This window comes from Cesiribacter andamanensis AMV16 (assembly GCF_000348925.1).
Taxonomy (GTDB): Bacteria; Bacteroidota; Bacteroidia; order Cytophagales; family Cyclobacteriaceae; genus Cesiribacter; species Cesiribacter andamanensis.
On sequence record NZ_AODQ01000010.1, the window covers coordinates 1 to 57671 of the forward strand.

The window sequence follows — 57671 nt, forward strand, 5'->3', positions numbered from 1 at the left end:
AATGGAGGAAAATCCTTTGCCTGGATGTCCTAATGATATTTCAATCCTACCATAGTGCGATTAAAGGCTGGCCAAGAACCCCGACCTGGGCGCCGCCATCAACATTTCAATCCTACCATAGTGCGATTAAAGGTCCGTGGTTTTTGGCCAGGTAAGCACCTCGCTATGCTATTTCAATCCTACCATAGTGCGATTAAAGGCCGTGGCCTTGAGGTTAAAAATAGGCCTAAACTGATCTTAAATCAAGGCTAATGTATCAGAAAGGCTAGGTGCTGATCGTCGAAGGGCAGTAATAGGATTTGCCCTGGAGTGTGACGACCTGCTCCGCTACCTGTAAACAAGGTTTTCAGCAGTTTTATAGGGACAGCAAAGCCAGGAGGTTACGACATGGGAGTACGTCGACGACTACAGAAAGGTATCGGTGCTGCCTCGCTCGGCACCCAACACTTCCTTTTCAAGCCATTTCTCATCCCGGCTGGCAAACACAATCAGGCTGTCGTTGTCCTGCATGAGTTTGTGGGCTTCTGCCTTGAACTGCTTGAGCTGCATGGGGGTGAGCTCTCCTTCCAATACGGAGTTCTGGATCCAATGCAGATAGCGCCGGCACAATTTAAGCATTTTACCGGTGCGTTTCTGGTCCACATCATATACCACGATTACGTACATGGGCTACCACCAGGCTTTGAAGGGTTCATAAGGCTGTATCTCCAGCAAATGCTTACTTAGTTTATAACACTCCAACCGCACCAGGTGCTTGTAGCTGACAGAGCGACCCAGGCTTCGGTGCTTGATGGTTTGCTGCAGACGCTCTTCCCAAGCCTGAATGAAAGTTTTTCGGCCACCCTCCTTCAGCCGGATACCGTTCAGCTTCCGGTCGAAATCGGAAGCAGAGAGCTGACGCTTGTTCAGTAAACTGAAAATGGTGCGGTCTACCAGCAGGGGTTTGAAGATCTCGGCCAGGTCGAGGGCCAGGCTGAAACGCCGCTCACCCGGCTCGTGCAGAAAGCTAATGGTCGGGCTTAGCTGAGTGTGGTAAAGCTGGTCGAGACAAAGGGTATAACATAGCATGTTTCCGAAGCTGACAAGGGCATTTACCTCGTTGTGGGGTGGCTGCTTGCTGCGGCGTTCCAGCTTCAGTTCGTCTTGCTGCAAGATATCGTCAAAGGCTGCGTAATAGCATTGACGAATATTTCCTTCCAACCCCATTAGGGTGGGCACATCGGCCGCACCGGAAAGCTCCATCATGTGCCGCTCAATGGCGGCAATGCATGCGTCGAGCTGACGGCCGCGCCCCTGATAATAGCGAAGGTTTTTAAGCATGTTGAAGCCCGCTCCCTCTACTACCTTACAGGCTAGCGCCATGCGTTTTTTGGGTTTGCTGTAATGCAGAGCCTGGGCTACCTGCAGCCGACCGGCCTGCAGGTACTCCCTGGGGCAAAAGCTGCCGGTGTAATGCTCATAATAGTCGAAGAAATGCACGCTGATGCCTTCCTTCCCCAGGAAATTGAACAGGGTACTGTTGGCATCCAGACTTCCAAAGCAATAAAGCTCTGCTACGTTCTCGACCGGCAGAAATCTGGCTGATCCCTCTTGTCCCTGCTGGTCGACGGGTGTAAATTTTAGGGTATTGTCTTGGCGGCTCAGACGACCGGAGTTGAAGAGGTAATAGGTCTTTTTCATTCGCTCCAGCAAAAATCGTAGTAACTGCATCCCTTACAGATGCGTTTTTGCACCCGCTCCGGCGGCTGGGGCAGGGTTATAAGTGTATCTATCTCCTGCAGCAGCAGTTGTAACCGGGCTCTATCATCCGCTTCCAATGTAATGGTCTCCGTACGTCGAAGGGCCGGGTACTCCAGCAGGCCGGTGGCGCCCGCTATACCTGCCTGCTCCAGCAGCCAGAGGTAATACTTAACCTGCCAACGATGGGCTTCTTCGGCCTTGTTGCTGCGCTTGATTTCGTGCACCACTTTATTTTTAGCATCGTAGTAATCGATCTTGGCAGGCCCCAGCTGCAGCTCTTCGTAGCGCTGCGCTCGCTGGGGGTAGCTGTTTTCGTGTACGAACTTACCATCGGCAACCACCTCCGAGGTATGCTCCATGCGGATGCCGTGTGCATGGAGCCACACCTTTCTGTCGCACAGAAAATGATAATTCAGAAGGGTGGGAGTAATTTCAGGCAAAAGCTTATTTTTTGCTCAATTGATTCTCATAATTGAAACTAGCGAGGGTTTCAACAATAAATAGTTCCGCCTGATATAACGCATCTGGCATACCCTTTTCTGTCACAAACCCTTCTGCAGCAGGAGATACAAATAAATTAACATCTTGAATAGCGTTATTTAAGCTTGGTAATGCCTTGCCAGCTTCTATCTCATCTAACTTTGCCTGTATTGCATAGGTGATGGTATTGGCATTTTGGCCAATGGCCAAGGCAAGGGTTTCCATTGGGCTATAGGTACGCGCCTGATTGCTGGTGATACGCCAGTTTACCAAAGCATATGCCAGGGCAGATATCAATTCTTTCCTTCTCTCTGCCGGGCATATCAGGCATTTTCCAAATACATTAGCCGATTCTACCCAACCATTGCTACGCAATTTTTCTATGGTTTCCGGAGATAATTCCGGTTCATACCCATCCAGCGATACACTGAAAAGCGTGCGCATGTCTATAGCTATGTCCTGTACGAATAAACCTGAAGCCCGAGTATTGTTTGGGATCCATTTACGGCGAAGGCTTCTGTCAGAACCTTCTAATAGTTCTTCTACCTGGGCTTCGGGAATTGCATTACCTTTTGCATCACGAACAATCACATTGTGAATGCCAGGCCGTTCGCTTCGGTCGAAGGTTATGTTTTCTTTTTCTATTCCCCCCAAGAGAGGATGCAGTAAACGCATGGCAGAAATGGAAAGCGGACTTCTGCGCTTGATGGTTCTTTTTTTACCACCGCTTTCCGCCCGCATCCAGCCACCAAAAAGCTGATCAGCATAAGTAGGATCACATTCTGTATATGCTTCTCCTTCTCCTAATTGATTTTTTGCATTTAAGTCGAAGAAGAAAGTAACTGGGGCTGGCTGCTCATTTAATCGATCGGTTAGGGTGGTGAGCATTGAGCGCTTCACCTGTTGGCCACTGGAATAGGGTACTTGCTTGTTGAAAATAGGGTCGTAGTATCTTTTTTGGCCATCTTCTACACAAAATACAGTATGATCGGCATGCTTCAGGGTTCTGATATAAAGGTATGGATTCATAGTATGATAAATTTTTGGGTTAGGCTAGGTTTTGGTTTTTCTGAAGGGCATGCTCAAACTTGAGGAGAGCAATAAGGTACTTCACCCGATCTTCAGGCAGCCGTGTTAATTGCTCTACAATTCTGCGAAGGGCCTGGGGTTGGGGAAAGTCTTCTGCAATGGCAGCTAGAGCAATAATGAACAGTTCTGGCTTAGCTGAGGATATAATCTTTTCCACCTCATTAGATCGCTTGGTACTAATCCCCTTGTCCTTACTCATTTCGTACTCGGTAAGGTGCTGCACGAGCAATTTCGCTTCCTCATGCAATTCTTTGTTGTTCAGCATGGCTAATATCCAGGTTTTAAATACTTTGATTTGAACTTCTTGTAGATGGTGGTCTTCTTCGCTTTTGGGTTTTCTGATGGTCTGCTTCTCAAATAGAGCGCGGAAATCCGCAGGTTCCAGAGCTCGCAAACCTATCGCCCCAAACTGACAGGCTTTATGAAAGGAAAAATGGCCTCCGTACATGCTTTCGATGAGCGGGGCATTATTTAAATAGTCGTTTTTGCCAAAATTTCCTGGTAAAGGGTAAGCGCCTTTTTGACCTCTGCGAGATGAAGGGATACAAAGCCTATTGTGGTATTCATCTGGCTAAAGGCATAGACATAGGCTGATACTGCTTCGCCTTTGAATAAGCGAGACAATGCGAACAATACTTTTGGCCAGTGTGAGGTAATTACCTGATTCATCCCCTCATCAAAAGCTTTTTGTTCCAGCCGCCAGTTGCTTACTTGAATTGACTTTGCACCAAACCGATGCACCAACCACTGACCATTCCAGGCCTCCACCTGATTGCCTTTTAGGTTTGGATAGGATTTGTTGTTGAGGTAATTGTTCCTGTAATACTGCCAGCCATCAAACAATTCTAGTAAGAGCTCAGCCTCATTTATTAAAAGACATAAGCCACCTGAAACCCTTATACCAAAACCATTCCCAATCCAGCTGGCATAAATGAGATCTTCCTCTGACTGCAGACTTAGATTAGTAACCTGGCCTGATGTTGTTGCATACTCCTTCTCTTCTGCTGCCGGGTAGCCTATGGCAAAGCTACCATCTGGCTCTACGGCCAAAATCTTTTCCTGAAGTTTTAACAGTTGCTGAATTCTGGCCTCCCCTGTTTTAGGAAATGGATTTACAAGCGGTGAGTTAATTACCCATTGCAGATATTTATCGTGATTGTAAAAGAGAGGATGAAATACCTCACTAAAGAATGTCTTTGCGCTATGCGTTGTCCCTTGCCTTTGATTAAAGGCCTGAAGGAACGTTTGTCCTATTACTGATGCGTACATAGTTAAAAGAACTGTTGCTCAGGATTAAATTTTTGTTTCTCCTTCTTCGGAACCAGCAATCCCAGATCGCTTGAATAGATTTCGTTGGAGACAATAAAAGGCTTTGAGCCCAGTTTACTCTGACCTATAATTAAATGGGCAATGCTTCTATAGCGAACCGGGATTTCAAATTGCATGCGATCAAAGAAATTAAGCCGCTCATATTCTTCCTGATCTTCGGCTGTAATGCACAGAGCCGAATCAATTTCTAAGGCCTCAAGAAGTACTGATTTGCTCTTATGCCGAAGTTTAGCAAACTGCCAGCGGCCATCGGCGTAAATCTCCTGATCCTGTATGGAGTATTCTTCGTCCAGCTTTTGATACACTTCATCCAACATTTGGCGAACACTATTTTCCTGCAACACTGCTCCATCTGGAAGTGCTTCAAAGCTTCTTTTCACAATATCTGGTTCGTAAGGCCTGGTGGTTGCCCTTGCTTCCAAGATGTAGACAGGCTTTGATAGTCCAATTGTCTCTTTTGTTCGCTTTCTGTTCACCCTGCCAAACCGCTGTAATAAGGCATCTAGTGGGGCCGCTTCTGTAAAAAGCACATCAAAGCTGATATCCAGGCTTACTTCAACCACCTGGGTTGCTATTACCATACAAGGCCCCTCTTGAGCATTCCATGCAGTCAATAGATTTTCTCGCTCAGCACGCTCACCTCGCTTAAAACGGCTATGCAACAGCATTACTTTTTCATACCCACTGTGCTTCTTAGCGTACTTATAACACTGCTGAGCAGCCGCTACGGTATTGGCTACTACCAATATTTTTTCCTGTTTTTGACTATGGGCTTTTAACAGCTGCAGAGCTTTTTTCAAACCCACCAGTTTAAAAACATCGTGGCGATTGAAAGCCTGAAGTTCCTCCTGCTTTAGTGAAACAGTATACACTCGGTCCTGGCCAAGAATTTCTATCAATCTGTTTCTAAGCACTGTAGGCATGGTGGCCGTGCCGATATGCAGGCGGCAGTTTAATGCATCCAGTACTTCCACCAGTTTCAACACTATGCTCTGACTTACTTTAGAGTAGGTATGAATTTCATCCAGTATTATATCACATCCCTCCAAGTCCAGTGCTAAAGCTTCATATCCTCTTAGGCCAAACACAAGTCCGGCCAATTGGTGTGGGGTTAAGACTTTTACACTGGCACCAAATAATCCCTGCAAAGCAGTTTCCTGTTTTATATTCTTTTTCCCCACCAGCTTCATGTGTGAAGTGGCATGCTGAAGCCGGATAGATATATCGGGATTTCCTGGCCGTAAACTATCCTCAAAACGCTGATGCATAGCATTTATGGAAGCCTGAAACGGGAGTGTGTAAAACATTCTCCCCTGGCAGCGCCTCACTAAATAATCTGTTTTACCAGCACCCGTTGGTGCCTCTACCAAGGTGTGAGGCTTATTACTTTCAGATGGGTAAAGCGATAAAGGATATAATTCATTTTGCCTGGAATGATAAAAGGAAAGATCAGGTACTTGGAAAAGATTTTGTAAATAATGGCCAGTATCTTTTGCCAGTGCAGAGGCAAAGTAATCTCCACCCATCAACACCCCTTTCCATTCCGACGGACCCGCATCAAGGTCCTCACAATATTGAATAATCTCCTGCAGCAATAATGCAGCATCTTCTTTGGCAATCGGCTTACAGGCATAACCGAACGCTTGCAGAAAGTCAATCCCCTTTTGCTGCCAATTGTCCCAATCCTTTAGGTACACTTCCAGCAAATCCTCCCGAGCCCAATCGTTATCCAGGTCCAACAAACCTTTTTGGCCTGCATCTTCATAAATAGATTTATGATGGCTCACTACCATTTCAATAAGCGCAGGATGACTTTCCTTCTCGAAAGCATGGAGAAAGAACAATGAGCCTATTTCGTGCCTGTAGGGACATTCATTGGCTTCTCTTCGTCGCCCTTGCAATTGTGCCTGAAAGTAGGGATGGCATTTCCCAAGATCATGCAATACCGCTCCTGCCCGAGCTAGCGAAAGATCCATGCCCCTGTATTGAGCAAACTGCTCTACTGCTTCCAATACATACTGCAGATGTAGGTGCAATGGAAGGTTTTCCGGATCTCCTTTGGCCAAAATTTCGGGATAAAGTACCATCAGAAGCTTAGTACATTAGGAATCTTCGTGATATGCATTTTGCCATACATAGGTTTTCCGTCGGCAAAGCGATTATATCCAACTAGAAAAGCGCCCTCACCCTGCTGAAATAATAATTCGATGCCTGGAAATTGATCTCCATCAGAATTGAATATTTCTTCTTCTACTTCATTAGGCTCACCATCGGGAAACATCAGGTCTTCGTTGCGGGCCAAACAAATATGCTGTTCCGCAGCTCGGGCTGCATCTTCGGCACTTGCAAAGGCCAAGTACAATTCAGGATATAAGAGCACACCCCTTGTTAAAATAGACCTTGGCCGCTCGGCGCTGGCATTGCTTCCTCTTCCCTTTTTATTCCATCCTCTTGTTTGCGTTTGCTCCTGCTGCTCAACTACGCCCGAATAAATAAGGCGATGCCTCACAATCTTTTGTGGTAAATCATAATCTAGTTGAAGCAGTTCTGGGAAAAGCTTTTTTTCCATGCCTATTACCATTGATGGCGTAAGAAATTGCTGGCTAAAGGTTTTCTCATCCCGCACCGCCGTCCAAGGCTTTATGAATGCGAAATGTCCTTTGAATTTGAGTATATATAGGTTCATAAATTTTAGATTTTCTCCACCCACCCAAACCCCATACTTCCCTTCTCCCCAACCCCCGCTGCATACAAGAGTCGGTGTATCTCTATCGGAGCTTGTAACTTAAAATCAAATAAATAGCCGCGCACCTTTGTCTCCTGATCGGTGAGGGCTTTGATGGTGACCATCTTTGATTTTGGCTCTGGAGTAAGTAAGCGGAATTGTAACGCTTTCTCCTCCCACCCTTCTATAGCTCCGCCAGCTCCTACTAACTCCTTGGACGATTGATATCCCACCCATTTATTTACCAAGTTGCTTAATAAGGCATCGGCATACTGAGGATGAGAGGGGTGCAGGTATTGAGCATACCGCCTGCCTTCTTCAAAGCGGCTGATGACAATAGGCGAAAGGGCACTGTAGTGCATGCATTCCTGAAAGTGGGGTTCCGAAAGAGTTGCTACTTTTGCCACTTCCATATCGACCTGACTGATGCGGTTTCCCAGGCCCAGGTGCTGATGGATGAATACCCCTTTAATAAAAGCTTCGGCAGCTTGCTCAGCCATAAAACCTACCTGCAGTTGGATTTCCTCACCCAAAAGTTCAAATACACCCTGGTCTTTATGAATCCTGTAGGGTTGCAACATGAGCGGAGAGAAACAGAAAAGCTTAAATTTTTTACTTCCTGCTCCATACCCTTTCTGATGTAGAAAATCAGCATAAGCAGCATCGGCAGCAGCCATGCGCTTATAGACCCAGGAGGAGAGCTCGTATTGATAGTTAAGTGGAAGGAACCGGCGATTGCCCTTTATCACCAGGGTAAACTGAAAGCGCATGCAGAATATCAATAATGGTAGCCCAATCAATATAAGAATAACCCTAACAAAATTCATTATAGCAATTCATAAAACTTCTCCTAAAATATGCTCTACTTCAATCCCCCCATTTACTCCCTGACATTCAATCGAATAGATGTCACAAACCGACTATAATTGAGTCTTTATCCTGTAGCACAGTACATTTTTTTAAATCAAGCTGAATACAATCGCAAAGGAGCTACTGCCCTATGTTCAAAACAGAGGAAAAATATCATTACAATTCTTGATTCGCGAATTGAGAATTATTTAGATATCTTTACTGATAAACCAGCATACTTTATGAAAAAGCATAGTGGCATGCGCCCTCATGATATAGCCGTCCTACTTAAAATAGCCAGCAAGGGGAAAGAGCCCTGGTTCATGAAAGACCTGGCCTATGAACTTGAAATAAGTGCCAGTGAAATAAGTGAAAGCATTAATCGCTCCATGATTGCCGGCTTAATAAGCAGTGACAAGAGAACACTACGAAAATTGTCCCTCCTGGACTTTTTAAAGTCGGGGCTGCGATTCGTATATCCCCAACAACCCGGCTCTATGGTTAGAGGCATTGGAACAGCTCATTCTGCCCCTCCCCTGAATTCTGAAATCGTTAGTGCCGAACAGTATGTCTGGCCCTATGGAAAAGGGAATGTCAGAGGCCAGGCCATTAAGCCCCTCCATCCAAATACTCCGGAAGCCTGTCTGAAAGACAAAAAATACTATGAGTTAATGGCCTTGACTGATGCTCTCAGAATAGGAAAAGTAAGAGAGCAAACTATTGCCTTTGACATGATTAAGGAACGAATTGAACATACCTAAAAACCAGCCGGTTAACAGAAATACCATAGAGAGAGTCGCATCAGCTTTGGGAGAGCTAATGATGACATGATCTAAGTGGGGGGTGCTGTAATTAGCTTGTATATTACTGATGAAGGGGCGAAACAATCAAGGCCAACTACAGACCTTGGTTTATCCGTACAGATAAGTACTTATTCACACATAAATCAGGCTTGGGAGAAATTAGCATCCAGGGGGAATATATCCGGCACCAATTTAAAGGCCTGAACTATGCAGGCCTCTAAATTGAAAATTTGTGCTCATATAACCTCAGCTAAGAGGCTGGAGAATTTAGTGGCATTTTTCTCTTCTACCCGCTGAACAATTTTATCAAGCTCAAAAGTAGAAACACGCTGAAATTTTCCAAGTCCCCCTTCCAGCAGACCATCCAGCTCCATATTTGAAGCGGTGGTTCCTTTATAAGAGTCCGCGATCAGATAGAATACATGCTCAGAGCTGAGCTGATTCCGTTCTCCAAAGGATTTCAGGCGCTCAACAACCGACTCGTATTCGGCCAATTTCTTTTGCAGCACATCGATGCGCTCATTGTTCAGATCAATAGACGATGAGGCAATGATCGCCCCGTTTACTCCAATATTATCCAAATGATAATCGAAATACAGAGTAGGTAGCGCCTGCTTTTGCAAGGTATAGTTAACGTCTACCTTGTCCTCCAGTGGCTTGTATAGTTTGTCAGCTATGCGTCTGACAAACTCACTTTCCTGTACCTCATTCTTTTTAGGCACCTGGGCATCGATAATTTTTACAAAATACTTCCCAAAAGACTTTTGGTCAAATTCCCTGTCTATAAGCTCCGGCACTGAGAACTGTAGAATGCCGGTATTATAAGCGTGCAGCTGTTTAGCAAAAGCCAGGTCAATTTTACTGCTTTGCGCAAGCAGGGATGCCTGAGCCTTTTCCACTAAAGCATCCTGTTCCTTTTCAACGAACTGCTCAAACTGGGAGAGAGAAAATTTTAATAGACGCTGGGCAGCAGGATTAAGTTTTTGGGTGAGCTTAAGCTTACGGTCAGAGAGTTGAAAGAAAACTTTTTTGCCGGACACAGCCAGCAGGCCAACGGCAATGTTCTCATTGCTCCACTGGTTGCTCACATACCGTACGATGCTGTAAAAGCTTTTCATTTCTTTAAATAACTTAAATATGAAGCAGCAATGCGCTTATTCCTAGCCTCATCTTCAAAAAACTCCTTGAGCTTTTTCCGTTGCTTCTTAGAGAAGCCCCAGTCTTTAGGAACCTGATCAAAGATGTAATCTAACTCTTCTAACGTATTCTTTATACAAATCTCTACTTTTCCCGCCAAATTCTCCAACACCTTATGGTTTTCAAACCTACAGATCGAGCGAACAAAGCCACAGTCCATAATGCTTTCCGGGACATGTACCATAGCATCCCGGACCTTATGATAGGGCTGATAGGCAAAAGCAGCCGTATGATCTATGGGATGAAAACAAAATTTTCCGCTGTCAGAGTTCTGAGAAAGCAGAATATTAGGGTTGCTCTTTTTGCGATCCCTGTTACCTATCCAAAGATCAAAGACGCCAATCAGAAGTAGCTCAGGCCCGTATTCAAAATCCTGGTATTCTTTTTTGGACAGGCTGCCTATATATGGAGAAAAGTCCGATGCCAGCTCAACCAATAGGGATCCAAACAAAGGCTGTTCAAAAAACGACTCCTTATATCTGGAAGAGTAGTGAAAGTCCTGTGCTACATGAGGCGGAATGGTGATGATGGCCATTTCAGGAACCTGAAGCCCCCAGACCTGGGCCATGTAACCACAAATCACTTCATTAATAAGCTCCCGATAAGGATGTTGCTGATCAGTGAACTTAGCAACATACAGTTGATCATCATTGCCCAATACCAGTAATGGACCGCTTCCCTGAGTTGTATATTCCCGCAGTACTTTTGTAGCAACTATGTTCCTGATGGGAGTAAGCAATGGTTTGATAGATTATTCTAGCGCAGGGAAGCACAAATGAAAAGCGCAGTCAAGACGGCAGAAGGCACTAGCCCTACTACTTTTTTTCCTCCATCATCCGTTCGAGCAGGGCAATCTTCTCCCGCTCGCTTTTCAGCAGAGCATCGTATAGCTCGACGATCTTGTCGATGGGGTTGAAGTTATAGTGATTATTTACACCTGCTGAGTTATCATGGAAGGTGTTTGATATGAAATTCACAGCCTTCTCCTCACTAAAGTTCTTGATGGCCTCTACGGGCACACCCAGCTGAGAGGCTACTTTCTGCAGCAGTTCGGGTTCGAGTTTTTCTTTCTGTTCCATCTGTGATACGGCCTGCTGGCTAAGGCCCAGTTCAAAGGCCAGGGCATCCTGCTTGATGCCCAGGATCTCGCGAATGCGCTTTACATTTCTTCCTTCATGAACGGGTTCCGGCATGGTGGCGGCTTTCATAGCGACAAGTTTAAGCTAAGTCTTTGTGGTGTAAAACAAGCAGGCAGCTGTATGCTACAAGGGCTGCTTGTGGGATACAAGGCCAATCAGCTGTTTCTTCACAGAATAAAGCTGATAACAATCTTTAACAGCAAGATACGAAAAAATGAGATATCCAGACTTGTCCACCACTAAAATGAACCTGCCATGCACACCTCCTTCCACCATCTCCCTGCTCTGGAGCAGCAACAACTGGAGCAGGCCCTTGAGCTGATCAAGGCCCTGGTCGCTCCTGAAAAAGTCCTGCTGCTGCCGCAACCAGCACTCACTGGTATAGACACCAACGTAGCCCCTGTCCCCTACCCCTACTGCCTAGATTTTTTGGTCCTGCTCGAAAAAGCCGGTAATGCCCAGCGCTCCGAGCTGCAGGAAAAGCTGAAAACTGCCTCCAGCGGGACCCGTAATAGCGCGGGCTACAGCATCAGCAGCACGCAATGCCACATCCTGCTGGCTAGGGCACGAAAGCTGCTGCTCATTGCCCGCTGCATCTGCCGCAGCCGGATCCTTTCCCTGCAAGCCGCTGCTTCTATTTCCACTTCAGCTTTCTCCTGCCATGAAACTGCCCTTTAAGAAAAAGCCCTGGGAAGGGGCTCAGATCGTCGAGATCCGGCTGCTCTTTCCTGCCCACAGCTGGATGCTCTGCCGCCTGCTGGCTGTGGATCCCGAAAAGCTCATCCTGGACTTTCTCACCACCCTGGGCGGGGAAAGCTACAGCAGGCAGGGCCCGGCCCGTCAGTTGCTGGAGGAGTACCTTCTCCATTGCGACTATGGCCAGCAGCACTACACCCCCGAAGACATTCGCCTGATGCTGGAGGAACTCAGAGCCATCGGCCTGCTCTGGCCCAGGGAAGCCTCCCGCAAGATCACCCAGCGCCATACTGCCTGGCGCAATATGTACCACCAATACTGGTACCGCAAATGGTATGACAAGAACAGGAGAAAGCATTAAGGCCACTACACACCTAAACTTACCGAACCATGGAACCACAAAACGAAACTGCAGACAAGCACAAAGTGATCCTGCTCCCCAAGGATTCTCCCCTTAACCATAAGGTCATCGAAAAGCTCCACGAGCTGTTGGACTTCACCTCGGCCAGGGAATTTCGGGAGAACCTACTGGAAGTTTATCTCAGTTACATCATCTTCACCCATGAAGGCCCGCCCCTGAATTTCGACCGCATCGCCGAGAACATGTACTGGCTGATTGGCTTTTTTAAAAAAGTGGATGAGGCGGTGGATGAGAGATAAGTGAAACGACTTTCCTCTCTCCCTCCCCATCGGAACAGGCGCTGATTGTAGGCTGATTACAATGGCCCTTTCCTTCCCTATCTTGACTATTGTCAGCTGTCGACACCTGATTGTAGATAATTTTTGGGCTGCAGTAGCTTTCTGCAGGGGACTGTCTACCCACAATAAAAAAAATCTTCAATAGCTTCTAGGTCTGTCGACACCTGCTTATGATGCTCCTCCTTGCTAAGGATTTGGCTAGGTTTCAAGCTGCTGTCTACTTCAAAATCTTCGTTTCTCTGAGTAAGAGGGTGGACATAGTGCGGAGGAAGCAGGCAAGCGTAATGCACTTTGGCAGTAGCTTGGCTTGGCATGTTTTTATTTGGCCGCGCCGCGTAGGCCCTGATAGAGGGAATTCCGCTTTTCCTCAAACCTGACCCAAGGAAGGTTTGGCCCTGACGGCAGGAAGGGCAAAGGGCCACTACAGGTTCTTAATGGGCTGGAAGGAAAAAGCCCCTACTGCGCCGGGCGGTAAGGGCTTTTTCGTTTAGAGGCAAACATCAATGTTTATCTATCAGCAGAAACAACAATGCTTGAAAAACAAAAAGTGTTCCTCCTGCAAGATAGTACTTACCATAGGCACTAATCCCCAGCATCCTTTTTGTTCTCTTTAAGTTTATATCTACCAACACCAACATTGCTAGTGCTAATTCTAGATAAAATATAAGTTGAGCTTTAAAATCATCATAAATGATGTACCTAAAGCTGAACACTAATGCTATCAAGGATAGGATCGATACAGATAAAAGAAGTAAGAATGAGTACTTTTTCTTCATTACCATTCCCAAACTTCCTAATAACCAAAAGGACCAAAACAGGAAGATAAGTACATACCATCCCGTGGTGATAGGATAACTAAATATGGGTTCACTGTTTCCAAAAAGGTTCTGAATCAATTGATAACCAGCAAAACAGGCGATTATAAAATATATTATATCAAAGTATCTGAGCCTACCCATATTTATTTCTTTTTCGGTCCTACAGGTATATTTATAACCTTATTTCTTAAGGTGTACTTCGTCCGCAATGGTGTTATTCCTTTCTCTTGTCTCACTTCATTAGTTCTTTGGACTGCCCTTATTTCTGACTTTTCAACTGCGGTACTTGGGTTAGCTTTTACTTCCTTTTCATAAGTGCCATCTAGAATGTCTTTTGCATGTGATAGTTCATGATTCAATGTCAAATAAGATTTGGATTTAACTCCGTCAACCTCAACGCCATCTGCCTGAGAATATTCAATTTTTGCATGGTAGCCATCAGGTCGATGATCTATATCTGTGCTAGTTTCAGCAAGGTTATCCGCGTCTCCTGATCCTTCACTAAAGAAATTCTTAATCACTCCCACTACACTCCAGGCTTCAGTTATAGTTACATCTTTTTCATGTTCATCTAAATATTTAAATAAAGCTTTTCCTGCTTTTGTCTTTTCTAACTCTGCTCTGTCTTTATTGAATTGGGCAACGAATTCTTCTGAACCTCTTACCCTGATTGTATCTCCTAAAAAGTCAGAATATAATATAGGGTTATTACCCATACCCACATAAGGACTTTCTCTTTCAGATGCCTTAGGATCTGTCTGCATCCACCGACCTAGAGAAGCATCGTAACTCCTATAATGCGCTAAGTAAAATTCCTCTGCTATATCATCTTGCTTTTCAATACCATTATAAAGATACTTATTCTCGAGTCCTCCTTCCTTCTGATAGGAGTTAAAAGTAAGTCCGAAGGGGTAGTAGCTATCTTCCTGTATGATCAGGCCATGGTGGTGACTTACCTGGAAGTCATCAAAGTAGACTTCCATGTCCCTGGTTTCGGGCGAATAGCTCTGCCCATCGGCTAGGTCCAGCTCCAGGTTCATATAGCCTGCTTTGGTGACAATATACTCAATTTCCAGCAGTTCATGGTGGCCTGCGGCATTGCCCCTGCCGATGGCCGCTTTGCGGCTCACTGCCTTAAAGCCCCCGTCATGGTCCTGGGGTCTCTTGCTGTCGGCTACAAACTGCCAGCTTAAGAAGGCCTTTGGAGGGCTGTCATCGGTAGGGGAGCGCATCAGCATGCTGGCCCCGTTCTCTCCGATGATTCGGGTGCCCCCCGCCTCTGTGGCCATACTGAAGCCGGGAGCGCCCGACAGGGCCATCAGAATGGCATCCGCGCTCATGCCCCTGTTCTTTTGCATGTCCAGGTACTTGGCCCATACCTGGGCCCGTATGGTATCTCCGGGCAGTACCCGAAGGGTTTTCCTGGGTCCTTTATGGACGCCCTTGCTGCCGTTGAGCCTGGCTACTTCCGGCCTATGGCCAAGGGCCCGCCTTGGATTGGTATGGGTATGGTCCAGGGCAAGGATTACCGGGGCCCGGCTTTGATGCATGTTCAGAAACTGGGACTCTTCCTCTTGGGCGTTTTCCGTTTCCATAGTGGCCAGATAATGATCTACCTGCGGCCTTGAGGTAAAGGTTAGCCGCACGTTGCCCAGGTGATCCTTTAGGTGGTACTGGTACTCAGGGGCAACATCGGCTGAAGCCTGCGCCAGCACCAGCCTTCCTTCGGCATGCTGCATAAACTGCAGCTGCTTGTTTTCGTAGACCATGCCACCGATATAATCCCCCTGGCGCAGCAGATGTTCTGCAGCATCATAGACCTGCTGGCGCAACTTAATGCCGGCAGCATCATAGGTGTAGACAATTTTACTGCCATCCTCCTTTACTACTTCCTGGGGCAGGTTCAGGTGGTTATAGCCTATGTTGTTGATGTTTTTATTCAGGTCCCGCTCCATGTTGCCGTTGGCATCATAGAAATAGGTATCAGCCGAAGTGGTGCTGGCCTGTTTGAACCCCTGGTCCCTGCTTCCTGCATCTGTTACGTTTAGGAGCCTGTTGCCGCTGTAGCGATAGCCGAGCCTATCCATATTGTCATAGATCTTCTGCTCCCCGTTCTGCTGCACCAAGCCATTGCGGTCCAGGCTAAGAATGTTGCCGTTCAAATCGTAGGTGATGTTGCCTACATCGAAGCGGTCAGCAGCGGTATCCCAGTTGCCAGGAGATCCTGCCACATAGTCGGCTCCTTTTATCCTGTTGGCCCTGTCATAGAGATAACCATAGGCCTGCACTTCAGTACTGTTGGCGCTTTTCCACTTCATGCCGGCAATGTTGCCATTGAAGGCGTTTTCTTGAAAGCCCCGATCGTAGTAGAGGTTCATGCTAAAGAGGGCATCTACATTTGGAGCGTCTGCCTCCAGGTCATTGATGCTGGTCAGCCAGCCTCTGATATTGTAGCGGTAATCTATCTTTTGCAGGAAGCTAAGGTGATCTTCATCCTCGGAGTGCAGCTTTTTGCTGATGAGCTCGCCCAGCTCGTTGTACGCATTGCGCGAGAGCAGGATTCTGGAAGAAGCGATGGGCTCATCGACCCCTTCTATAAAGGAAGCCTTCACTCCATCCACTGAGGTACCCTGATTATTTAAAGCAATGTCTACCAGCAGCGAAGCTGTGGAAGTTTCCGTTGAGGTATAAAACAGGATGCCGTTATGATAATAGGTAATGCTTCCATTCTGGCGCTCGATGCGGAACCTGTCCCCGGTCTGAAACAGGGTATTGCGTATAAACTTGAAGCCGCCTCGTTCATAGACCCTTACCTTGCCATCCCCATGGATCCATAGCGTATAGGTGCCCGTGGAGAAGTTATGGTTGGGGTTCTGCTCGGAGAGGCCCAGCTGGTATTCTCTTGGCCCATCACTGATGCTCCATTCGATCCAGCCATTAGCATTCTGGCCCAGTTGCTCTTCGGAAGAAGCTCCGGCATTGCCCCAGCCTGTAGGTGCTGTTTTGGTGATTTTGCGCCCCTCTACCAGCACCCCTGTATGGGATGTCCAGGTAGCCATGCCTGCCGTGGAGGCAGGGGGTGGTGTATTGACAAAGGATGCCTGTACCGCTTCTACATACGACCCCTGAAGCCGCATGGTAATATCAACCAGCAAGGGTTCGGTGGAAGTGGCTAATGACTGGTAAAACTGGTTGCCATTGTGGTAATAGCGGATGGTAGTGCCCTGTCGCTCTACTTTAAAGCTATCGCCGATGCTATAATTGACAAAGGTGCCTTTGAAGGAGTTGCTTTCATACACACGCGCTTTTCCATCTTCGTGCACCCAGATGACAAAGGTACCGGTAGAGAAGTTATGATTGGCATTGTTGATGGAGAGGCCCATCTGATAGCCCTGGGTGGTGCCAGCGACTTTCCACTCTATCCAGCCGGGGGTATTGGCTGCCAGCAGTTCAGTTGAGGAAGCTCCTGCATTGCCCCAGCCAGCGGCTGCTGTTTTGGTAATCTTGCTTCCATCAATTTCGACCCCTGTATGGTAAGCCCAGCTAACAGCCCCAGCCCCTGCACTTTGTTGCTGTACGGCTGCGCTGTTTGCTGCTGCCTGCTGAGAATCGCCCAGTTGATGGTAGGTATCCAGCAGCCTTCCGCTATGGTCATAGGTGAATTCGGTATAGGAGACAAGGGCCGGGCTGTTTTCCTCCTTGGTGTGCTCCTGTTTGGTCAGCAGCACCTCGTCATTGACTGCGTTGCGATACAGTATAGTGGAGATATCCCTGCCTCCAAGGTGGTTATCCGCCTGGGTTTGGATGGGCCTTCCCTTGCTGTCATAGAAAGATAGCGTGGTCAGCCAGTCAGCACTACCCAGCACCCGCACCTTGGATGCTGTTACCCGCCCGATATTGTTGCTGGCCGGCTCCGGTTCGGGGCTTAATTCCGAAAGGTGGTAGATAGCCTCATCTTCAACCCCATTCCGGTCCAGGTCATAGTGGTCGTAGTATGTAACTGAGAGATAGTAGCTATTAGTGCTTGCTGCATTGGGCATGATCCTAGGAAAGGCATTGCTGCTGTAGCCCATATGAGCAGTATTGGCCTCAGCTACTTCTACCTGGATATTATCGGCATTGGCCTGCAACTGAATGTCGTCTCTGCTTGCGTCAATTTTGTAGATGCCAGTAAGAACGGGCCGATTAAGCTGGTCATACTTTGTGAAGCTCCATTCCTTCTTTTCTTTTTGGTTGCCATCGCGGCTAAGCACCAAAAGGTCTCGCTTGTTATAGACCATCTCCACGGGATCGGCACCAGGCACCCACTTTTCGATCATGCGCCCCCTGCCGTCATAACGGTAGCGAAAGCAGAACTTTTTGGCCAGGTCTTCTGAGATGTTCCAGGAAGCTGCCTGTGCTTGTTTTACCCCTTCCGGCTGGATAACGACCCGCAGGCGGTTAAAATCATCATAGACATAAAAAGTCCACATGTAATCCTCAGTACTGGTAGGTGAAGGATTATCTGTAAGCTGCACTTTCTTCAGCACCACCAGGCCAAGCTTATCCTTGTACTCCAGTACCTGACTTCTATGCTCATCTGTAGTCGTTGTGATATAAAGCTGGTTTTCTCGGTAAGTGCCATTAGTTTGGGGCAGCAGACTGTTTTCATTTACCTGCCAGATGGGAATCTCTCCATCAGTAGCGATCGTATTGCTGCGCCAAGCAAAGGAAACCTCCCTGTCGCCATCCATGCGCCAACTCTCCCCGGGGGCAGCACTTTTTATTACCCTGTCCAAGGGGGAAGCCTCAAAAAGCTGTTCTGCAAAAGCATAGCCTGAAGAGGCAACAGCTACGGGCGGCTGCTGGTAGAAGTCCCACTGCTCCTGCAAGCCATTAGGCCGGTATTCGCCCAAGGCCCCCTGCACATAGGGAAGAAATTGCTTGGGCTGCCTGCCCAAAGCATCATAGGCCATGGGCTGGATAATATCCTGTTTCAAGGGAGAAGCCTGCCGACTCACTGCCTGAATGGGCCTGCCCAGCCCATCGAAGTACTGGGTGCTGATGGCCACCTCTTCTACCGGACTTTGGAAGCTTATAGAAGCAGAGGAAGTAATCTCAACCTTCGGCGTAAAGGTCCTGATGTAATTGACTTTGGGAGATACCGTAACAGGCTCCGGCCTGGTCGACGGCGAAATAGGGGTAGGAAGAGAATCTGTGGGACGGTTACCAATCGGAGTGAGATTGCCTGGTATTACTGAACTTTCTACTTGTAGGTGAAAGGTAGAAGAGTAAAGGGTTAAATTTGTCACCCAACTGTTGGTAATTTCACAGCGAAATAAGGCTTGTGTTTCACCGACACTTAGACCAGCCTCATAAGAAGCACCAGTGGCTCCTGAGATATTCTGCCAGTTGCCATTTTCCAGTTTCTTCTGCCACTGATACAAGTTATATGTTGCAGTATCGTTATTTGCAAGAATAACAAAGGAAGATGTAGTCGATAAATAATGTTTAACAACTTGAATCTCTTGCAACTGAGGGCTATAGGAAAAATGATCAAATGGATGGACACCTCCTACGCCTACAAAATTAAGTTCTAGTTGACTAAAAGACAAATAACTAGAACTTACATCTATATAAAGATTGTGCTTATTAATATGATTTGAGAAATCAGGGATACTTTCTATTGAAGTATTCGATGCAAATAGTTGTGAAAGAGATGATATATTGGCTAACTCAGCTGGAATCATTCCGCTAATTTGGTTCCTAGATAAACCTAAGGACTGAAGATTATACAGATTGCCTAACTCAACAGGAATAGGACCAGAAAGCTGGTTGTTATCTAATAGGAGTTGCGTAAGGGATGGGGTATTGGCTAACTCAGCTGGGATAGTCCCGCTAAGTTTGTTATTAAATAGCCAGAGCGCTTGTAGATTAGGAAGCTGAGCTAACTCAACAGGAATAGGACCAGAAAGCTGGTTGTTATCTAATAGGAGTTGCGTAAGGGAGGGGGTATTGGCTAACTCAGCTGGGATAGTCCCGCTAAGTTTGTTATTAAATAGCCAGAGCGACTCTAGGTTAGGAAGCTGAGCTAATTCAACAGGAATGGGACCAGAAAGCTGATTACTACCTAATAGTACATGATTTAGAGATGAGATATTGGCTAACTCAGTAGGAATCGTCCCACTAAGCTTGTTACCATATAAAACGAGGGACTCAAGATTGGACAGATTACCCAATTCATTAGGTATTGGGCCAATAAGCTGGTTACTCCCCAAGCGCAAGCTTCGTAACGCAGCAAGTATATTGATCACTTTAGGTATCGAACCAGTTAATCCATTCTGATGGAGATTAATGCCTGTAATATCTCCATTTGTAACAACTACTCCATGCCAGTTACTAAAATGAACAGAAGGATCAAGCCAATGCTGCTTATTTATCCAAGTAGAATTACCACCTGTACTGTAGAACAACTCCTCCAAAACCTTCCATTCGATTGAATCAGGAACCATACCCTCAATATTCGAAGAAGTAGAAAAATTCGTTTCTCCCCCAAGGTTGAAATCCTTTGAATTTAATGTCCCGCTGGGATTCGTTTCTGCATCATTTCTTAGATCAATTTTAGTCACTCCATTTGTCATGGTTGTGATTACAAAATCACCTAAATTTATTGATACTTTAATTAGCACATTTTGTGAAGTCGTATCAATTCTATTTTGAATGATAGCAGCCTCAGACTGTATAGTATAAGCACCCAAAAAAACCACTAACATTATGCGCAGAAACAATATGCAAGCTTTAGTTCTTTGCAAGAAAAACGTAAAATTCATATTTCAGAAGTGAAATTGCGTCAATAAAGTATTGTAATGACTAACCCAGATTAATTATCAGAGGCAAAATAATATTCAAACTGCTGCAGCAGATTATCATTACTGTCTCTTACCCGCCATAATCTGCCTAAATAATCATATTCGTAATAAACCGTATTGCCAGTAGGATCAGTTGAGCTGCTTATGCCTGTATGTGGCTCATAAGTATAAGTTGTCATTTGTGCAGCAGTTGGAAAAAGGCCCACCTCATCTAGATACAACCCTGAAAACACAATCGATATATGATCCTCACTATTGAATTCCCATTCCTCCAGCTTCCATTCATCTGAGGTAATAGTTCTGCTTGATCCATTAACTGTCAGTGTACCGTTTGAGGATCCTGATTTCTTTACCCACAATTTAACTACACAATTTTCGGGTGGTAAAGATTTATATAAAGTACCTCCTACTAGACTTCTTTTACCTGTTTTAGCAGCATTTTCGGAATACAAGGGGTTATTTATCAACCATCCCCCATAATTAGAAGTCAAAATTTGACTTCCGCCATCTATTGCTTCAAAAGAAGTGTAAGCAAAGTTTACAAAGCCAATATTAGTAGGGCATGTAATATCTGCAATTAAATACTTGTCATTGTATCCATAAATATAATAATGTGCCAATCCTGATTCTGTGACAAGTTCTTTTAAATGACCATTATCTTCATTATAAGCAGCTTTTCGTTTACTGTAGAATTTTTTTGATTTGAATACATCGTATGAATCAAATACAGACTCTACAACAGGAATATCCGTTTCAAATACGTACCATTCACTTGGCTTACCTAAATTGTTGTATTTAAATAGAGCAGCATCTACAATATTTCCGTTTGATTCGATTTTCCGAAGCGTAATTCTATCAATAATATAGTTATTAAGTAGATGTTCGTTAGATCCGTAAAATGTAGTGTCTGAGAAATCAGAATTATATTTAAATTCCTCCTTGACAGTTACATTGCCCTTATAATGTATCTGGCTGCTCAATAAGTGCCTAGAATTATATGCATATTCAGTCACTTCCTGAATAGGATTATCACCATAATCAGGGTACTGGAGCACTTCGACTCTTGATAATACTGCCTTTCCTAATTCAACAACATAATGATTAAAGAAAAATGTAGTAAAGGGTATATCATATTGAGTCATGGGAAAATCATAACCAAATCTTTCATAACCAATCGTTTTTCCCATACTTAAAAACTGGTAGGTATTTTTTATTGTCTGAAGAACCTTACCATCTTTTCTATATGTAGTTTTTGATTTCAGCAACCCTAATTTGTGCTTGTTATTATGTTCATTACTTGAATAAATGTGTTGATTTTTTTTGAAAGTATAAAAATGACCTCCAGACCGTAGATTCACGTGGTACACATAAAATTTATCAAATTGATCACGTATATGAGGATAATCTGCTGTTGTTGTATAGGAATAGTGGATTGAACTACTATCATTATATATCTCCTCTACTTTACTGTAGAGCAAATCAATATTTCTAATAGGCCTATCATACCAAACTTTCATCTTGTAAGGTTTATAATAAGCAGTTTGCTGGGTTTCAAAATAACTTTCATACTCAGGTTCATTTGCAATTACTCCACTTGATATAAGGGAAGAATATCCATCCAGTTCATAACGAAATCTTCTTACAACATCATTATCATGACTAATGCCATCATAGTCAATAATCTTAGCAATTCTAACTCCTCCAGCAGGTACAATACGTTCTTTTATATATGAACCATTAACAGAACTATACGTATTTGCCTCAAACTCAAAGCTAGTTTCCCCACCGGTTGGATATTTTATCTTCGTCAACATATTTGCCTTAACAGCTCCTGGATTTGTCTCTTTATTCAAGGATCCTTTATATAGATAGTCATCACAATCTCCTGCAGATTGTATGGCATTTTTCTCCCTGCAAAATTCATTTATTGGAATTTTAGATTGATATCCATTTTGAACATTACCGTTCCAAAAGCCCCAATGGTCTTCGCTTGCATATAATTCATTATATCCCCCAGGCCCATTAATCTGAATATCTACTTCATTATATGTGAATAAATGGCTTTTTACAGTTTTACTAAAACTTAAATCTAGTTCATTTACTGCCACTAAAATATCTTTGGGAAAGTTACCAGCACCATCTTTATATTTCAGACTATATTTCTTAAATAATCTATTGTCTAACTTATTAATGAACGACAACTCGCTTATCCTTCTCTTTTCGTCATTTGATTCATCATATAGAATATCAACAACAGCACTTTTCGATATTATCTTTTCTAAAAACTTATTATCCCCACTTGGGAAAATGTATGTTCTATTAAAGGCACTGGCTGTGTGACGGTAATTTATTTCTCCACTTCCTTCGAGAAGATCCCACTCAACATAAGAGTCAACCCAATTACTTGTGTATCTATGCATATCGTTATTTCCATAAATGAAATTTATAGTATCAATTTTATCAGAAGAAATAATTTTTGACAAATACCAAGAGTTTGTTGTCCTAGTTACGTCTACTCCGCTAGTATGATGGTATTGTATGTCATTCCATATGGTCTCCTTTTCACTAAAAATGTATTTAACTCCAGAAGGGATAGTGATGGCCCATTGCCCTACCTCAGTTAAAAAATCATTTAGCTGCTCTATTTCGTATTCAATTAAAAAATTCGTGTTTGATATAACATTTCCGTCCCTGTCAAACATAAAGGACCCAGCATTATTACCAAAGTTGAAATAAAAATTATCCGGAGCGCTATCAATGCCTGACCATATCCTTCTGTGATATTCATAAGCATCCGAGTCTATACTAGGTAAATCAGTTAAATTATCGAAAGCATTTTCATCTAATTTTCCTGAGATACCACTAACAGTATGAAAAGATTTGTTGTTGAATATATATCCTTTTGCTTTTGTATCATCCGGAATTCCATTAACCTGTCTTGTTATAACTCCGCCTGAATTAAGTACCCAGCCCAATCCTGCCCATGATGGCTGCTGGTTTAACTTAATTCCTGAAGCATGATAAGAGAGATATATTGGTACTTTTATATCTCCTTCTGTAATCTCACCAATTGGGACTTCTATTTTGACTAATCCTCTACTATAGTCAACTGGGACTTTGCCATATTGACCTAATGCAGCCGCATTTGGAGATGCTTTTGCCACATTATCAAGTAATTTTGTCAATTCACCATATGCATCCTCTTCTTGTGAATACACAGGCACGCTCATAAAGCATGCAACAATTAATCCTATTAGAAAAATTTTAGGTTGTTTCATCAGTGATATTGCTGTATAAGGTTATAAGTGACAACAATGAAGATCGCAAAGCACAACATTTGCTTTACAATACTCAGACATATTGCTAGAATTAATCTGTGATAACTATAAATAAAACTATTGGACTGCAAAGAGTAGGGTTCAGGAAATTCTTCTTTTTAGAAACTAATTTTAGTTTACCTTTTTGAGATTGATATACTATTAAGTTGTTCTTAATATTTCATTTTATCTCTGCCATAGCACACCCATTTTCAACTGCAATTGCTGACGATAGGGGGCATGCAGGGAGCGGGTGAAGTTATATTCCATCAGGCTATAGCCTCTAAGTTGTTTGAACAGTGTGTAGCGCTTGCCCAGGCCCAGCCGCAGTCCGTCTATCCAGATTCTCTGCAGGGGTCTTTCCAGCTGATGAGGGAGTTGCTGGGGCTGCACATTTAATTGTTCCCAGCTGACCTGCCCATAGATTTCTTTCTTATAATCAAAGCCTGCAAAAATGCTATACCCCCATACTTGTTCATACCTCCCCGAGACAAACCCAGGCACTTGTTTTCCAACAGAGACCCTCCTTTGAGCGGATGCTCCCAGTTCTATCTGGTCTGTTAGCCGGTAACTTATCCGAGGTCCTAAATCGATTCTGAATGCCTCTGCTCTGCCCAGTTGCCACTGCAAGCCCGGCTGCAGTCGCTTATGCCAGCGCTGACCTGCCAGCGGATGGCGCTTGAGCGGGCTTTTAGGCAACTCTTTGACACTTTTGATCTCGCTGTACCGGCCCTTGTACTGATTGAGCTGTTGGCGAGTCTGGTCCAGGGATGCTTTATTGCCTGCAAAATGATCCACTGCATGTGCGGGCTTGTCCACTGCCTGGTCTTGCAGCAAATCTGCCTGCTCCAGAGCCTGCTGCTCTGCCACCTGGCGGGCATCCTGCTGCAGGTATTCCTTCAGGGGATCCTGGGCCTGGTCAACTTGTTGCTGGAGCTCTTTTACCTGCCCATGCTGCAGCAGTTTGTCTTCTAAATTTTTATCAAGAGTGGCAACATCAAAAGCACCAGTGTCCAGTTTAGCCAGCTCTCTGATGGAAGAAAGCCTGGAGGCAGAGGGCAGAGAAAGCTCAGGGGAGGGTATAGTGTAAGTAAGAGCATTTCCAGGCGTGCCTATCTGGGGTATATTCAACTTTGTTTCTGATGGTAGGGAAGGAAGATTGATGCTGAAAAGCCCCTGGCTGGTAACTCCATCTAAGGAAAGCGATTGAGCAGAAAAAAGAGGAAGAGTAGCCTCAGGGAGGCCGTCGCGGGGCAGCCACAACTGATGAAGCCGGATTTGCACCCCAGCTAACGGTGCGGACAAAGATTGCTGTTTTTCTTTGAGTGCAGCCGCAAAGCGTTGCCCTTGCTGCTGCAACTTTTGTAAGCTATCCTGCAGGTGGGTAGCCTGATTGCCTAAGTCCAGCTGAAGGCTATCCAGCGTATGCTGAATGCTGGAAAGGATGCCATTTACACTGTCCAGCTGGTATTGCACCTTTAGGACCAGCGTATCGCTTCTTAGTCTTACTGCACTTATCTGTTCTTCCCCGCTTGTTCGAAGGCTGTCAGAGTAATCTATAGCCTTATGATCCTGTTGGGCCAAGCTCCATAGGGGCAGAAGTAGTAAAAGAAGGCTCAGGACGGGAGCTGGCATGAATAGGTATAAGGTGTTAGGATAAAAGTCTAATGCCTTAGCCCTTAAGTTTGTTTAAAAAAAATTCACCTTTTTTTATTTACTCTAAACAATACACGTAATCCATCATCATTCTGACAAACAAGCTCCTTAGAAGATCGTCTAAAGCAGCCCATAGAACAAATGACAGATGAAAAATTAACCTGTTAATACAAGCCGTTAATGCAGGAATAATTTGGAAACTTTTTTCTGCGGACCGGATAGGAACATAGGCTGATAGAAACTAACGGTTCAAATATAATAAGCGCGATTAACTGACCCATGTCCATTAATCAACCCGCTTTCTTAGTGCATTCACATCTCTATAAAATTTCGCTTTCAATTGGGAGTGTATGAAGTGCAAAGAAATTTAAGCAGGGCCAAGGTTATAAAGTCAAAAAGGCTGCCTGCACTTTTATTTCTACAACCTTTGCCTGGAAAAAAGTACCTGGGGAGCATCAAAAGAATTTTAAAAGGGTTAATCGCAAATATTGAAAGAAATTGGAAGCAGTTTAGATAATGCCAGCATGACTCTACGACAGGATACTGGCCGAGCTTTTGGGGTAAACGATAGTACCATCATATTTCCCTTTTACGCTAGCTGTAGACACCCTGGAGTAGACAATTTACCGGGCCTACACTACCTTCAAGAGGTCCGTGTCGACACCCCTTCCCAAAAAACAGCCTCTACGCTAGCGGGAAGGCTGTCTACACCCCCTTTTGGCAGTCATTCTTGCTAGGGATTTTTAGGGCCTGTCGACGCGCGTTTCCTACCTGGATTTTACCGGCTGATCCGGCTGGCTCTACCCCTTTGCCGGGCATACAGGAGCCAGCTTCCGGAGCACGAAATGCAGGTGGCTTGCCTAGTCGCACGTCCTACCCTTCCATGTCCAGGAGCAGATGCCTCTTATTAGCCCGATACGCCCTGCTAGAGGCCTGTACTTCCTATGCCCTGACCAACTACATAATGAAGGGCAATACGAGCGCTTCGATAGCTTTCTGAGCTCCTGATAAGTACGCCAGCGCCCCCTAACCTCCTGTGAAACTCGTACACCCGCGGGGAATGAGGACACTTCTTTGTCTGGGGTTGATGGACCAGGGTGCTGCTGATACGCTATTACTGCTAGGTGCATACCTGGCTACAGCCTGTCGCCACCTCCTGTCTACTGATTATTGCCCCTGGGCGCGCCTAGGCAGTCGTTCGTCGTCACATCCGGCAGAGCTTGTCTACGCGCCCAGTCAATCTGTCTACACCTCTTCTCCAGCGAAATACACGCATACGACCATTTTAGCCTTGACCAACCGTCCCGCTTCTGCAGGCTGGCTGTGCTGCGGGCAGGCAAAGGCAAGGGTAGTGCGCTTTGGCGTGCTGCGCAGCGGAACAGAAAAGGGTGCTACGCTTGCGCAGGGGTGGGCAACGCGTGTGCCTGAAGGGAAGCATGAAAGCAAGGGACAGGCTTTGGCCACATGGCCCGTGCGGTGGGGGGGTGTGCCACCGGCCTTTCCCTACCCGCTAAGCCCCTCTCTACTGCCCCATCTATAAAAAAGGGGGGACTCCCCCTTTCTCCAGTTTTAGTGCTTCGGCCAGTGCTTTTTGCATCAGCGCATGTCCACTTCCCAAAAGGTTGGTGCGGAAGTGTTTCTCCCAGCTGCCAAAGGGGCGCACGTTCTGAAAGTAGCCGGTGATGCCGTTATAGGCCCACCAGGCGGTGCCCCTGATTTGGTACTGCCCGGCTCCTTCCTGGGTATAGGCATAGACCTGCTGACGTATCCCTGCCAGGCGGGTAGAGATCTCCTCTGTTTCCCCTTTGGCCGGGAAGATCGAATCGATGTAGTGGCGCAGCACCCCATCGGTGATCTTTATTTTGGCCAGATGCTGGTAGGCTTCTTCTGTTTTGCCGTACTCGCGCTGGACAAGTCCCAGCAGGCGGGCTGCCCGGCTGAGTCCGTACTGCACCTTGCTGGTATGACGGATGGAGACGCTCTTCTTGCTATGCAGCGCCATGTTCAGGGTGTTGTTGCAGACCACCCGCACCGGAGTGAAGAGAATGCGGATGGCCGAGCCTCCGTTGTGGGAGTTGGTCAGCAAGAGGTACTGCTCGATGCCGTCTTCCTTGCCGTTGCATTTGATGTGCAGGTGGCTGGGCAGCTTGGCCGAGATAAAGATGATCTCTCCCCTGCCCAGGGCACCTGCCGTCTCATAGATGGCTTCGCCACTGCCGACGATGCTGTCAAAGAAGCCGAATGCTTCCTTGTTCTGCACCACCTGGTAGTTTTTGCCTACTACCCCTAAAGGGTCGCCTGTGTCGGTGCGTACGGTGGCATAGCGGTGGGGTACTTTGGCATAGGGCCAGTTGTCGGTGTCGGGTACCGGATGGGGCATGAAGGGAAGGGTGAAGGCCTGCAGGGAGGTCTTTTGCACCTCGTAGTCAAGGCCGGCAAAGGCAATGGCCTCCGCTGAGGTTGGGCAATCCTCCAAAAGGAGGCCTAGCTGATGCCAGGCTTTTTCGCGCACGGAGAAGAAGGCTGCTTTTCCGCTTTTGGGGTTTTGGGCTAAATTGTGTGCCATGATCGTAAAGGGTTAAATGGAACATTTAGTTATTGTGGCAGCCTCTCCATGTACCCGCCGGGACTTCGGGCAAGCTGGAGCCGAAAAAAATACTACCCCTAAGGGTGGAGATTTTTTTTGGTCTAGCTTGGGGCCTTGCGGGGAAGCCCGTGCGCCCCTGTCCCGGCGGGTACATATCTTGCAGCTACGATAGATAAAGGTTCTGTTTCCTCTGGCAGTGACTTTAGCGGTACGGGCTCATTTTGCTTAAGGCTCGATGCCTGCTTGCAAAATGAATGGGTGGGATTACTAGTAAGGGAGGGGTTTAAGCCGCGGAGCGTTCAGCTTTGAGGGGCGGGGAGCCTTAGCGGGGCTGAGGGCTCGGCGGCTGTGCGTAGCGACAGTGGAACGCCTGCTGAGGAGTGGAAGCATGGAACGCAGCAGCAGGCGTTTGGCTGGAGCGATGGGCCTGAAGGGAGTGGAATAGGGCGGCTGTGCAACGAGTAAGAAAGAATCTCCCCCCTACTCAGCTAAGGGCAATCTTTACATACGGACTGATCTTGACAAAAGCACCAAGCTTAAGAAAGAAGAGGAGCCCTGCGGCTCCCCTTCTGAAGAAGGCACCCCTTAGTCAAGGTCGTTGAGGCTGCGCACCGGAATAGGATCGGTGAGAGGCGTTATGTCGAACGCTGGATCCAAGATGATGAGATGGTAACCCCACCTGAGCAGATCTGCCACCTTTGTTTTGGGCCAGGAGTAGACCAGCCAGCTAATTCGGTCGAAGCTGGCCAGGAAGAGGACCTCGTCCTTGAGCCTTTTGTTTCTTTTGATCTTGTTCCAGTAATTGGGAACAAATTCGGTGTAGACCCTTCCAATGCTACGCTGCTGCTCTGGGTCAATGTAAAAGGACAGCTGATTCTTTTCCCTGTTTCCATTCGTTAGATTTTCCATGGTGGTAAGGTTTGGTGAGACATTTGTTTATCGATGCGGCGCTTCCATGGGTGAGAGGGACTAAAGCAAGGGAAGGACCTAAAAAAGTCAGGAGGGTTCCCTCCGGGAGACCTTACTTTTTTTGGGACTGTACTTGCGCTGTCCCGAGCATCCCATACCTTGCAGCAACGATAGAGAAATGTCTGGTTCGGGTTAGCAGCGGCGGTGGAGCCACGCGGGCGAGGATGGAGGGGTTTGTCTAAGCTCTTTTTTGTGGCCACCTCAGCTGGACCAAGGACAGCGGGGTTAATTCACAAAAAAAGCGAGCCCCGAGAGCCGTGCCGAAGGTCGCCCCCAAATTAAAAGCGGGATGAATTTAACTTTAGCTTGAGCTTTAGGAGAAGATAACAGCCGCCTTAGTAACCCTAAACCTGGTGAGGCTGCTGTTTTTTGGTTGCTTTTGGGGAAATCCGGTTCGGAAGAGAAAAATTACCGGCGAGTGGTGTTAGCTGGAGGAGAATCACCCCCTTTTTCTTGGGGTTGTGCAACAGCTACTGTTGTTGGCAGTAGTTTATTCTTTTTTATAATATTCAATCAGGTCCTTTTCAAACTGTGTACTATCAAACCACTTTGAATAGTTGTAACTTTGATATTCCTTAATTTCTCCTGTTTTCTTGTCTTTACGAGTTTTAGTATTTGCGTACGAGTCTTGAAACGATTTGAGGAAGTTTTCCCAGCCCTCATTAAGTGTTTTGTAATCCTGTTCAATATTCATCTCATAATCTTCAATGTTTTCCGGCTTAAACAGTATTGTCATTGCTCTTACTTTCGCATAAGTGCTTAAATCAACTCTTTGGTTTGGGTGTTTAAGCTTGCTTATTTTTTTAAAACAAAGAAAACCGTAATAGCTATTATCTAAAGATGTTTTGTCTGTCAGCTCCTCAAAACTAAGATCTTGCCTAATAAACAATTTCTTCTCTCTGGCTTTTGTAACTTTCCCATTAGAGCAATAGAACATTCTGAAGAACAAATTTCTTTCTAGAATACTCTTAGCAGGGATATATCCATTAAAAACTCCATCCGCAAATTCACCTCTCTTTCTTTCATAAAGCAACCCGTAATTATCGAAAAGCCACTTTTGAATTTTTACTTGTAACTCATCATTAGATATTTTATCTGCATTAATTACAGGAGTTTGCTGGTTTGTCGCGTTTGAAATATTTTTTATTAAATCTACTTTGTTTTCATGGTTGCTATTTTCAAGGAGTGTTATAATCTTTACCAAGACCTCTTTGCTTTGAAAAACTTTTTCAACCTCATTCCCTATGTTTTCCTCATATATTCGGCTTAACGTATATGAAGTTTGTCCGCCATTAATTATTTGTGGGTTCTTTACAATCAACTGGGCTTTGTTCTTTTGACCAATTCTCTCATTGATGTAAGTTTCATCAGATAACATTGTTACACCATTATTATAAAGAGCAAACTCATTCGTGGTGTTCTCAATTATAGTTTCTTTAATTGCCGTATTTACTTTTTTGCCCTCATGTCCAAGATAACTTCTAGGATTGTATTTTAATATTGAGTTCTTATACTTGTACATGATTCGTCCAAGTTCGATTGTTGGAACAAATAACACCGTAATTTCACATTCCCCCTTTTCTGTGAGAACGGTATAACTAATCTTACTTCCAGCATTCTTATTGCTTAGATCAATATTTATACTCAAGTCAGATGCTTGGTAATAAGTCCCAGTGATTACAGGAAAAACCAAATCCTCATAACAACGGCTAAAATCAAAAACAGAAGAAGAAAATCCTCCAGTCAATTTTCTTAGATCACTAGTTTTTACATCTTTTAGATTTGCCAGAATTATTACTTGGTAAGAATATCTTGCTATATCGTCTATTGATGATATTTCCCTTTGCAGTTGTTTTATTTTTCCACTGTATTCGTTACCCTCTTCATCAGTCGATTCACCATCTAATATTCGATTAACATCCATCACTAAGATTTCAGACAAATCAATTTGCTTACTTTCAAAGTTTTTGTCGTTTGTTCGAAATTTGGATTGTATAAAGTATATAGTCTTAGTATCAGAATGGATATAATATCCATCTATTCCTCCGTCATATGAACCGTCAGTAATAAAATGTTCTCTTTCTGTGAAATCAAGAAGTCCAAATTTGACTTTTAGATAAAGATGAATAAATGCTCTTGCCCTTGATTGGTTTTGTTTTTCAATATCTGCGTTTTTAGGATACTTTTTATTCATAGAAGAGGGAGCTTCCTTAACTATTGTATCCAGAATATTTATCAGGGTTTGATATTTTTTCATTCTTTAAAATTACTGCCAACGTTCAGTCTGTGCGGAAAGCTCCGCGAATAAAGCTGTTGAATTCTCTTCACTTTAACAATAGGGTTTTGTAAATTTAGGCATGCACCACCTGACAGGCCAAGACACGAGTCAGACTTTTTCAACTAGTCTGGAGGCATCCATTTCAGCTGAGAACCCCGTGCGGCTTATCGATGCTTTTGTAGATGCACAGCCCCTTTTTGGATATCCATTTTAAGGATGTGATTTCTAAAGCAACAGAAAGATCAGCCTTAAATCCTTCCCTCCTTTGAAGCTTTCCCCTAGAACAAAATAGGACATCATTATCTTTTAGTCACCATCTAAGCCCAAAAATCAACTGATCCATATCCTGCTATAGGCCCTAAAAGTAGCACGCCCGCTCTAGCTCAGTCCTGAAATTCAATATTTGTTAGCCATATGCTTCAATTGTGTTGTAACATTATTAAGAAGAGCTAGCCAAGGTTCAATGTCGGAATCAATCATGTCTAAAATACCTATGATAAATCCATGAACAGCCACCGCTTCTGAACAATCAAACCCCGTTCCGTTAAAACATATGGGTTCATTATGATTGATACGATTACGGAACTGGCGGATGTTGTAAAGCTGATTATATATGTTAGAACGAGAAATTTGAGAAGTGTTATTTACAAAAATTCTTCTTGGAAGGCCGTTAAGAACTTTGAAGCATTTTAGGTCAAAGAAATTGGTCCAAAATCCCAGCATAACCTCAGCAACAATTTTAGATGAATTAGGAATACCCTTGTTTCTGAGAATGCTTTTTTCAGCCTTCAGAACCTCCTGCTGCATGTATTTGTCACCCAGTCCGGGATCATTCATAAATCCATACTTTTCATTAATAATCCAATCAGGATCATTAAAAGCAGCAGTCAATAAGTCGTTGAGAGCATTTCGTAGCACTACTTCAAAAACACCTAAAAGAGGATGAAATGCTTGAGCCAATTTTAAATTGTCCAAGTACAGTTCAGTGGCTAACGTGTAATTCAAGGCTTTAGAACCTTTTCCAGCTGTGGCAATAAGGTAGCGGGTAACTCTGGGAGAAGAAAATAGAGCTTGTAATTTATTGTAATTCATTGGCCTGTAACAAATAATAAAATAAATCCATATATGGAACAATATCTCCGAAAAAACCGTAATATTGTAGTGTAATGCTTGGTAAAGCCTCTCCCCTTGCGGGACGTAACCAAGTCTAAGGAATAAAAGCCTCTCTTCGAGAGGCTTTTGATTTTTAAGGCGTTCCTGCCTAAGCATGTCACACCTATAAACAGACCCTGATGTGAGATTTGGTTGCAACAGCCGACTCCTTACCTTAAGGCATCCTCAATCTGTGAAGCGACCAGGGTATCATCAATCTCTTCCAGATAAACAGCTGTTTGGAGCTCCGTTTCATGCCCTAAGGCCCCCTGGATAATGCCTACATCCACTTTCTTACTCCGCAGGTTGCTGGCAAAGGAATGACGGGCCACATAAGAAGTCAGGTGCTTGTTCAGGCCGATCTTTTCCGCCATGATCCTTAGATCTTCGTTCAGGTCCTTCAGCGCACTGTCGATGCGCACATCGATCTTTTTGGGCGTATCATGCTGCTTCATCAGAATTGGAAAGAGGTAGTCTCCATCACTTTGCAGGGGGTACTCCCTGAACAGCTGAATGATCGCATAGGCCTTTGAATGCAGCTTGAAGTTGTAGGCCCGCTTATTCTTGGAGCGTACGTATGAAAGCTCATCACCACGCAGGTGCACCTTATCCTTGAGCTGGGCCAGGTCAATAAAGTTAATGCCCCTGGCATAGTAGCTGAACAGGAAGTACTGCTGCGAGCGGTACAGTCGACTCCCCAGCTCAAACTGCAGATTCTCAATCGCCTGGATATACTCAAAATTGATGGCGCGTTTGGAGGTCTTAAACTTCCGATACACCTTAAACTTGATGTATTTGGAAGGATGCAGTTCTTTAGCGGCAATGCCTTCTTCGACTGCTAGGTTCCAGAGGCGGTAGAAGGTGCGTAGATAGTGGCTAATGCTGCTTTCTTTTGGCACGTTCTGGAGAAGATACTTTTCCAGCTGCTCACAATCGCTTTTGGAAAAGGTCCCGAACACCTTGTCCTTACCACCTAGGAAGTTGCTGAGCATGGCTTTACAGTGCCTGAACACATTGGCATACCCGATCCGACCTTCCTTCTCCAGGTCAGCTATTACCTTATCAAAGAACTCCAGTATTTTACGGACACTTTGGTTGCGGGTCTTTTGCAGCTTTTGCTTAAGTTCGGCGGGAGTCAGGGAGGTATGTGCTTTACGGGCCAGCCTCAGTTCGAAGTCTGCTTCTTCCTTTAACCGGACGATCTCCTTGACGATTTCTTTGAACCTGGGATGAGCAGGCAGAGGCATCTCGTTGGCTTCATCCCAGTGCTCCGGCAGGGAGCTATAGCCAAGGCCAATGTACTTGACATCTTTATACGCGGTCAGGCGAAGCCGGATCTCATGCTCGCCGTTCGCCGTTTTCTTGTAGGTCCACAGAAGGGCTTTGATGATCATTTCCATAGACCTAAGATACGGAAAAAAAGCGTGCTTAGGTAAAACTAAGGTAAAACTACAGCTTGGTTTATATTGACTTTATTTGAGAAAGGGTGCAAGTGAAAAATGCCACTTCAAGCAAATAAGCATATATTTTGTGGCTGTTTGGGTAAAACTAAAATTACCAAAATCTTGCATGGCATGCAAGAGGTCATCGGTTCGACTCCGATATTCTCCACCAAAACCCGACAGACACCTGTCGGGTTTTTTTGTTTATCTACCATGTACTATACCTATATCGTCTTCTCTGAAAAACTAGACAAGTTTTATGTTGGCGCTACAGAAGACTTACATCGCCGCATGGAAGAGCACAACACTGGCCGAAGCCCTTACACAAAAACCGGATCCCCATGGCAGCTGGTTTGGTCCAGAGAGTTCAAAATCCGTTCGGAGGCCCTGGCTGAAGAAAGGAGAATTAAAGGGAAGAAAAGCAGGAAATATATTGAATGGCTAATTGACTCAGCGGGCAAGGCGATATAGTCCAAAGCATCCCGAATGCTTTCGGGAAGGTCATCGCCGCCCAAACGTGCGGTAGGAAAAGTCATCCTAACGTGCCAGATAGGTAGTGGTGTAGGTATACGTACCGCTAAAGGTAATACCTTGGCTAGCATACAGATCCAGCAGGTCCTGGCTGAAAAAATCAGTAATGGGCATACTGCGGGTAATGACCAGCCGATCATCGGTCAACTCCAGCACCTCAAAGGTGGCTTCATTGCTAATGGAGCCGTAATTTCCGTTGGGATCGATGTTCATGCCCCCTGCATTCTCACCAATAAAGGTTATTTCGGTAACGGCTGCATCAGATCTCCAGCGCATCTGCTGAGACTCATCCTGCTGTTTTCCGCAAAAGCCCGGCAGGTAAGTAAGGGCAAAATTACCATCGGCCAGAAAGCGTGCTGTAATGGCCGACTCGCAGCGGTCCATAAAGCCCGTATGGATCTGCTCCTGTTGCACGGGTACTTGTCCATTAGGCGTAGTCATAACATAGTCGGTTTCCACAACCACCTGCTCGCCCCCCCAATCGGCCGCCATCAGGCGCTGCTTCTGTTCACTAATGGGGTCGGGATCGTTCTCCTTTTGACAGGCCATGGTGGCCAGCAGCACAAGAGCTGCCAGCAGGGTAGATAGTTTTTGCATGCGTAGAGAGAAATAGATAAACAATACTTGTATGTAGCTCAAAACTAAAAAAACCTGCAGGTGTTGCAGGTTTTTTTTAGTTTTTATTTCACCACCTTGATGGTTACCCGTCGGTTCTGGCGTCGGCCCTCGGCTGTTTCATTCGAGGCTACCGGCTCCAGCTCGCCCTTGCCGTCGGTCTTGACCCGCTCTCGGGCCAGGCCGGCCTTCAGCAGAAAATCTTCGGCTGACTGCGCCCGGTTGATGGAAAGACGCTTGTTGTAGGCCTCGGTACCGATGGCATCGGTATGGCCGGTAAGGGTTACCCGCACATCGCCTACGGTGTATTTCTGGAAGAGCTCCCGCAGCTTGGTATGGGCCTCAGGGGATAGCTCATAGGAATCGAAGGCAAAGTAAATGCTCACCGTAAGAGGATACACATCTTCTACTACAATGGCTTCCTTGCGGCTGTCGCTCAGGTCGGCCATGCTGTTGTCCTCGTCGGTTGGTTTCATGGCCTCCAGTTCTTCTTCCGTCATCTCTTCAAACACAATGGGCACCTGGTTGGGGTCTTTTTCGGGCACGGCAGGACTCAGGCGGGTCTGGTAAATATCGGACATACCACCCTGCCGGTTACTTACAAAAAAGGCAGTGCTATCGGGGTAAATAACAAAGGCGGCATCGAAGCCCTTGGAGTTTACCGAGCGGCCCAGGTTTACCGGACGGCTCCAGTTGGTCCAGCTTTCGTCCTGGCGGGTGCTCATGAAAATGTCGGCATCGCCATGGCCGCCATGGCCGTTGCTGGAGAAGTAGAGGGTTTGCTTATCGGCCGTCAGGAAGGGGAATGACTCAAAACCGCCGGTGTTGATCTTGGTGCCCATGTTCTGCAGCTCAGTCCAACGGCCGTTCTCGCCTTTGGTCGAAATATAGAGATCTTCATCGCCGGGCTGGCCCTTGCGCTGCATACTTACAATAAGTACCTCTTCATCCGGACTGATGTAGGCATTGTAGAAGAATCCCTCCTTCTTGAGCCGGGGAATGGCAAAGTCCTGCGGATAGCCCCAGCGGTTGTTCGTATACTCGGCAAAGCTGATGCCGGTCTTGTAGCTGCCGCTGCCGCCATAATTATTGAGCAGGTACATGCGGTTACCTTCCTGCCCAAAGCCTAAAATGGCATTGTTGCCCTTGTTGTTAAGGCCCAGCAGGGTGTTCTTGGGCTCCTGCCAGCTGCCATCGTCATTGCGGCGGGCGTACCAGATATCATGTCCGCTTACCTTTCCGCCCGTATTATCGGGATGCAGCACCCGCACAAAGTAGAGGGTTTTGCCATCGGCTGAGAGCAGCGGAAGGCTTTCTTCCATCTCGGAGTTGATGGCATCCGGCAGGCGCTTGGGCACATCAAAAAGGGGGGCCTCCTGTTGTGCCAGGGCAGGAAGGCCCAGGGCTGCCAGCAGGCAAAGTTGCAGGAGAGTGAGGAGTTGTATCTTCTTCATTACCAATTACCAAAAATAACTATTTGCCTTATATCCCTTTCTGAAGAACCGGTAGCCCAGCACCAGCTCGTGGTTGCCGTTATGAGCCGCATCAAACTCGTAGATGTTTTGCTCATAGGAGTAGCCCAGGCTCAGGTGATCGCCCAGTAAAAAGCCCATCATAAGGCCATAGGCTTCTTTGTTGCGGTAGGAAATGCCCGCCCAAAGCAGTTCATTGTAGCGCACTTTCACATTGCCGTACACGGCGGCTTCCATGAGCCGGTCATACTGCACCAGAATGCTGGGCTGCAGGCGCAGCGAGTGGCTTAGCGGTAGCTGGTAGCCGGCATTGATGGTATGCTCTACGTAGTTGATCTGGTCTTCAAACCCCTCATCGGTGGTGTTTTTGAGAAAGGCCATGCGCGTGCTGCTGTAGCCTGCATAGAAATTCTCGCCATACAGGGCCAGTCCCACATTGATGGTGGCCTGCCGTTTGCGCACGCCGCTTTGCATCAGGTCCTGGTAAATGAGGTCCTGCTGCTGGCGCACTTTGTAGCCCCCTGGGGTCAGGTAGGTGCTCAGGTAGGCCAGGCCGGCGCCGGCCGATACGTTGATCTTGCGGCTCAGCGGCATGTGGTAGGAATAGGTGATCTGTCCCTGATCATCCGTAGTGACCGAGTTGCCGATATAGCCGTAGTACAGGCCAAGGCCATGGCGGGCATTCAGCTTGCGGTATTCCCGGTCGGTGAGGTTTTCCATATAGGCCTCGGGCCGGCTGATGCGAATGGCATTCAGGCGCAGATCGGGCTTATAGAAACTACCATTGAGGCTTACAAAGCCCTGCTGGGGTGCATAGGAAGAGCCCGCCCACAGCTTGCGGTAGCCCACATTGGCCTGCCAGTATTTTTCAATACCGGTAAAGGCCGGGTTAAGCGCCTGGGGGTTCTGAAAGAACTGCGTTAGCTCGTACTGCTGCTGGGCGCTTGCATAGCCCGCGCCGGCAAAGAGCATCACAAAGAGGAGGTATATCTTTTTCATAGGAGTAATCAGGTAACTATCGGGCTATGGTTATGTGGCCTGTCCGCTTCTCCTTACCGTCGTTCAGCAGGATCTGGTAAGTATAGGTACCATCGGGCAGGGCGGTTCCGTTAAAGGTGCCGTCCCACTCCCGGCTGGGGCCATACTGGCGGGAACTGAACACCACACGGCCGCGCAGGTCAAATATCCGGATCTCGTGGTTGCGGAATTCTTCCAGCCCCAGGATGTTCCAGCTGTCGTTGAGGCCATCGCCATTGGGGGTGATCAGGGTTGGGATATCGGGCAGGTCCTGCAGGCCTACACGGATCACCGACCTGGCAGTGGTAGAAAGTTCGCCATCGCTTACCTGTACCACTACGGTATCTTCGCCATAGGCATTTGGCTGCAGGCTCCACTCGATGCGCCAGGCGCCGGCTCCTTCGTTGATCAGCTCAAAGCTGCTGATCAGGCTGGTGCCCCCTACTACATGGGCTTGCACGGTCAGCTCTTCTGCCGGAGTTTCCTCATCGCTAACGGTGAAGGTAAGCGGCTCCAGGGCCTGGTTGATAAAGGTCTCGGTTTCCTCGCGCAGGTCGTGGATCTGAGGGGGATCGTTCACCTCGATCACATACACCATAAAGGTTCTGGTGAGGGACACCTGGCCGTCGGTTACGGTTACGGTTATGCTGTATTCGCCGATATCTTCATGCGAGGGGGTACCTTCCAGCAGGCCGGAGAGTCCGTTGTCGTCTACATCCTGCAGGAACCAGGCGGGCATGTTCTCAAAGGTGTACTGGAGCACATCGCCGTCGGCATCCGTAAAGTAGTCGTTCAGGTCCAGGGTAGCCAGCTCATCTTCCAGGTAGGTAAACGGACCCAGCTCGTCTCCCCCGCCTCCGCCACCAGGGCCGCCGGGACCATCATTAACCGGCTGCACAATCACTTTGAAGGGAATGGCGGCCGAGTAATCGGTACCATCAAAGGCCCGGATGCTGAACTCCATCTCACCCACCGCATCGGCCACGGCGGTAGCGGTAAAGGTACCCCCACTAAAGCTCAGGTTAATGAAGCTGGCAGAAGCCGGATCGGGTGTTACTTCATAGGTAATGGTCTCAACCCCTTCATTGGCCGGCCGGCCGCCAGCACCACCGAGCGCGTAGGTGCGCCGGTGAAATCTTCCTGGTGTACCCAGGGCGACTGGATGCTGATGGAGGGCGCATCGTTTACCGGGGTTACAATTACCTTAAACTCAAGGGGAGCCGAGTAATCGGTGCCATCAAAGGCGCGGATGCTAAGGGTAGCCTCACCCACGGCATCGGGTACCGCCGTAGCGGTAAAGGTACCGTTGCTGAAGCTCAGGTTGATAAAGCTCAGACTGGATGGCGCAGGCGTTACTTCCCAGCTCAGGGTCTCATCGGCTTCATCGGCCGGAGGAGGCGCAATGCTTACCGAGCGCGTAGGTGCGCCGGTGAAATCTTCCTGATGCGTCCAGGGCGACTGGATGCTAATGGAAGGCGCATCGTTTACCGGCAGAATCTGTACAGTAAAGGTCTGGGTGGCAATGGCATGTTCGCTGCTGCCGTCATTGGCCGTAACGGTAAAGGTGAAGGGGGTCGGTTGTATCTTGTCTTTTACCGACTTCAGTACAATTTCGCCACTTACCGGATCAATGGTGATGTTTACCCAGTCTACTGAGGCAGGGCTCAGGCTAAAGCGGATACCGGACAGGGGCGAGTCGGGGTCCTGCAGGTTCAGGATGTTGATCACCACATCATCGGCAAAATCTTCGTAACGCACTATTTCGGTCTGGCTCAGCGAGAAGCTGGGGGCATCGTTCACTCCGCCTACGGTTACCACCAGGTCTACTGCAGGGCTCTCGGCAGCGCTGCCATTGGAAGCTTCCTGGCTGCCTGCCCGGATGCGCAGGGTAAACTGGCCCACAAAGTTAAGCGGTGGCAGCACCTGTATGCCAGCCAGCTGCGCAGGGGTTAGGCGCCATACGCCATTGCCCAGGTCGGTACCGCCGGAGAGTGACGCTCCTACAGGCACATTCTCTACAAGGTAATATTGCAGGCTTTCGGACCCATCCTGGTCTACCAGCTGGGCAGAGAACTCCAGGTCGATCCAGGTATCTTCCGGACCAAAGGCCGGCTCGGTGGTTACCACGGGCGCATCGGCTACGGCCACTACCGTAAGCTGAAACTGGCGGCTAGAGCTCAGGCCGGCCCGGTCGGTGGCCGTAATGGTCACCTGGGTTACCCCATGGCGGTGCAGGCCGGGCGTAATGCGCAGGCTGCGGTTCTGGCCGGTGCCGGAGAGCTGAATGCCGCTGGCAGGTACCAGTACGCCATCTGCTGCGGTAACGCTAACCTGTATTTCCGAAGAAGGGCTCACCTCATCGCTTACGGTAAAGGCAATGGCGCCGGTAGGGGTATCTTCCAGGGTGGTAACATCCCCAACAGCCGAGATGGCCGGGCCGCTGGTATCTACCCAGAAGCGCTCGCTTGGGCCGGCCGCAGGGGCCATGTTGCCCACATTATCAGAAGCGGTGCCGGCGGCAATGCTGATGCTGATGCTGCCGTTGCCGGTAATGTTGGAGAGGGTAACGCGGAATTTATTGCTAGTGCCCTCAACTGGGGTTACTACGATGGTTGCCGCATTGGCCGTACCGGTACGGTTCAGGCTGATATCGGACGCATCCAGTGTAATGGTTTCGGCGGCATAGTAGGTCACTTCATACCACACCGGGCCATTTTGGGTAACCCAAACCGAGGGGTCGCTGATCACAATCCAGGGAGCTTCATCATCGGCTACCGATACCGAGAAGGAGCAGGTGCTTACATTACCGGCTGCATCCCGCACCTCAAAGGTGTTAATGGTGGTACCGGAGGGGAAGAAACTGCCGGAGGGTAAACCTGCTGTTTGGGTAATGGTAAGATCGCCGCTGGCGGTACAGTTATCCGTAGCCGTAATGGGGTCATAGGTTACCTCTGCTCCATTCTGACCGGATACTGCTTCTACCACAATATCTTCAGGGCAGGTAATGGCAGGGCCTGCATTATCTACTACGGTAATGGTAAAGCTGCATAGGGTTACATTGCCTTTGCTGTCTACGATCCTGAACTCATTTACCGTTTCGCCCAGGGGAAACACAGCGCCCGAGGGCAGACCAGCCGTTTGGGTGATGGTAGCGCCGGAGCAGTTGTCGGCATAGGGCACCTCATAGTTCACCACCGCCTGGCAGGCGCCGGCATCCGTTCCCACCTCAAAATCATCCGGACAGCTCACTACCGGAGGCGCATTGTCGATTACGGTGATGGTGGTAGAACAGGTGGTATAGTTAAAGGAACCGTCCCGGATCTCCCAGGTCACTTTGGTAGTTCCTACCGGGTAGCGGCCCGAGGCATTGGCAATGTTGGTATAATCATTTGCCAGGTAAAGGGTACCGCCCAGTTCGCCGGGGGTATTATCGGTATACACCGGCAGGGGTACGGTTACATAAGCATCGCAGGTACCTGAGGCACTGTACACCACAATGGGCTCGGGACAAATGCCTACCGGTGCGGTATTGTCTACTACTACAAAGTTGCTGGGGCCGGCTGCTGCAGCGCTGTTGCCGGCTTCATCGGTTGCCGTTCCGGCTGCAATGCTAAAGGCCAGGGTGCCATCGCCGGTAATACCGTTAATGGTTACAATACGCTGGGTATTGCTGGTGCCGCTTACGGAAACAGTACCCGTGGCAGTGCCGGTGGCAATTAGGGTAATATCGGCCGGAGAAAGGGTAATGGTGACAGGCTCGCTATAGGTAACCACCCAGGTGGCCGGGCCTACCTGCGTAGAGTTGTTGGTAGGGCCTGAAATGGCAATGGTAGGGGCCTGATCATCGAGCAGGTAGGGCTGAAAAAGGTCGGTATTGCTTTCGGCGCCAAGGGGCATCATGCCCAGGGGTACGGATTGTGTGCTTTGAATACTGCTGGTGGCGCTCAGGCCAAGGGTAAGCTTGCCTACGCCTTTGGCATTTTGCAGCTGCACCCGGTAGCTGTTGGCCTCCAGGGCCTCTACCGCACTAATACTTGCCCGGGCACTGCCGGTAAAGCTAAGCGCAAAGTCAGCGGCACCAATTCCCTGCACCGGCTCACTGAAGGTAACGGTAAAGCCAAGTGTTTTGGCATTGGTAGGGCTCTTTTGGGTACGGATAATGGACACCAGCCTGGGCACCGACAGGGTGGTAAAGCTCATTGTCTCGCCATACACAATTCCTGCACTGTTTTCGGCTACCAGGCGGTAGTAGTAGGTTGTGCCCTCCAGCAGGCCATTCACTACCTGGCTAAACGATACTGTAGCTGTACCGGCCGACAGGCTCTGGGCGCCTGGCAGGCTGGCAGCTGATACGGCAGGCAGGGACTGAGAAAGTCCCCACTGAAGGGCATAGGTAGTGGTAGCGCCATTGGCCCATACCCGTCCGCCCAGGTTTGCACTCTTTTCAGTGATGGCCGAAGCGGCAGCCACAGTAAGGCCAGGCAGCTCGGCCACATCCTGTAGACGCACCGTTACGGTTAGGGCTGTGCTTTGTTCTGCCTCCTGCCCCTTTTTGGCCGTAGCCACTATACCAAGGGTAAATACAGGGGTAGCTTCATAATCGAGCGCACTGCTGTTGGCGACCAGAATGTTTCCGCCAGCCTCAAGGCCAAAGGCGCCGCCGGTATTGCCACTAACGATCTCAAAATGCAGGGCTTCATTATCGGCATCAGTAGCAGGCTCAATAACACCTGCCAGGGTACCTGCAGCAGCATTTTCAGGAAGGGAAAATGTGTGATCGGGGATGGAAGGAAGGAGGGCAGGTGCAGCGGCTACGGCCAGCAGCACAGTGGCTACAAGCGCATAACGGGTCCATCCTAACTGTTGAATGGTGCGGTAAAGTAATGTCATAGGTTCAGCTTTGGCTGATGATCAGGGAATAGTACTTGCAAATGTAATAGCTCTATCCAAAAAATAAACACAAATGGGTAAAAAATTTTACCAATTTTATTTAAAATAGGATTTTATTAATTGACGGTGGAGCCACATCATGGGCTTACAGGCTCATCAGAAGGGGGTTATCAGGTACAGCATACAGTATGTGAGAAAAAACACAAAACTGCACAAAATCCCATCCACAAACTAGAATATTCCTTTTGAATATTTGATTTATCTTATGCATACGACTAAACAGGGCGGATGTTTCAGCTATAGCCTCTCTGCCTGGCCTGCTAACGGTACAACTATACCTACCCTTGTTAACCCCCCTTCAGCAGCATCCTGAAGCAGAAGGCCTTACCCGGGATTCAAAGCCTTTTTAGCTAAGAAAAAGGCGGGTACTTTTTGTACTGCTGCTCCGGCTTTTTTTCAGGTACGCAATCCCTGTTTTCGGAAATAGCTGGCCGCCAGCCGGAGTTTGTGATGGGGATATTTTCCTTTCAGACTTTCATACAGGGGCTGCAGGGGGCTGTTAACACCATGGACATAAAAGGCATCGGCCATGGCCTCGCGCTCCTGTTTAGAAAGGTAATGATCAAGCGAGGGCAGCTGCCCCTGTTCGTACAGGGCCGCCAGGTGGGAGTAAACCGTTTCCAGCTGCAGGTTGCGGCGCTCGGCAATGGCCTCGGGCCGCAAGCCCTGCTGCAGCAGGCTCAGCGTTACCAGATGGCTTGCCCCCGGATGGCCGGACCTCGGTTGGCCGGACCCCGGATGGCCGAACCCCGGATGGCCGGACCCCTGCTGCTGCCGGTAGCTCAGGATCTCGTTGATAAAATCCTGCCCGTAGCGCTCCATTTTGGGACGGCTGATACCCCCAATGCGCAGCATGCTTGCTTCGCTGATGGGCTGCTTTTCGGCCATTTCCCGCAGCGTTTTGTCGCTGAAGATGATATAGGGGGGCAGCGCCTCCTCATCGGCCAGGCGCTTGCGCAGGTTGCGTAGCTGCAGAAAGAGAGCCTCGTCCACCCGCTCGGCTTGTTTGGGCTGCGGCTTCACCAGCTGCGGCGGCTGAGCGGCTTTGTACAGCACCACCGGCTGCCCCTCAAACAGCACAGCCCTGCTGCTGTCATTGAGCTTCAATTTACCCCCCTGATCATAGGCAATATCCACCAGGCCGGTATTGAGCAGCTGCTGCAGAAAATTGCGCCAGTCGGCCGCCGATACTTCCCGGCCGGCCCCGTAGGTTTTGATGCGGAACAGACCCTTTTGGCGCACCTCCTCATTATCGGCCCCGCGCAGCACGTCAATAAGCAGGGGCAGCGAAAGCGCCTCGCCAGAGCGGGCAATGGCCGACAGCGCCATCTGCGCATAGCGGGTACCCTCCAGCGACTGGCGGGGGTTCTGGCACACATCGCAGTTCTGGCAATCGGCGCCGGCCTGTTCGCCAAAGTAGGCCAGCAGAATACGCCGGCGGCAGATCTGCGCCTCGGCATACTGCTGCAGCCGCTCCAGCTTGGCCTCCTGCAGGCGGCGGCGCTCGTCAGGTAGGGCCTCCAGCATGCTGCGCTGTTTCATCACATCGGCAAAGGAGTAGAACAGCAGGGTATCGGCCGGGGCACCATCGCGGCCCGCCCGGCCTATCTCCTGCGAGTAGCTCTCGATGTTTTTGGGCAGGTTGTAGTGCAGCACCCAGCGCACATTGCTTTTATCGATGCCCATGCCAAAGGCTATGGTAGCGCACACAATCTGCACATCATCCCGCAAAAAGGCCTCCTGCGTTCGCTGGCGCTGCTGGTGGGGCAGGGCGGCATGGTAGGCCTCGGCCCGGTAGCCGGCATCCTGCAGTTTTTGGGCCAGGGCTTCGCAGGCCTTGCGGCTCAGGCAGTAGATGATGCCCGGCTGAAAGGGGCGCGCCTCCAGAAACTCTACAATGCGCTGCATGCGCTGCTGGGCCGGCAGCACTGTAAGGCTCAGGTTGGGCCGGTCAAAGGAGGCCACAAACACCTGCGGGTTTTGCAGACGCAGCTGTTGCAGGATATCGGTGCGGGTGAGCTTATCGGCCGTGGCGGTAAGGGCAATGATGGGTACTTGCGGGAACTGCTGCTTCAGCAGGCTCAGCTGAGTGTATTCGGGCCGGAAATCATGTCCCCAGAAGCTGATGCAGTGCGCTTCGTCGATGGCAAAGAGGGAGATCTGCAGCTGCCGCAGCAGGGCCATAAAGGCAGGGGTCTGCAATTTTTCGGGCGATACGTAGAGCAGCTTCAACTGACCGCCGGCGGCCTGCCGCTCTACCTCCACCTGTTCCTGCCAGCTTTGGGCGCTGTTAAGGCAGCCGGCCGCAATGCCACTGGCTTTAAGAGCCGAGATCTGATCCTGCATCAGGGCAATAAGGGGGGAGATCACTACGGCGATGCCCGGCAGGTGCAGGGCCGGCACCTGGTAGCAGAGCGATTTGCCGCCCCCTGTGGGCATAAGCACCAGCACATCCTGCCGGTTACCTACGGCTGTTACCACCTCGGCCTGCATGGGCCTGAAGCTGGTATAGCCAAAGTATTTTTTCAGAATCGCATGAAGTGCAGCAGATGCAGCCATAGATTTTCTTCTCCAGATCAATACACCCTTTTTGGTCCCAAGGTTCAGCGGGCGCCAGCCTTTCTATAGCCCCCAAAATTATCATATCTTTTTGAGTATTTTTGCGTTATAGAAGGTACCTGTTACTACCGCCCGGCAGCGAAAGAACCTGATCTTTTTACACCCCCTAAGTGGTGGCAGGCGCCGAAAATAAGAAATAATGGCCTGACAGCCAAAACTTTGCAGCCAGCCCTTAGTTCTAGAAACATACATTCGCCCAGTAAATTTTTTTACCTGTTATGATTGATCTCATACTAGTAGGAATTGCCTACGTCATCATGATATATTTTATGGTGGTTTTAATGAAACAGCGCATAAAGCCCCTGAAAGGGGGGGATGACGATGATGGCGGCATAAGCATTAACAACCTTCCGGACCTGGATGATCTGCCCCCCGGCATTAGCCTGCCCGATGGCAGCCTGCCCCGGCGCAAATTTACCGACGAACCTGAAGGCATACGGCACTGAGCAGGCATGCCCCCTTGCCTGCCCTGCTACTCTCCACGCTCACAAAGGCTAATAGAAAGCATCTTCGAAATGGTGGAGCTGGGCCGGCATGCCTGCCCGGGCTGCCAGCTGTACCGCAATGATATCAAAGCGAACCGCCCCCTTCCAGTCCGTTTTTTCAATATAATACCCGGCAGCCCCTGTAATACGCGCTGCCTTTTTTCGGTCCACGGCCTCCTCGGGATAGCCAAAGGTGGGGTCTCCCCGGCGCGTTTTCACCTCCACAAACAGCAACAGGCGGTCAGAGGCCGCAATCAGGTCGATCTCGGCCCGCCGGAGCCGGTAGTTGCGGGCCAGAATCCGGAAGCCTTTTTGCTCCAGCAGTTCGGCCGCCAGGCTTTCGCCCAATTTTCCGGTAGCTTGCTTATCCTGCAATGGTTTTTCTGTTATTTTTACGAGCACCTATTTTTACAAACTACTTATAACCCGCTTGTGTGATGGACAAGATGAAAAAATTGATCGAGGATTTTTCGAACCAGCTGCGCGATGCCCTCCGCATCGGCAAGGAGGCTTCCATACAGCCGCCCGCCCGCGAGATCCGCAACGTAGTGGTGGCGGGCATGGGCGGATCTGGCATCGGCGGCAGCCTGCTGGCCTCGCTGGTACAGGATCAGCTGCGGGTACCCCTGCTGGTATGCAAGACCTATGATATTCCGGCTTTTGTAAACGAACATACGCTTTTCATTGCTTCTTCCTTTAGCGGCGATACTGAGGAAACCCTTTCTGCCCTGGAGCAGGCCCTGCAGGCCGGCGCCCAGTGCGTAGCCATCACCAGCGGTGGCGCCATTGGCAGCCTGGCCCGCCGCCGGGAGCTTGAGGTGATCTCCATACCCGGCGAAAGCAAGAGCCCTAGGGCCAATATTGGCTATTCGCTGGTGCAGCTGCTCTTTATGCTGCAGTACAAAGGCCTGATTGGTGGTGGCTTTGCGGAAGAAGTAGAGCGCCTGGCCCATGGCCTGGACCAGGAAGAAGAAAGCCTGCGCCTGCGGGCCGAAAAGCTGGCCAATTCCATGAAAGGCTACCTGCCGGTGATTTATGCCGACAGCCGCCTGTACCCCCTGGCAGTGCGCATTCAGCAGCAACTGAACGAAAATGGCAAGCACCTTTGCCATGTACATGAGCTGCCCGAGATGAACCACAACGAGCTGGTAGGCTGGGAGCATCCCGAGCAGGTGCTTACTGATTGCAAGGTGTATTTTCTGCTTTCTTCCTATGATCATCCGCGGGTGCGGGAGCGCTTCCGCATCAGCCGGGAAATCCTGGCCAAAAAGGCCGCCAACGTATCTACCATTGAGGCCAGTGGCCAAAGCCTGCTGGAGCAATGCCTGTACCTGATTCACTTTACCGACTGGATCAGTTACTTCCTGGCCAAGGCCAACGACAAGGACCCCTTTCCGGTACAGGCCATCGATTATCTGAAAAGCGAGCTGGAGAAAGTAAAGTAGGTATGGGGTTTGGGGTATCAGGTATGAGGTGTGGGCGTTGGGTCCCTGCCAAATGATCATTTTCCGACACAGCACTAACAGTGCCAGACTTAATGTATTAAAGCTGAACGGACCTATTGATTCCCCAAAGCCCATACCCCATACCTGATACCCCTACCCCCCTATGAACCACCACATCAATACCACCGTACGCTTTCGGCACCTGGGCCGCATGGATTACCAGCAGGCCTGGGACCTGCAGGAAGAGCTCTTTGCCGGCATTGTGGCCCGCAAGATTGCCAACCGCACCCTACCCCCTGCCGAGCAGCTGCCCACTACCAATTACCTGCTGTTTGTGGAGCATCCGCATGTGTATACGCTGGGCAAGAGCGGCAAGGCCGAGCACCTGCTGCTGGATGAGGCAGGGCTGCAGCAGGCCGATGCCAGCTACTACAAGATCAACCGTGGGGGTGATATTACCTACCATGGCCCGGGTCAGCTGGTAGCCTACCCCCTGCTGGATTTGGAGAATTTCTTTACCGATATTCACAAATACCTGCGCCTGCTGGAAGAAGCCGTTATCCTTACCCTGGCCGAATACGGGCTGGAGGGTGGCCGCATTCCCGGCCTTACCGGCGTGTGGCTGGACTGGGAGAAGCAGGAAAATCCCCGCAAGATCTGTGCCCTGGGGGTAAAAAGCAGCCGCTGGGTTACCATGCACGGCCTGGCCCTGAATGTGAATACCAAGCTGGCCTACTTTGGCAACATCGTGCCCTGCGGCATCGATGATAAGGCTGTAACCTCTCTGCAGCAGGAGCTGGGACGGCCCGTACCCCTGGCTGAGGTAGAAGAGAAGTTAAAACAGCATCTGACCACTTTATTTGGCATGCATATTGTTGAGAAGGAAAACTAAACTATCTTTGATTTCCTTAACCACAATTTCATGCAAAAATTTCTACAACGTGCGCTTGCAGGTTTGTTCCTGCTGGTACTGGTATCTGGTTGTGCTAGTATCGTAAGCAAATCTACCTATCCGGTTACCTTCAATACCTCCCCCAGCGGAGCCGATATCAAGATCACCAACCAGTTTGGTATGGTAATGTACGAGGGGTCTACGCCTACCACCATACCACTTGCCGCCGGCGATGGCTTTTTCCAGAAAGCCCGCTATCAGGTAACCATTTCCATGTTTGGGTATAAATCGCAGACCTTTCCGCTGGAAGCCACCCTGGATGGCTGGTATTTTGGCAACCTGGTATTTGGCGGCCTTATCGGTATGCTGATTGTAGACCCTGCCACCGGCGCCATGTGGAAGCTCCCTACTTCTTACCTTCAGTATAGCCTTAGCCCTTCTGATCAGGCTTCACTTAAGATTATGTCTATCGACGAGCTGCCCGAGCACCTGCGGGATAAGCTGGAACCGCTTAACGAAGAGAGCATCACCAACTAGCCAGCGGTCTACACTAGCCTGGTATCCATTAAAAAGCCCAACTACGAATTCGCAGTTGGGCTTTTTACTTATCCAATATCAGGCGCTCTTTACTTCAGCTCGGCAATTACAGAACGGCCGCCTTTTACTTTATCGCCAATGGCTACTTTTACCTCGGCATCCAGCGGCAGCAGGATGTCTACCCGGGAGCCAAACTTGATAAAGCCAAACTCACCCCCCTGCTCAATGGGCTGCCCTTCCCGGATGTACCACTTGATGCGGCGGGCCAGGGCGCCGGCAATCTGCCGGAAAAGCACCTGCACACCATCCTGCATCTCTACCACCACGGTGGTGCGCTCATTGTCGGTGCTGCTTTTGGGGTGCCAGGCCACCAGGTACTGGCCGGGGTGGTACTTGAAATATTTCACAACCCCCCCTACCGGGCTGCGGTTTACGTGCACATTTACCGGCGACATAAAGATGGAGATCTGCCGGCGGGGCACATTGAAGTACTCCTTATCCACCACTTCTTCAATCACCACCACCTTGCCATCGGCCGGGGCCAGAACGTGCTTATCATGGCTGGTAATGGAAATGCGTGGATTGCGGAAAAACTGCAGAATGAGCAGGTAAAACAAGATGCTCACAATCACAAATACGGTGTGCACCTTTTCCTCGCCGGGCGCCAGGTAAATTACCAGCAGGTTGAGGGCTACCAGGATCAGTAGCAGAAAAAAGAGTAGTTTACGTCCTTCCTTATGTATAGTCATAGCTGCGGTTTTTCGCGGCGCAATATACACCAATCCCCTTAAAATAAAAGTATAAAGGCTGGCCGGCACTTGCATGCATCGACCAGCCTTTAAAGTATATACCGCTTTGTAGGCCTAAAGGTTTAGAAGCCGCCGCGGAATTTGTAGGTCTTGGCTACCTTATCAATGGCCACAATGTAGGCCGCAATCCGCATGGGTACTTTAAACTCCAGAGAGGTCTTGTACACCCGGTCAAAGGCATCTTTCATGATCCGGTCGCTGCGGCGGTTTACGCGCTCGGCGGTCCACTTATACCCCAGGCGGTTTTGCACCCACTCAAAGTAGCTTACGGTTACCCCACCGGCATTGGCCAGGATGTCGGGCACTACCATAATTCCCTTGTCGTTGATCACATTATCGGCCCGGAAGGAGGTAGGGCCGTTGGCGCCTTCCACAATCAGCTTGGCTTTTACGTTCTCTACGTTGCGGATGGTGATCACATCTTCCAGGGCAGCCGGTACCAGCACGTCAACGTCCAGCTCCAGCAGCTCATCGGCATTGCCCAGGCGCTCGCCACCGCCAAAGCCTTCCAGGCTGCCGCGGTTGTTGTTGCGGTACTGGATGGCGGCATTGATGTCGATGCCATTTTCGTTGTAGTAGGCGCCGCTCAGGTCGGAGATGGATACGATCTTAACGCCGCGCTCTTCCAGCAGCAGGGCAGCAAACGAACCTACGTTGCCAAAGCCCTGCACGGCGCAGGTAGCCTGGTAGGGGTTGATCTTCAGTTTTTCCATGGCAGCCAGGGCGCTTACCATTACCCCACGGCCGGTGGCTTCGGTACGGCCCAGCGAGCCGCCCAGTACCAGGGGTTTGCCGGTTACTACGGCATTGGTGGTCTGGCCTACCGAGCGGGAGAATTCGTCCATCAGCCAGGCCATTTCCTGCGGGCCGGTACCCATGTCAGGGGCCGGAATGTCCCGGTCGGGACCAAAGATCTCCAGCAGCTGCTTGGTGTAGGCACGGGTAAGGCGCTCAATCTCGCCGGTAGACATCTGGCGCGGGTTGCAGCGAATACCCCCTTTGGCACCGCCGTAGGGAATGTCTACTACCGCACATTTCCAGGTCATCCAGGCGGCCAGGGCCTTTACCTCATCCAGGTTTACCTGCATATCGTAGCGGATACCCCCTTTGGAGGGGCCCAGGATACTGGAGTGGATCACCCGGTATCCTTCAAATACTTTAATCGTACCGTCGTCCATGGTGACGGGCAGGTTCACAATTACCTGCTTTACCGGCGCCTTCAGTACGTTATACACGGATTCGTCGAGGCCCAGGTGCTGGGCAGCCGTGTCAAACCTCGACATCATTGATTCAAACGGGTTCTCCTTGTCTTTGATCGGAGCTGGTTCGATGTACGCCATAGTATCTGTTGTCTAAAAGCCTTTTTAGTGCAAGTCCCTGGCTATCAGCTAAAAATAGATAGCAGCCGGAATTGCTGCGCAGGCTCAATTATGAGGTAAAATTAGGAAGAAGTACAAGATTAAAAAACACTTTGCCCCAAAGGATTCCATGCAAAAATCTAAAAATTGTTACCTCTGTAGGTACGCACCGGCAGGGGCAGGGTTACCTTTCAAACGTTTGCGATTCGCCTAAAAAAGTGTATTAGAACAAGGCCAGATAGGTTAGGATAAACGGAACCGACAGGAGCAGCCCATCAAATCTGTCCAAAAACCCACCATGCCCCGGAATGGTGGTGCCCGAATCCTTAATGGCAATGCTACGCTTGAAGAGACTTTCTACCAGATCGCCATAGGTAGCCGTTACAATGGCAATGCCGGCCAGGATAAACCACTCCCAGCTGTGCAGGTCATCATAAAAGATGGAAATGACCATGGCCATGAGAAAAGCCGTAGCGGCCCCGCCTATAAAGCCCTCCCATGATTTTTTGGGCGATACCCGCTCAAAGAGCTTGGTCTTGCCAAACTTGGTGCCCGCAAAATAAGCGCCTGTATCACTGGCCCAGATAATGAGCATCAGTCCCAGAATGATCTGGTAGCTGTAGTCGCCCAGAATAAAGACCACCCCATGCAGCAGTGAAAACGGCACCGCCACATAAATAACCCCCAGAAAAGTAAAGGCAATGTTGGTAAAGGGCTTTTTCTCATCCCGCTTATAGAGCTTGATAAAGAAGATGAGCGAGCCCAGCGGAAAGACCAGAAAGTAATATTGCACCGGTAGCAGCCCCTTTTGTATAAAAAAGGTAATGGTATAGAGCATCAGCCCGGTAAAGGTGCCCCAGAATTTCAGCGGAAAGTGCCCGTCCAGACCCACCAGCTTGTAAAACTCCAGCAGCGTAAAGGCGCAGATCACCGAAAAGACCAGAAAATACGTCCAGGAGCTGAACCAGATGGCAAAGATAATGGCTGCCGCTCCAATCACCCCGGCTATAATACGCTGACGCAGGTTACTGAACCTACTCAAATGAGATATCATCCTGTATAAGTTTAATTGCCTTCAGTACATCGTCGGCCGCCACATGCACTTCATAATGACCAATCTGGTAATTGCTATCCCTTTTATCAACTACTACTGCAGCAATATCGTTATCCTGCAGCACAGCCTTTACTATTTCTGCCCGGTACAGGAGGTCGGTTTTATATACCGGAGCCCAGCCTTTCATTCAACCACCCCTCTGCGAATCACAAAATAGTACCGATACGCCAGGCTGGCACCAATGCCCACCAGCAGAAACAGCAGAATGCTGGTGCCCGAAAGGGATACGGTTTGGGTAGTATCCAGCTCGGTCAGCTCCAGCTGATAGAGGTAGCGCAGCAGCAAGCTAAGCCCATTATTGATAAAATGTGCCATAATGGGCATCAGCAAATTACCCGACCAGTAATAAAGATAACCGAAAAGCGCCCCAAGAAACAAGCGCGGCAGCAAGCCATAGAACTGAAAGTGAAAGAGCGAGAAGATGAGTGCTGTGCCCCAGATGGCCACATGGGCATTGCCAAGTGTGCGCTGTAACAGCGGCTGCATCAGCCCCCGGAAGAAGAGCTCCTCCCCCAGGGCCGGCAGCAGCGCTATGATCAGCAGGGCGGCCACAAAGTGCAGGGCCGAGGGAAAAGTGGTCAGGTACAGGGTAAGCCGCTGCAGGTAGGCTTCTTTTTGCTGGGCCCAGCTCTCAAAGGTCTTAAAGGTTTCGGGCAGCACCAGGTTAGCATTCCACTCAATGAGCAGCGAATTGGCCATCATAAAGGCCAGTGTACTCAGCAGCAGCAGCAGCAGCGGAATTATTGCCCAGCCCCTTTTGTTGATAAGGGTTGTCAGGCGCTCGCTCTCGTAGTGGTACACATACACGAGCGGCCCTGCCAGAAAGCCCCCCACGGCGGAGAAGAACTGGAGAATGTACAGGATCGGACGGGCGTAGGGGTGCGAAAGGCTGCCGGCAAGCTGGGTGGTCTCTTCAAAACCGGTTCCAAACAGCGCCATGCACAGCAGCACGGCCAGGAACTGGCCCACAAAGAGGCCAATGAAAAAATAGATAAGTAGCAAGAGGAGCGAGCGCCCTGCAGGCTGTGCCGTCCTTTTATCTTGCGCCAGTTGCCGAAAAACCATAATTAAGGCATAAATTTACGCTAAAATACGGATTAACAAATTGGTACGGATAGGAAACCTGGAGCTGGGCGATTTTCCGCTCTTGCTGGCCCCCATGGAAGATGTAAGCGACCCCCCTTTCCGGGCGGTGTGCAAGGCCAATGGGGCTGATCTGATGTATACGGAGTTTATTGCGGCCGAAGGCCTGATCCGCCATGCCGATAAGTCGGTGCAGAAGCTGGACATCTACGACTATGAGCGGCCCATCGGCATCCAGATCTTCGGGGCCGAGATAGAGCCCATGCGCGAGGCCGCTGCCATAGCCGAAGCGGCCAATCCGGAGCTCATCGACATCAACTATGGCTGCCCGGTAAAAAAGGTGGCCTGTAAGGGTGCCGGCGCGGGCATTTTGCTGGACATTCCCAAAATGCAGGCCATGACGGCCGAGATTGTAAAACGGGTAAACCTGCCCGTAACGGTTAAGACCCGCCTGGGCTGGGACCACGATACCATTAAGATTGTTGAAGTGGCCAAGCGCCTACAGGATGCCGGCATACAGGCCCTCACCATCCATGGCCGTACCCGCCAGCAGATGTACAAGGGCGAGGCCGACTGGAGCTGGATTGCCGAGGTAAAGAACCATCCTGATATTCGGATACCCATTTTTGGCAATGGCGATATTGACTCGCCCCAAAAAGCAGTGGACTACTGGAAGCGCTTTGGCACCGATGGGGTGATGATTGGCCGGGCGGCCATTGGCTACCCCTGGATCTTCCGGGAAATTAAGCATTACATCGCTACCGGTGAGCTGCTGCCCCCACCCGGCCTGCAGGAGCGTGTGGATACGGTAAAAGAGCACCTGCGCTTCTCGGTAGAATGGAAAGGCGAAAAGCAGGGCATTTGCGAAATGCGCACCCATTATACCAATTACTTCCGGGGCATCCCCAATTTTAAACCCTACCGGGTGCGGCTGGTCACTTCCGAATCGTACGAGGAGATCCGCACGACCCTGGACGAGATTTCTTCCGTTTTTTCAGATGCCTACAGCCTTGCCTAAGGGCAGCCGGGCAGGGGAAACTCCTTTGGAGCATCTGCCTGCCGCTACCCCCTCCGGTGCCACCCCTGGCCGTACCAAGTCGGAGCGGCTCAGTGCAGCCCGCTCCAACCCAAAGATCATGGCCTGGTTCCTGCTGATTCTGCTGGCCATTATCTGGGGTAATTCCTTTATCCTGATCAAGAAGGGCCTGCTGGCCTATAGTGCCGGCGAGGTGGGCGCCCTGCGCATCCTATCGGCAGGCCTGGCCCTGCTGCCCATAGCGCTGCGGCATGTGGGCAAGCTGGAGGCACGCCACCGGGGGCTGCTGCTGGTCATTGGCCTGGTAGGTTCCTTTATTCCGGCCTTTTTGTTTGCCAAGGCGCAAACGCAGCTTTCCTCCAGCGTAACGGGCATTCTCAATGCGCTTACCCCCCTGTTTGTAGTGCTCATTGGGGCGCTCTTTTTCGGGCATCGCTTTACCCGCCGCAATGCCATAGGACTGGCCATCAGCTTTGTAGGCTCCATTGTGCTGGCGCTGGCCCGGGCCGGGGGAGATCTGGGCGCCATCAACTACTATGCCGGCCTGGTGATCCTGGCTACGCTCTGCTATGGGCTCAACCTCAACATCATTAAGGCCTACCTGGGCAGCCTGAAGCCGGTGGTCATTACCTCGGTCTCCTTAGCGCTGGTGATGCCTGCTGCGCTGGTGTACCTGCTGGGTTTTACCAACTTTACCACCCATCTGCAGACGCAGCCAACCGCCGGCTGGTCGCTGCTGGCCGTGGTTACCCTGGGGGTAGTGGGCACCGCCATTGCACTTATTCTTTTTAACAAGCTTGTGCAGATGACCACCCCCATGTTTACCTCTTTTACCACCTACCTGATACCGGTAGTGGCTGTAATTGTAGGGGTGCTGGATGGCGAGCTGCTGCTGCCCATGCACTTTGTGGGCATGGCGGCCGTAATTGCCGGGGTGTACATTGCCAATCAGAAACCAAAACAGCCCGGAGCCTAAACCCGGAACTGCCTGCCTGCGTACCTGCTCTAGATCCTATACTATATATACGTATTATGGCACAAGAGCCGGTGCGCATCGCTGTCTTTGACCTCAACCAGACGGTCTACACCAAATCATCCAAAGACGAATTTTTTAAGTTTGTTTGCTATAAGCGCAATTACAAGCTGCTCAACATCTTTCAGATTGGCCTGTTCTATGGCCTTAAAAAGCTAAAGCTGCTGAACCAGACCTCTTTTAAAGAGAATTTCTTCAACTACCTGGATAAGTTACCCCCTGAGCAGGTGAAAGAATACGCCCGGCAGTTCTGGAGCATTGAGTGGCCAGAGCAGTTCAACAAACAGCTGCTGGACCGCATTGAGGAGCTAAAATCCGAAGGGGTGCAGATCTGTTTCAGCACCGGCGGCTTTGATGTGTATGTAGCCCCCCTCTTTGAGCACTACCTGAAGGTAGATGCCTGGATGGCAACTCAGACCCGCTATGTCGGAAAAACCTATAAAATAAATGGGAAAGCCCTGAAGGAGGAGGAGAAGACCCGCCGCCTGGATGAACACTGGGGAAAGGGTGCCTACACCATTGTGGAGGCCTATTCCGATGCGGTTGAAGATTTTTTTGACTGCACCCAGCGTCCCTACCTGATGAAAAAAGGCAAGCCCGTTCCCTATAAAAAGGAAAAGCAGCAGGCCCGCTCCCAGAAACAATAACCCAGCCTGCAGATCATAGCCCATGTAGGAAAATTAGCTTTTATTTATTTGGATTAATTCTAAACAGACTCTAGCTTTGCCAGCAGTTATTTAAAATCAATCTAAATAAGTAATGCGTTTCTCCCTAACCCGTCCCCTATTTTTTGCCCTGGCAGCAGGCAGCTTTTTGATTTCCTGCACCGATGATGAGCCCCTGGCCCCCAGCCTGCCCGACACCTACAATTTCAGCAATGTAGACTATAGCGGCCAGCAGCAGCGCATCCAGATGCTGGACATGCTCATTGCCGAAGTGCGCAAGGCCAACGATGGCCAAACGGTTGTTCCGGCCAGTGACCTGATTGCCATTTATGAAAACCACAACCAGCTGCTGGGCACCAGCAAAAAGCTGGAAGACAAAACACACCCCTCTGCTAAAACCGCCATTTACGAGTACTTCAATATGGTGGGCGAGCTTAGCGGCAATCCCAACAATGTAGTAGGCGGTTACCTGGTAACGCCTGAAGGACTTGAGCCCGCCCAGATGATTGCCAAAGGCCTGATGGGCTCCCTGCTCTACTGGCAGGCGGTAGGCACCGAAGGTTACCTGGGCCAGGCCAAAATGAATGTTGACAACACCACTGTAACCGAAGGGCAGGGCACTGCCATGCAGCACCACTGGGATGAAGCCTTTGGCTACTTTGGCGTACCCAAAGATTTTCCGGCCAATGATGGAACCGCTGCCGGCGCCACCGGCGAAAATAAAGCCTGGTTCTGGGGCAGCTACAGCAACCAGCGTGCTGCTGTGGTGGATGTGCGCCAGGAGATGATGGATGCGTTTATCAAAGGCCGCGCCGCCATTGACCGCAAAGATATGGCCGCCCGGGACGAAGCCATTGCCACCATCCGGCAAAACTGGGATCTGCTGGTAGCCGCCAATGTGGGGCATTATATCAACAAAGCCATTGAGTTCTACGGCAACAGCAACGAAACCGGCCGCTACTACCACAACTGGTCCGAAGGCAAAGCCTTTGCCCAGGCGCTGCCCTACAATCCCGATGCCAGGATCACTGCCACCCAATACGGACAGCTGCAGAACCTGATCGGTACCAATCCGCAAACGGCCACCCTGGCCAACCTGCAGGAAGCTGCCCTCTTGCTGCAGCAGGCATATGGCTTTACCAATGACCAAATGGAACGCCTGTAAGGCACACAATCCCCTTTTTATAAGCGCCGGCTTTGCTGCCGGCGCTTTTTAAGCTACCCCCCTTATGATCAACAAGCTACTACCCCTACCCCTTCTGCTGCTGCTTCTGCTGGCAGTAGCCTGCAAGGATGATACCGGAGAAACCCAGCGGGTGGACTTTGATGAGGCCGCCATGCTGGACAATTACGGAAGCAACATCCTGCTGCCGGGCTATGCCTTTTTGCAGCAAAAAACCCAGGATCTGCAAAGCCGGGTAGCCGACTTTACCGCCGCACCAACTGAAGCCAGCCTGCTGGCGGTGCAGCAGGCACATCAGCAAGCCTGGCTGGCCTGGCAGGGGATAAACCTGTATGAATTTGGCCCGGCCGAGCAGCTTAACCTGCGCCGCAACATCAGTACCTTCCCCACACAGTACCCCAAGATCATCAATGCCGTACAAAGCGGCAGCTGGGATGTAAACGGTCTCTATGCCAACGACATTCGGGGCTTTGCCGCCCTGGACTTCCTGCTGTACTCCGAAAACGGCGATGGGGGAGCGATTCTGGAGCGCTTCACCACCAGCACCCATGCCGCCAACTGGAAGGCTTTTCTGACCGATGTAAGCCAGCACCTGCACGCCCAGACCAGTGAGCTGTATCAGCAGTGGTCGCCCACCGGCGGCAACTACCTGGGAACCTTTATCACCAATACCGGCAACAGTGCCAGCAGCTCCCTAAGCCTGCTGGTAAATCAGCTGGTGCAGGGCTTTGAGCAGATCAAAAACAAAAAGATACGGGAGCCGCTGGGCCTGATGGCCATTGATGGGCAGCCGGTACCCCGTGCGGTAGAGGCCTACTACAGCAGCTATTCCCTGCCCCTGATCCTGGCCAACCTGCAGGCCGTAGAAAATATGGTAGAGGGCACCTATGCCTCCGGCGAAGGGCTAGGCCTGGCCGATTACCTGGAGGCCCACCATGCCGCTGGCAATACGCAAACCAACCTGGCCGAAGAAATTCGGGCGCAGCTGCAGCTTATCAACGCCAAGGTAGCGGC

Annotated in this window: 46 protein-coding genes (1 of these 46 running past the window's edge); 14 read left to right on the forward strand and 32 right to left on the reverse strand. The window is 49.2% G+C overall.

Annotation, left to right across the window (positions count from 1 at the left end; all coding sequences use genetic code 11):
• Positions 1 to 405 precede the first annotated feature (405 nt).
• The 9 genes from cas2 to cas6 are packed head-to-tail and all read right to left on the reverse strand — an operon-like array spanning position 406 to position 8133.
• Complete coding sequence (cas2, locus tag ADICEAN_RS03105; protein WP_009194067.1) at positions 406 to 666, reverse strand: CRISPR-associated endonuclease Cas2; 261 nt, start codon at positions 664 to 666, stop codon at positions 406 to 408.
• 3 nt (positions 667 to 669) lie between these two features.
• The gene (cas1b, locus tag ADICEAN_RS03110) at positions 670 to 1710 is read right to left on the reverse strand and encodes a type I-B CRISPR-associated endonuclease Cas1b (RefSeq protein WP_236612855.1); all 1041 of its coding nucleotides are present in this window, start codon (positions 1708 to 1710) and stop codon (positions 670 to 672) included.
• Positions 1677 to 2180, reverse strand: a complete 504-nt coding sequence (gene cas4, locus ADICEAN_RS03115) for a CRISPR-associated protein Cas4 (RefSeq protein WP_009194069.1) — start codon at positions 2178 to 2180, stop codon at positions 1677 to 1679. Before cas4 ends, cas1b begins: the two co-directional genes overlap by 34 nt.
• A 4-nt stretch (positions 2181 to 2184) precedes the next feature.
• On the reverse strand, positions 2185 to 3249 hold the full coding sequence (locus ADICEAN_RS03120; protein WP_009194070.1) for a CRISPR-associated protein Cas7/Cst2/DevR, subtype I-B/TNEAP: 1065 nt from the start codon (positions 3247 to 3249) through the stop codon (positions 2185 to 2187).
• A gap of 19 nt (positions 3250 to 3268) precedes the next feature.
• Positions 3269 to 3757: a hypothetical protein gene (locus tag ADICEAN_RS03125; RefSeq protein ID WP_009194071.1), complete on the reverse strand. Its 489-nt coding sequence runs from the start codon at positions 3755 to 3757 to the stop codon at positions 3269 to 3271.
• A gap of 23 nt (positions 3758 to 3780) precedes the next feature.
• On the reverse strand, positions 3781 to 4578 hold the full coding sequence (locus tag ADICEAN_RS03130; RefSeq protein WP_009194072.1) for a hypothetical protein: 798 nt from the start codon (positions 4576 to 4578) through the stop codon (positions 3781 to 3783).
• Between the two features lie 2 nt (positions 4579 to 4580).
• Positions 4581 to 6725: a CRISPR-associated helicase/endonuclease Cas3 gene (locus tag ADICEAN_RS03135; RefSeq protein WP_009194073.1), complete on the reverse strand. Its 2145-nt coding sequence runs from the start codon at positions 6723 to 6725 to the stop codon at positions 4581 to 4583.
• Positions 6725 to 7324 (reverse strand): hypothetical protein, encoded by a 600-nt coding sequence (locus ADICEAN_RS03140; protein WP_009194074.1) that lies wholly within the window; start codon positions 7322 to 7324, stop codon positions 6725 to 6727. Before ADICEAN_RS03140 ends, ADICEAN_RS03135 begins: the two co-directional genes overlap by 1 nt.
• Positions 7325 to 7329: 5 nt before the next feature.
• Positions 7330 to 8133, reverse strand: a complete 804-nt coding sequence (cas6, locus tag ADICEAN_RS03145) for a CRISPR-associated endoribonuclease Cas6 (protein WP_009194075.1) — start codon at positions 8131 to 8133, stop codon at positions 7330 to 7332.
• 156 nt (positions 8134 to 8289) lie between these two features.
• Between cas6 and ADICEAN_RS03150 the strand changes: the two genes are divergently transcribed.
• The gene (locus tag ADICEAN_RS03150) at positions 8290 to 8973 is read left to right on the forward strand and encodes a hypothetical protein (RefSeq protein WP_236612856.1); all 684 of its coding nucleotides are present in this window, start codon (positions 8290 to 8292) and stop codon (positions 8971 to 8973) included.
• Between the two features lie 278 nt (positions 8974 to 9251).
• On the opposite strand, the gene ADICEAN_RS03155 is transcribed toward ADICEAN_RS03150, so the two are convergent.
• The 3 genes from ADICEAN_RS03155 to ADICEAN_RS03165 all read right to left on the reverse strand — a co-directional run bounded on the left by ADICEAN_RS03155 (position 9252) and on the right by ADICEAN_RS03165 (position 11420).
• Positions 9252 to 10133, reverse strand: coding sequence for a hypothetical protein (locus ADICEAN_RS03155; RefSeq protein ID WP_009194077.1), 882 nt, complete (start codon positions 10131 to 10133; stop codon positions 9252 to 9254).
• Positions 10130 to 10951 (reverse strand): HipA family kinase, encoded by an 822-nt coding sequence (locus tag ADICEAN_RS03160; protein ID WP_152426298.1) that lies wholly within the window; start codon positions 10949 to 10951, stop codon positions 10130 to 10132. The genes ADICEAN_RS03155 and ADICEAN_RS03160 overlap by 4 nt, the downstream gene beginning before the upstream one ends.
• Before the next feature lie 76 nt (positions 10952 to 11027).
• Entirely contained in the window at positions 11028 to 11420 is a 393-nt protein-coding gene (locus ADICEAN_RS03165; protein ID WP_009194079.1) for a helix-turn-helix domain-containing protein, read from the reverse strand.
• Positions 11421 to 11606: 186 nt separating this feature from the next.
• Here ADICEAN_RS03165 and ADICEAN_RS03170 point away from each other — a divergent pair, with 186 nt between their 5' ends.
• From ADICEAN_RS03170 to ADICEAN_RS03180, 3 genes are read left to right on the forward strand one after another with little or no spacing between them, the layout of a single operon-like run.
• Positions 11607 to 12029, forward strand: a complete 423-nt coding sequence (locus tag ADICEAN_RS03170; protein ID WP_009194080.1) for a hypothetical protein — start codon at positions 11607 to 11609, stop codon at positions 12027 to 12029.
• Entirely contained in the window at positions 12013 to 12408 is a 396-nt protein-coding gene (locus ADICEAN_RS03175; protein ID WP_009194081.1) for a hypothetical protein, read from the forward strand. The genes ADICEAN_RS03170 and ADICEAN_RS03175 overlap by 17 nt, the downstream gene beginning before the upstream one ends.
• Before the next feature lie 29 nt (positions 12409 to 12437).
• Complete coding sequence (locus ADICEAN_RS03180) at positions 12438 to 12707, forward strand: hypothetical protein (RefSeq protein WP_009194082.1); 270 nt, start codon at positions 12438 to 12440, stop codon at positions 12705 to 12707.
• A 1000-nt stretch (positions 12708 to 13707) separates the two neighbouring features.
• Here ADICEAN_RS03180 and ADICEAN_RS03195 read toward each other — a convergent pair.
• The 8 genes from ADICEAN_RS03195 to ADICEAN_RS03230 form a co-directional block, all read right to left on the reverse strand.
• Entirely contained in the window at positions 13708 to 20373 is a 6666-nt protein-coding gene (locus tag ADICEAN_RS03195) for a DUF6443 domain-containing protein (RefSeq protein ID WP_083879662.1), read from the reverse strand.
• Between the two features lie 50 nt (positions 20374 to 20423).
• Positions 20424 to 23690: a hypothetical protein gene (locus ADICEAN_RS03200; RefSeq protein ID WP_009194086.1), complete on the reverse strand. Its 3267-nt coding sequence runs from the start codon at positions 23688 to 23690 to the stop codon at positions 20424 to 20426.
• 225 nt (positions 23691 to 23915) lie between these two features.
• Positions 23916 to 25313 (reverse strand): hypothetical protein, encoded by a 1398-nt coding sequence (locus tag ADICEAN_RS03205; protein WP_152426299.1) that lies wholly within the window; start codon positions 25311 to 25313, stop codon positions 23916 to 23918.
• A 1606-nt stretch (positions 25314 to 26919) separates the two neighbouring features.
• Complete coding sequence (locus tag ADICEAN_RS03210; protein WP_009194088.1) at positions 26920 to 27951, reverse strand: DUF932 domain-containing protein; 1032 nt, start codon at positions 27949 to 27951, stop codon at positions 26920 to 26922.
• 606 nt (positions 27952 to 28557) lie between these two features.
• The gene (locus ADICEAN_RS03215; RefSeq protein ID WP_009194089.1) at positions 28558 to 28881 is read right to left on the reverse strand and encodes a hypothetical protein; all 324 of its coding nucleotides are present in this window, start codon (positions 28879 to 28881) and stop codon (positions 28558 to 28560) included.
• A gap of 550 nt (positions 28882 to 29431) precedes the next feature.
• A complete protein-coding gene (locus ADICEAN_RS03220) occupies positions 29432 to 31198 on the reverse strand; it encodes an AIPR family protein (protein WP_040396096.1) in 1767 nt (588 codons plus the stop codon).
• Positions 31199 to 31615: 417 nt separating this feature from the next.
• Positions 31616 to 32311 carry a hypothetical protein gene (locus tag ADICEAN_RS20875; protein ID WP_152426300.1) on the reverse strand — a complete coding sequence of 232 codons (696 nt, stop codon included), beginning with the start codon at positions 32309 to 32311 and terminating at the stop codon, positions 31616 to 31618.
• A 230-nt stretch (positions 32312 to 32541) separates the two neighbouring features.
• Positions 32542 to 33771, reverse strand: coding sequence for a site-specific integrase (locus tag ADICEAN_RS03230; RefSeq protein WP_009194092.1), 1230 nt, complete (start codon positions 33769 to 33771; stop codon positions 32542 to 32544).
• 174 nt (positions 33772 to 33945) lie between these two features.
• On the opposite strand from ADICEAN_RS03230, the gene ADICEAN_RS03235 reads away from it, so the two are divergent.
• Complete coding sequence (locus tag ADICEAN_RS03235; protein WP_152426301.1) at positions 33946 to 34284, forward strand: GIY-YIG nuclease family protein; 339 nt, start codon at positions 33946 to 33948, stop codon at positions 34282 to 34284.
• Positions 34285 to 34350: 66 nt separating this feature from the next.
• Here the strand turns inward: ADICEAN_RS03235 and ADICEAN_RS03240 are convergent, their stop codons facing one another.
• The 6 genes from ADICEAN_RS03240 to recQ form a co-directional block, all read right to left on the reverse strand.
• Positions 34351 to 34941, reverse strand: a complete 591-nt coding sequence (locus tag ADICEAN_RS03240; protein ID WP_009194094.1) for a hypothetical protein — start codon at positions 34939 to 34941, stop codon at positions 34351 to 34353.
• 83 nt (positions 34942 to 35024) lie between these two features.
• Positions 35025 to 36413 (reverse strand): OmpA family protein, encoded by a 1389-nt coding sequence (locus tag ADICEAN_RS03245; protein WP_009194095.1) that lies wholly within the window; start codon positions 36411 to 36413, stop codon positions 35025 to 35027.
• Positions 36414 to 36419: 6 nt separating this feature from the next.
• Positions 36420 to 37430 (reverse strand): PorP/SprF family type IX secretion system membrane protein, encoded by a 1011-nt coding sequence (locus tag ADICEAN_RS03250; protein WP_009194096.1) that lies wholly within the window; start codon positions 37428 to 37430, stop codon positions 36420 to 36422.
• A 16-nt stretch (positions 37431 to 37446) separates the two neighbouring features.
• On the reverse strand, positions 37447 to 38433 hold the full coding sequence (locus ADICEAN_RS03255; RefSeq protein WP_009194097.1) for a T9SS type B sorting domain-containing protein: 987 nt from the start codon (positions 38431 to 38433) through the stop codon (positions 37447 to 37449).
• A 68-nt stretch (positions 38434 to 38501) separates the two neighbouring features.
• Positions 38502 to 42338 (reverse strand): HYR domain-containing protein, encoded by a 3837-nt coding sequence (locus ADICEAN_RS03260; RefSeq protein ID WP_009194098.1) that lies wholly within the window; start codon positions 42336 to 42338, stop codon positions 38502 to 38504.
• 456 nt (positions 42339 to 42794) lie between these two features.
• A complete protein-coding gene (gene recQ, locus ADICEAN_RS03265; RefSeq protein ID WP_040396093.1) occupies positions 42795 to 44957 on the reverse strand; it encodes a DNA helicase RecQ in 2163 nt (720 codons plus the stop codon).
• A 341-nt stretch (positions 44958 to 45298) separates the two neighbouring features.
• Here recQ and ADICEAN_RS03270 point away from each other — a divergent pair, with 341 nt between their 5' ends.
• A complete protein-coding gene (locus ADICEAN_RS03270) occupies positions 45299 to 45463 on the forward strand; it encodes a hypothetical protein (protein WP_236612857.1) in 165 nt (54 codons plus the stop codon).
• A gap of 48 nt (positions 45464 to 45511) precedes the next feature.
• Here the strand turns inward: ADICEAN_RS03270 and ADICEAN_RS03275 are convergent, their stop codons facing one another.
• Complete coding sequence (locus ADICEAN_RS03275) at positions 45512 to 45877, reverse strand: YraN family protein (protein ID WP_009194101.1); 366 nt, start codon at positions 45875 to 45877, stop codon at positions 45512 to 45514.
• Between the two features lie 62 nt (positions 45878 to 45939).
• Here ADICEAN_RS03275 and ADICEAN_RS03280 point away from each other — a divergent pair, with 62 nt between their 5' ends.
• From ADICEAN_RS03280 to ADICEAN_RS03290, 3 genes are all read left to right on the forward strand, one after another.
• Positions 45940 to 46947 carry a bifunctional phosphoglucose/phosphomannose isomerase gene (locus tag ADICEAN_RS03280; RefSeq protein ID WP_009194102.1) on the forward strand — a complete coding sequence of 336 codons (1008 nt, stop codon included), beginning with the start codon at positions 45940 to 45942 and terminating at the stop codon, positions 46945 to 46947.
• A gap of 163 nt (positions 46948 to 47110) precedes the next feature.
• Positions 47111 to 47839: a lipoyl(octanoyl) transferase LipB gene (gene lipB, locus ADICEAN_RS03285; protein ID WP_009194103.1), complete on the forward strand. Its 729-nt coding sequence runs from the start codon at positions 47111 to 47113 to the stop codon at positions 47837 to 47839.
• A 30-nt stretch (positions 47840 to 47869) separates the two neighbouring features.
• The gene (locus ADICEAN_RS03290) at positions 47870 to 48376 is read left to right on the forward strand and encodes a hypothetical protein (protein WP_009194104.1); all 507 of its coding nucleotides are present in this window, start codon (positions 47870 to 47872) and stop codon (positions 48374 to 48376) included.
• Between the two features lie 89 nt (positions 48377 to 48465).
• Here the strand turns inward: ADICEAN_RS03290 and ADICEAN_RS03295 are convergent, their stop codons facing one another.
• From ADICEAN_RS03295 to ADICEAN_RS03315, 5 genes are all read right to left on the reverse strand, one after another.
• Positions 48466 to 49125 (reverse strand): phosphatidylserine decarboxylase family protein, encoded by a 660-nt coding sequence (locus ADICEAN_RS03295; RefSeq protein ID WP_009194105.1) that lies wholly within the window; start codon positions 49123 to 49125, stop codon positions 48466 to 48468.
• 122 nt (positions 49126 to 49247) lie between these two features.
• Entirely contained in the window at positions 49248 to 50525 is a 1278-nt protein-coding gene (locus tag ADICEAN_RS03300; RefSeq protein WP_009194106.1) for a Glu/Leu/Phe/Val family dehydrogenase, read from the reverse strand.
• A 241-nt stretch (positions 50526 to 50766) separates the two neighbouring features.
• On the reverse strand, positions 50767 to 51597 hold the full coding sequence (locus ADICEAN_RS03305; RefSeq protein WP_009194107.1) for a phosphatidate cytidylyltransferase: 831 nt from the start codon (positions 51595 to 51597) through the stop codon (positions 50767 to 50769).
• Complete coding sequence (locus tag ADICEAN_RS03310; protein WP_009194108.1) at positions 51578 to 51784, reverse strand: putative signal transducing protein; 207 nt, start codon at positions 51782 to 51784, stop codon at positions 51578 to 51580. Before ADICEAN_RS03310 ends, ADICEAN_RS03305 begins: the two co-directional genes overlap by 20 nt.
• A complete protein-coding gene (locus tag ADICEAN_RS03315) occupies positions 51781 to 52659 on the reverse strand; it encodes a CPBP family intramembrane glutamic endopeptidase (RefSeq protein ID WP_236612858.1) in 879 nt (292 codons plus the stop codon). Before ADICEAN_RS03315 ends, ADICEAN_RS03310 begins: the two co-directional genes overlap by 4 nt.
• 103 nt (positions 52660 to 52762) lie before the next feature.
• Between ADICEAN_RS03315 and dusB the strand changes: the two genes are divergently transcribed.
• The 5 genes from dusB to ADICEAN_RS03340 all read left to right on the forward strand — a co-directional run.
• A complete protein-coding gene (gene dusB / locus ADICEAN_RS03320; RefSeq protein ID WP_009194110.1) occupies positions 52763 to 53758 on the forward strand; it encodes a tRNA dihydrouridine synthase DusB in 996 nt (331 codons plus the stop codon).
• A 118-nt stretch (positions 53759 to 53876) separates the two neighbouring features.
• The gene (locus ADICEAN_RS03325) at positions 53877 to 54752 is read left to right on the forward strand and encodes a DMT family transporter (protein ID WP_040396100.1); all 876 of its coding nucleotides are present in this window, start codon (positions 53877 to 53879) and stop codon (positions 54750 to 54752) included.
• A 56-nt stretch (positions 54753 to 54808) separates the two neighbouring features.
• Positions 54809 to 55456, forward strand: a complete 648-nt coding sequence (locus ADICEAN_RS03330) for an HAD family hydrolase (RefSeq protein ID WP_009194112.1) — start codon at positions 54809 to 54811, stop codon at positions 55454 to 55456.
• A 112-nt stretch (positions 55457 to 55568) separates the two neighbouring features.
• Entirely contained in the window at positions 55569 to 56639 is a 1071-nt protein-coding gene (locus ADICEAN_RS20880; protein ID WP_009194113.1) for a DUF4856 domain-containing protein, read from the forward strand.
• A 64-nt stretch (positions 56640 to 56703) separates the two neighbouring features.
• Positions 56704 to 57671, forward strand: the 5' portion of a protein-coding gene (locus ADICEAN_RS03340; protein ID WP_009194114.1) for an imelysin family protein. It continues 157 nt past the right edge of the window; the window shows 968 of its 1125 coding nt (coding positions 1-968); its start codon is at positions 56704 to 56706; its stop codon lies off the right edge, out of view.

Bases quoted from the DNA above. Each gene is read 5' to 3' on its own strand.
- ADICEAN_RS20880 (WP_009194113.1), top strand. From the start codon at position 55,569: ATGCGTTTCTCCCTAACCCGTCCCCTATTTTTTGCCCTGGCAGCAGGC.
- ADICEAN_RS03245 (WP_009194095.1), bottom strand. From the start codon at position 36,413: ATGAAGAAGATACAACTCCTCACTCTCCTGCAACTTTGCCTGCTGGCA.
- cas2 (WP_009194067.1), bottom strand. From the start codon at position 666: ATGTACGTAATCGTGGTATATGATGTGGACCAGAAACGCACCGGTAAA.
- ADICEAN_RS03120 (WP_009194070.1), bottom strand. From the start codon at position 3,249: ATGAATCCATACCTTTATATCAGAACCCTGAAGCATGCCGATCATACT.
- ADICEAN_RS03310 (WP_009194108.1), bottom strand. From the start codon at position 51,784: ATGAAAGGCTGGGCTCCGGTATATAAAACCGACCTCCTGTACCGGGCA.
- recQ (WP_040396093.1), bottom strand. From the start codon at position 44,957: ATGGCTGCATCTGCTGCACTTCATGCGATTCTGAAAAAATACTTTGGC.
- ADICEAN_RS03130 (WP_009194072.1), bottom strand. From the start codon at position 4,578: ATGTACGCATCAGTAATAGGACAAACGTTCCTTCAGGCCTTTAATCAA.
- ADICEAN_RS03260 (WP_009194098.1), bottom strand. From the start codon at position 42,338: ATGACATTACTTTACCGCACCATTCAACAGTTAGGATGGACCCGTTAT.
- ADICEAN_RS03155 (WP_009194077.1), bottom strand. From the start codon at position 10,133: ATGAAAAGCTTTTACAGCATCGTACGGTATGTGAGCAACCAGTGGAGC.
- ADICEAN_RS03305 (WP_009194107.1), bottom strand. From the start codon at position 51,597: ATGATATCTCATTTGAGTAGGTTCAGTAACCTGCGTCAGCGTATTATA.
- ADICEAN_RS03200 (WP_009194086.1), bottom strand. From the start codon at position 23,690: ATGAAACAACCTAAAATTTTTCTAATAGGATTAATTGTTGCATGCTTT.
- ADICEAN_RS03300 (WP_009194106.1), bottom strand. From the start codon at position 50,525: ATGGCGTACATCGAACCAGCTCCGATCAAAGACAAGGAGAACCCGTTT.
- ADICEAN_RS03240 (WP_009194094.1), bottom strand. From the start codon at position 34,941: ATGCAAAAACTATCTACCCTGCTGGCAGCTCTTGTGCTGCTGGCCACC.
- ADICEAN_RS03280 (WP_009194102.1), top strand. From the start codon at position 45,940: ATGGACAAGATGAAAAAATTGATCGAGGATTTTTCGAACCAGCTGCGC.
- ADICEAN_RS03165 (WP_009194079.1), bottom strand. From the start codon at position 11,420: ATGAAAGCCGCCACCATGCCGGAACCCGTTCATGAAGGAAGAAATGTA.
- ADICEAN_RS03270 (WP_236612857.1), top strand. From the start codon at position 45,299: ATGAAACAGCGCATAAAGCCCCTGAAAGGGGGGGATGACGATGATGGC.
- ADICEAN_RS03325 (WP_040396100.1), top strand. From the start codon at position 53,877: ATGGCCTGGTTCCTGCTGATTCTGCTGGCCATTATCTGGGGTAATTCC.
- ADICEAN_RS03170 (WP_009194080.1), top strand. From the start codon at position 11,607: ATGCACACCTCCTTCCACCATCTCCCTGCTCTGGAGCAGCAACAACTG.
- ADICEAN_RS03140 (WP_009194074.1), bottom strand. From the start codon at position 7,324: ATGAACCTATATATACTCAAATTCAAAGGACATTTCGCATTCATAAAG.
- ADICEAN_RS03180 (WP_009194082.1), top strand. From the start codon at position 12,438: ATGGAACCACAAAACGAAACTGCAGACAAGCACAAAGTGATCCTGCTC.
- ADICEAN_RS03235 (WP_152426301.1), top strand. From the start codon at position 33,946: ATGCAAGAGGTCATCGGTTCGACTCCGATATTCTCCACCAAAACCCGA.
- ADICEAN_RS03210 (WP_009194088.1), bottom strand. From the start codon at position 27,951: ATGGCACACAATTTAGCCCAAAACCCCAAAAGCGGAAAAGCAGCCTTC.
- ADICEAN_RS03195 (WP_083879662.1), bottom strand. From the start codon at position 20,373: ATGAATTTTACGTTTTTCTTGCAAAGAACTAAAGCTTGCATATTGTTT.
- ADICEAN_RS03215 (WP_009194089.1), bottom strand. From the start codon at position 28,881: ATGGAAAATCTAACGAATGGAAACAGGGAAAAGAATCAGCTGTCCTTT.
- ADICEAN_RS20875 (WP_152426300.1), bottom strand. From the start codon at position 32,311: ATGAATTACAATAAATTACAAGCTCTATTTTCTTCTCCCAGAGTTACC.
- ADICEAN_RS03250 (WP_009194096.1), bottom strand. From the start codon at position 37,430: ATGAAAAAGATATACCTCCTCTTTGTGATGCTCTTTGCCGGCGCGGGC.
- ADICEAN_RS03295 (WP_009194105.1), bottom strand. From the start codon at position 49,125: ATGACTATACATAAGGAAGGACGTAAACTACTCTTTTTTCTGCTACTG.
- ADICEAN_RS03330 (WP_009194112.1), top strand. From the start codon at position 54,809: ATGGCACAAGAGCCGGTGCGCATCGCTGTCTTTGACCTCAACCAGACG.
- ADICEAN_RS03290 (WP_009194104.1), top strand. From the start codon at position 47,870: ATGCAAAAATTTCTACAACGTGCGCTTGCAGGTTTGTTCCTGCTGGTA.
- cas6 (WP_009194075.1), bottom strand. From the start codon at position 8,133: ATGCGCTTTCAGTTTACCCTGGTGATAAAGGGCAATCGCCGGTTCCTT.
- ADICEAN_RS03135 (WP_009194073.1), bottom strand. From the start codon at position 6,725: ATGGTACTTTATCCCGAAATTTTGGCCAAAGGAGATCCGGAAAACCTT.
- ADICEAN_RS03230 (WP_009194092.1), bottom strand. From the start codon at position 33,771: ATGGAAATGATCATCAAAGCCCTTCTGTGGACCTACAAGAAAACGGCG.
- ADICEAN_RS03125 (WP_009194071.1), bottom strand. From the start codon at position 3,757: ATGTACGGAGGCCATTTTTCCTTTCATAAAGCCTGTCAGTTTGGGGCG.
- ADICEAN_RS03175 (WP_009194081.1), top strand. From the start codon at position 12,013: ATGAAACTGCCCTTTAAGAAAAAGCCCTGGGAAGGGGCTCAGATCGTC.
- cas1b (WP_236612855.1), bottom strand. From the start codon at position 1,710: ATGCAGTTACTACGATTTTTGCTGGAGCGAATGAAAAAGACCTATTAC.
- lipB (WP_009194103.1), top strand. From the start codon at position 47,111: ATGAACCACCACATCAATACCACCGTACGCTTTCGGCACCTGGGCCGC.
- ADICEAN_RS03220 (WP_040396096.1), bottom strand. From the start codon at position 31,198: ATGAAAAAATATCAAACCCTGATAAATATTCTGGATACAATAGTTAAG.